We start from the raw sequence: 57,671 nt of genomic DNA on the forward strand, positions 1-57,671 counted from the left end.
GCTTGCTTTGGGATCGGCCCGGCGTCGAAAGACAGACCCTGGGCCCGGCCGGAGCGTCCGGCGCTCGGGAGGCCGCAGGGAGCGGCCGACAGCCCTCAGCGCCCTCGGGTACGGTTGGCCGTAGCGGGGCTCGACCGAAACTGAGGGATTCATGGGACTCACCATCGGCGTCGACATCGGCGGCACGAAGATCGCGGCCGGTGTGGTCGACGAGGAAGGCAACATCCTCTCGACCCACAACGTGCCGACTCCGGGCACGCCCGAGGCCATCGTGGACGCCATTGCCGCTGCAGTCGAGGGCGCCCACGCGGGGCACGAGATCGTCGGTGTCGGGATCGGTGCCGCCGGCTACGTCAACCGCCAGCGCTCCACGGTCTACTTCGCGCCGAACATCGACTGGCGCCAGGAGCCGCTGAAGGAGAAGGTCGAGGCCCGCGTGGGTCTCCCGGTGGTCGTCGAGAACGACGCGAACGCCGCCGCGTGGGGCGAGTACAAGTTCGGCGCGGGCAAGGGCCACCGCAACGTCATCTGCATCACGCTCGGCACCGGCCTCGGCGGCGGCATCATCATCGGCAACAAGCTCCGCCGCGGCCACTTCGGTGTGGCCGCCGAGTTCGGCCACATCCGGATGGTCCCGGACGGCCTGCTGTGCGGCTGCGGCTCGCAGGGCTGCTGGGAGCAGTACGCCTCCGGCCGCGCCCTGGTGCGGTACGCCAAGCAGCGCGCCAACGCCACCCCCGAGAACGCCGAGCTGCTGCTCTCGCTCGGCAACGGCACCCCCGGCGGCATCGAGGGCAAGCACATCTCCATGGCCGCCCGCCAGGGCGACCCGGTGGCCGTCGACTCCTACCGCGAGCTGGCCCGCTGGGCCGGTGCCGGCCTCGCCGACCTGGCCTCGCTGTTCGACCCCTCCGCCTTCATCGTGGGCGGCGGCCTCTCGGACGAGGGCGAGCTGGTCCTCGACCCGATCCGCAACTCGTACAAGCGCTGGCTGGTCGGCGGCAACTGGCGCCCGGTCGCCGATGTGATCGCCGCGCAGCTCGGCAACAAGGCGGGCCTGGTCGGCGCCGCGGACCTGGCCCGGGAGCCCGACCCGATCATGTGACGCGAGCAGGGGCGGATGCGCGGACCGCACGCAGGGGGTGTGTCTTCCCGCGGCGGTCACCTCCGCCCCGCACGCCGCGCCCCGGCGTATCTTGATCGGCATGGCGACGACCATTCCGCTGCCCAACTCCCGTACCGAGCCCGACGGTTCGGCCGTCATCCGCGTTCTCAGCTACAACATCCGCTCGATGCGCGACGACACCGACGCGCTCGCCCGAGTGATCAGCGCCTGCGCGCCCGACCTGGTGCTCGTCCAGGAGGCGCCCCGCTTCTTCCGCTGGCGCAAGAAGCTCGCCCGGCTGGCGGCGGCCTCCGGCCTCGTGGTCCTCTCCGGCGGCGCCACCGCCGCCGGACCGGCCCTGCTGTGCTCGCTCCGTGCCACCGTCGAGCGCACCGAGGACGTGCTGCTGCCGCTCACCCCGGGTCTGCACCGGCGGGGCCTCGCGACGGCGGTCGTGCGGTTCGGCGGTGCGCGGCTCGGCGTCATCAGCTGCCATCTGAGCCTGCGGAAGGACGAGCGGTACGCGCAGGGCGGCATGCTGCTCGACCGGCTCGCCGGCCTCGGTACGGCGCATGCGGTCGTCGGCGGCGACCTCAACGAACGGCCGGACGGTCCCACCTTCGCGCGCCTGGCCACCGCACTCCAGGACGGCCGGGCCACCGCTCCCTGGGGCGCCGAGCACACCTGGACGCCGGCCGATCCCTACCAGCGCATCGATGCGATCTTCGCCACGCGGGGCGTCGAGGTCCTCGGCTGCGGCGTCCCGCTCGGGCATCCCGGGGTGACGCAGCGGGACCTGGGGGCGGCCACGGACCACCTTCCGGTCCTGGCCGCCCTCAGAGTCCCCGCGTCCTAGTCACAGGGACCGGTCGCACAAGCTCGCAGGGACCGGCCGGACTCCGCGCAGGGACCGGCCGGACTCCGCGCAGGGACCGGTCTGAGGTCAGACGACCGCGCCCCGGCCCGGATCGCCGTCGTCCTCGTCGTCCGTCTTCATCCGGACCACCAGCGTCGCGCAGCCGCCCAGGAAACCGCCGACGCCGAGCGTGGTGAGCCACCACGTCATGTCCCAGCCGAGCAGCACCGCCAGCAGAAGCAGCACCGGGCCGCCGATCATCCCGAGCCAGGCGAACTTCGCCGTGGTGTCGGCCGTCGGCAGCGGCGGCGGCTCCGGGGGCACGAAATGCCCCTCGTCGTCCTCGTCGAAGTCCTCCTCCGAGGGCTCCGGCGTCGTGTAGTCGCGCGGGCCGACGCCCGGTGCGAAGGAGATCGAGCTGCCCAGCGGCTTGGCCGGCTCGATCTTCGACTCGTCGCCCTTGCCGCCGGCCGGCTCCGGATCGGGCAGTGCCAGGTCCTCGACGGACCGGAGCGGTCTGGCGCCCGACGGGTCCGGCGGTTCCTCGCCGTACCCCGCGACGATCGCCGCCCAGGCGGCCTCCTCGTCGATGGGCACACCCTTCTCTTCCGGCTCGCGGTCCTCGCGGTCGGAGTCGTGCTCAGCCACCTGCGGCCGTCCCTTCCTTGCCGAGACTGGGCGCGAGCCGGCCGATGAACGCGAGGCTCTCCTCGAAGATCCGGTCCGCATCGTGGTCCAACGTCGCCACGTGGTAGCTCTGTTCCAGCAGGATCTCCCGCACGTCCGTGGAGGAGACCCGGCTGAGGATCCGGGCCGAGTCGGCGGGCGGGACCACATGGTCCTGGGGGCTGTGCAGGAGCAGCAGCGGCTGGGTGACCTGCGGCAGCTCGCCGTCGACGACCCGGAAGAAGTTCCGCAGGGAGTGCGCGGCGTGCAGGGGCACCCGGTCGTAGCCCAGCTCGGTGCTCCCCTCCTTGGCGATGTCGCTGGCGATGCCCTTCGTCGTCCGGACGAGGTGACGGGCCACCGGAAGGGCGTACGCGGACAGACCGTGCACCTTGTTCGCCGGGTTGACGACCACGACGCCGCTGACCGCGTCCCCGTGCCGGGCAGCGAGTCGCAGGGCCAGGGCGCCGCCCATGGACAGTCCGGCCACGAACACCTGGGTGCAGCGGTCGCGCAGGGCGCGCAGCGCGCGGTCCACCTCCGCATACCAGTCGTGCCAGCCGGTGAGCTGCATGTCCTCCCAGCGCGTGCCGTGCCCGGGCAGCAGCGGCAGCGAGACGGTGAGGCCACGCTCGGCGAGATACTCCGCCCAGGGGCGCAGCGACTGCGGGGAACCGGTGAAGCCGTGGCAGAGGAGGACGCCGACTTCCCCGCCCTCGTGGCGGTACGGCTCTGCTCCGGGGAGGACCGGCACGTCGGTCTCCTGTTCATGAAAAGGGGCTGGGCACGTCGATTGCAGGTACTTCACCGTACGCGACGGCACTGACACCGACCAGGGCCGTCGGGTTCTTTGGCGGCGGACCGGGTTAAGGTCTGTTCGACAGACACAGGAGGCACTCGGTTGTTTTACGGCGCGATGAAGGTATCCATCGGGGGGCCGCTGAAGCTCGCCTTCAGACCCTGGGTCGAGGGCCTGGAGAACGTCCCCGCCGCGGGCCCCGCCATCCTGGCGAGCAATCATCTGTCCTTCTCGGACTCGTTCTTCCTGCCCGTGGTCCTCGACCGCAAGGTCACGTTCATCGCGAAGGCCGAGTACTTCACCACGCCCGGCGTGAAGGGCCGGCTGACCGCCGCCTTCTTCAAGGGCGTGGGCCAGCTCCCCGTCGACCGCTCCGGAGCACGCGGGGCGGGCGAGGCGGCCATCAAGAGCGGTATCGAGGTGCTGGAGCGCGGCGAGCTGTTCGGCATCTACCCGGAGGGCACCCGATCGCCCGACGGCCGGCTCTACCGTGGCAAGCCCGGGGGCCTGGCCCGCGTTGCGCTCGCCACCGGCGCGCCCGTGATCCCCGTCGCCATGATCGACACCGAGAAGATCCAGCCGCCGGGGAAGATCGTCCCCAAGCTGATGCGCCCGGGCATCCGCATCGGCAGGCCGCTCGACTTCAGGCGCTACCAGGGCATGGAACACGACCGTTTCGTGCTGCGCGCGGTGACCGACGAGGTCATGTACGAGATCATGAAGCTCTCCGGACAGGAGTACGTCGACATGTACGCGACCGCCGCCAAGCGGCAGATCGCGGAGGCGGCGAAGGCGGAGAAGCAGGCCCAGAAGGACGCCGCGAAGGAACACAAGGCCTCCTAGGGCCCGATCGGCTCGGCTCGGCGTACGGCCCGGCGGAGAACTCGACCGGGGAAAAGGGGGAGGGGGACAAGGGGGGCATGGCCAAGCGCGAGCGGGTCGTGAGGATGTCGGTCGAGCAGCCCCTGTGGCGTGCCCTCACGGCGTACCGCGTGCTGACGTTGCTGTATGCGATCGGACTGTTCGCGACGGCCTACGGCAGATTCGCGCGGCCCTGGCTCGCGATCGCCTACTACGCGGTGCTGAGCGTGTGGACGCTGTCCACGCTGCCCAGGGTGGCGAACGCGGCGAGCTGCACCAAGCGTTTCCTGGCCGTCGACCTGGCCATCGCGCTCTCCGGCATCCTTCTGACGCCCCTCGCCGACACCCACGAGCGGGTCCTCGAAGGCGGCCCGACACTGCCGTCGATATGGACCGCCGGATCGGTCCTCGCATACGCCATCAAGGGCGGCTGGCGCTGGGCGGCCCTCGCCTCCACCGCGGTCGCCGTGGCGAATCTGGTCGAACGCGGCGCCCCGGCCCGCGACACCGTCCACAACGTCGTCCTCGTCTGGGTCGCCTCCATCGCGATCGGATATGTCGTCGAGGTCGCCCGTGCCTCCGAACGCACCCTCGCCCGCGCTCTGGAGATCGAGGCGGCGACCCGTGAACGGGAGCGGCTGGCCCGGGACATCCACGACAGCGTGCTCCAGGTGCTGGCCATGGTGCAGCGGCGCGGCACCGCCCTCGGCGGCGAGGCCGCGGAGCTGGGCCGGCTCGCCGGCGAGCAGGAGGTGGCGCTGCGCGCCCTCGTCTCCGGCGGCCTGGTGCCTCTCTCACGGGTGTCGGAGGACGCGGCGCTCGGCGCGGTCGTCCGCCTGGTCGACGAGCCGGACGCCGAGGAGGGCCCGGTGGATCTGCGCCTGCTGCTCGCCCCGTACGCCGGTGCCCGGGTGACGCTCTCCGAGCCCGGCTCCCCGGTGCCGCTCGCCCCGGCCGTCGCGGGTGAACTGGCCGCCGCCGTCGGTGCGGCGCTGGACAATGTCCGCAGACACGCGGGGCAGGGGGCGCGCGCCTGGATCCTGGTCGAGGACGAGCCGGACGGCATCGTCGTGACCGTACGCGACGACGGGCCCGGCATCCCGGAGGGGCGGCTCGCCCAGGCCGAGGGCGAGGGACGGCTCGGGGTGGCCCAGTCGATCCGCGGCCGGCTGCGCGACATCGGCGGTACCGCCGAGCTGATCTCGGTCCCCGGCCAGGGCACGGAAGTGGAACTGAAGATACCGAAGGACGCCGGGGGCCTGGAGGCCTCACAGGGGAGGGCTGATACGCGATGACCGCGGACACCACGGACGCGCGGCGTGAACCGATCAAGGTCATGGTGGTCGACGACCACCCCATGTGGCGCGACGCCGTCGCCCGCGACCTGGCCGAGTCCGGCTTCCATGTGGTCGCCACCGCGGGCGATGGCGAGCAGGCCGTGCGCCGGGCCCTGGCCGCGGCGCCCGACGTCCTCGTCCTCGACCTCAATCTGCCCGCGAGGCCCGGCGTCCAGGTGTGCAAGGAACTCGTGGGCGCCAACCCGGCGTTGCGGGTCCTGGTGCTGTCGGCGAGCGGTGAGCACGCGGATGTGCTGGAGGCGGTGAAGTCGGGCGCGACGGGCTATCTGCTGAAGTCCGCGTCCACGGCCGACCTGATCGACGCGGTGCGCCGTACGGCGGTCGGCGACCCGGTGTTCACGCCCGGCCTCGCGGGCCTGGTTCTCGGCGAGTACCGCCGTCTCGCCGCCGAACCGGTCCTGGCCGCGTACGCCGACGAGCCGGAGGCGCCGCGGCTGACCGACCGCGAGAGAGAGGTGCTGCGGCTGGTCGCCAAGGGCCTGAGCTACAAGCAGATCGCCGAGCGTCTGGTCATCTCGCACCGCACCGTGCAGAACCACGTGCAGAACACCCTCGGCAAGCTCCAGCTGCACAACCGGGTCGAGCTGGTGCGGTACGCGATCGAGCGAGGGCTGGACGAGGGCTGACACGCGCCCGGGTGCACGACGGGTGTGAACCGCCCACGCGTGCATCCGCTACCCACCTTCGGGTGAAGCCGGATTCGACCCTGGTGATCAACTGGCCGAGTCATCACCGGAATTGACCTTTCGAGGCATGCCGGAGTGACGTGGGTCACCATTAGCGTGACCCGCATCAGGCAACCGCGGCGAAAGGACATTTCCATGCGGGTCGGAGTACTGACCGGAGGCGGCGACTGCCCCGGGCTCAACGCCGTCATCCGGGGCATCGTGCGCAAGGGCGTGCAGGAGTACGGCTACGACTTCGTCGGCTTCCGGGACGGCTGGCGGGGTCCCCTCGAAGGCGACACCGTGCGGCTGGACATCTCCGCCGTGCGCGGCATCCTGCCCCGCGGCGGCACGATCCTCGGCTCCTCGCGCACCAATCCGCTCAAGCAGGACAACGGCATCCGCCGCATCAAGGACAACCTCGCCAAGGAGGAGGTCGACGCGCTCGTCGCGATCGGCGGCGAGGACACCCTGGGGGTCGCGGCGCGGCTGGCCGACGAGTACGGCGTCCGGGTCGTCGGCGTCCCGAAGACCATCGACAACGACCTGTCCGCCACGGACTACACCTTCGGCTTCGACACCGCCGTCAACATCGCGACCGAGGCGATCGACCGCCTGCACACGACGGCGGAGTCGCATATGCGGGTCCTGGTGGTGGAGGTGATGGGCCGGCACGCGGGCTGGATCGCGATCCACTCGGGGCTGGCCGGCGGCGCGAACGTCATCCTCATCCCCGAGCAGCGCTTCGACGTCGACCAGGTGTGCGCCTGGGTGACGTCGCGGTTCAAGGCGTCGTACGCCCCGATCGTGGTGGTGGCCGAGGGCGCGATGCCCAAGGACGGCGACATGGTGCTCAAGGACCAGTCGCTGGACTCGTTCGGGCATGTGCGCCTCTCGGGCGTCGGCGAGTGGCTCGCCAAGGAGATCGAGAGGCGCACGGGCAAGGAGGCCCGTACGACCGTCCTCGGCCATGTCCAGCGCGGTGGCACCCCCAGCGCCTTCGACCGCTGGCTCGCCACCCGCTTCGGCCTCCACGCCATCGAGGCCGTCCGCGAGGGCGACTTCGGAAAGATGGTCGCCCTGCGCGGCACCGACATCGTCCGCGTCCCGCTCTCGGAGGCCACGGCCAAGCTGAAGACCGTCGACCCGAAGCTGTACGAAGAGGTCGGTGTCTTCTTCGGCTGACGGGCCCGCACGCTCACCTCACGGGGGTGCCGTTCCGTACGGGCACCCCCACGCCCACGCGCCGCTTCCGGCCCACGGCTACCGGGCCGGCCGCCGCTCCGAGAGCGCGTCGGCGCCGCACAGCCGCCCGGCCAGCTCCCGGACGATGCCGGCGCCGTTCAGCGTCAGCACCGACTCCGGGTGGAACTGCACCCCGGCGAAACCGGGTCCGCGCAGGGCGTGCACCTCGTCGCCCTCCCCGCGGCTGACCTCGACGCCGTGCGCGGCCAGCCCCGCCGCCGCCTCGTCGTCGCAGCGGGCCACGAAGCTGTTGTAGAAGCCGACGGTCTCCCGCCGCCCGAACAGGTCGATCTCCGTCTGCGCGCCCTGGTGCGGCACCGCCTTGCGGACGATCTCCAGTCCCAGTTCGGCCGCGAGCAGCTCGTGCCCCAGGCAGACACCCAGCACTCGGTGCCCGTGCCCCCGGACGACCTCCGCCGTCAGCTCCCGCAGGAACCGCATCTTGGGGTCGGCCGTGTCCGACGGGTCGCCCGGGCCCGGCCCGAGCACCACCGGACCTTCGTGCGCGAGCACCACCTCCCGCAGCCCGGGCTCGTCGTAGCGCCGAACGGTCACCTCCAGGCCCGACGACCGCAAAAGGTGCGCGAGCATCGCGGTGAAGGTGTCCTCGCCGTCGACGACCAGGGCGTGCCCGGTCAGCTCCCCGGTCGGCGTCTGCATCCGCAGCCAGAACGGCGAGAGGGAGGCCCGCCGTCCGTCCAGCGCCGCCCGCACCCGGGGGTCGTCGGCCAGCCGGGGCCGCGACCGCTCCTCGGCCGGCCGGGACGGCCGCACCCCCAGCGCGGCCAGCACCCCCGCAGCCTTGGCGTGTGTCTCCTTGACCTCGCCCGCCGGGTCCGAGCCGCGCACGAGGGTGGCGCCTACCGGCACCCGCAGCCGTCCGTCCGCGTCGATGTCGGCGGTACGGATGAGGATGGGGGAGTCCAGGGTCTGGGCGCCGCCCGAGTCCCGGCCGATGAGAGCCAGCGCCCCCGCGTAGTAGCCGCGCCCCCCGGTCTCGTGCCGCTCGATGACCCGGCAGGCGTTCTGCACGGGAGAGCCGGTGACGGTGGCCGCGAACATGGTCTCGCGCAGCACCTCCCGCACGTCCAGGGACGACCGCCCGCGCAGTTCGTACTCGGTGTGCGCGAGGTGCGCCATCTCCTTGAGCCGCGGCCCGACCACCACCCCGCCCCGGTCGCCGACCGTGCACATCATCTTGAGCTCCTCGTCGACCACCATCGACAGCTCCTCGGTCTCCTTGCCGTCGGCGAGGAAGGCCAGCAGGTCCTCGGGCGTCGGGCCGCCGGCCGGATAGCGGTAGGTGCCGCTGATCGGATTCATCACGACGGTTCCGCCCGACATCCGCACATGCACCTCCGGACTGGCCCCGACCAGGGTGCGGTCCCCGGTGTGCACCACGAAGGTCCAGTAGGCCCCGCGCTCGCCGACCAGCAGGCGCCGGAACAGGGCGAGCGCGTCGGCCCGGCCGAACCCCGGGATCCGGCCCTCGTACGTCCGGCGGATCACGAAGTTCGCGCCCTCGCCCCGCCCGATCTCCTCGTGCAGCACCCGCCCGACGATCCCGGCGTACTCCTCGTCGGACACGTCGAAGCCACCGTCCTGCACGCGGACGTCGTGCCGCGGCAGCTGCGCGAGAGCCCGCTCCAGCGGGAGCTCCGAGGACTCCTCCGGTGTCAGGGCCAGCAGCGGGGTGCCGTCGTCGCGGACGTCGAAGCCGCGCTCGCGGATCTGGCGGTAGGGGACCAGGGCCAGTGCCTCGCCGGGGAGGTCGGCGAGGCGCGCGTACTCCCGGACCGGGCCGGCCAGCACCTCCACGGTGTCGTGATCGCGCCCGGGCGTGCGGCGGCGGAGCAGGGCGAAGGGGCGGGGATCGGTCAGCAGATCGGTCAGGTGCATGGTCCGTGTCCTTCTCGGTGAGGTGAGAGGGAACGGCCCGGTGCCGGAAACACGGAAGGCCGCCCCTCGGGCGGCCTTCGCGAAGTCGTGGGTACGCGCGTCAGTGGGCCGCCGGAGAAGCGGTCCACCACCAGTTCTGGGTCGTGTGCGCGAACATGCGACGCACTGTACCCCATGTCCACAAGGTGTAGCGGCTGTCTCATTTGCTGGGCGTGCGGAGGGAGGCTCCATCCGAAGCCGTAGTGTTGAGGGCGTGACCGTGAACGCTAAGACCAGCGCCGGCGCTGGCAACACCTGGCGAGACCTGCCCGCGGCGCAGCAGCCCGAGTACCCCGACCCCGAGGCTCTGCGCAAGGTGATCGCGGACCTCGAGTCGTATCCGCCACTCGTCTTCGCGGGCGAGTGCGACCAGCTGCGCGCCCGGATGGGAGCCGTCGCCAGGGGCGAGGCGTTCCTGTTGCAGGGCGGAGACTGTGCGGAGGCCTTCGACGCGGTGTCCGCCGATCACATCCGCAACAAGCTCAAGACCCTGCTCCAGATGGGCGCCGTGCTCACGTACGCCGCCTCGGTGCCCGTCGTGAAGGTCGGCCGGATCGCCGGCCAGTACTCCAAGCCGCGCTCCAAGCCGACCGAGACCCGCGACGGGGTGACCCTGCCCGTCTACCGCGGCGACTCCGTCAACGGCTTCGAGTTCACCGAGGACTCCCGGATCCCCGACCCGGAGCGCCTGAAGCGGATGTACCACGCGTCCGCCTCGACGCTGAACCTCGTGCGCGCCTTCACCACCGGGGGCTACGCCGACCTGCGCCAGGTGCACGCCTGGAACCAGGACTTCGTGAGGTCGTCGCCGTCCGGGCAGCGCTACGAGCAGCTCGCGCGTGAGATCGACAGCGCGCTGAACTTCATGCACGCCTGCGGGACCGACCCGGAGGAGTTCAAGACCGTCGAGTTCTTCTCCTCGCACGAGGCGCTGCTGCTCGACTACGAGTCGGCGCTGACCCGGACCGACTCGCGCACCGGGCAGCTGTACGACGTGTCGGGGCACATGGTGTGGATCGGTGAGCGCACCCGTCAGCTGGACGGCGCGCACATCGAGTTCGCCTCGCGGATCCGCAACCCGATCGGCATCAAGCTCGGTCCGACGACCACGGCCGAGGAGGCGCTGCACTACATCGAGCGCCTCGACCCGGAGCGGGAGCCCGGCCGGCTGACCTTCATCGTGCGCATGGGCGCGGACAAGATCCGCGACAAGCTGCCCGAGCTGGTGGAGAAGGTCACGGCCTCGGGCGCGGTGGTGGCCTGGGTGACCGACCCGATGCACGGCAACACCTTCGAGGCGGCCTCCGGCCACAAGACCCGCCGCTTCGACGACGTGCTGGACGAGGTCAAGGGCTTCTTCGAGGTCCACAAGGAGCTCGGCACCCACCCGGGCGGTATCCATGTCGAGCTGACCGGCGACGACGTCACCGAGTGCGTGGGCGGCGGCGACGAGATCTTCGTAGACGATCTGCACCAGCGCTACGAGACCGCGTGCGACCCGCGGCTGAACCGCAGCCAGTCCCTCGACCTGGCCTTCCTCGTCGCGGAGATGTACCGGGACCAGTAGGCCGCGGCCTCGGTGCCGGCGCGGTGAGTGGGGCGCGGATCACATGGGATCCGCGCCCCGACCCGTTTCCACGGGTCCGGAGCGACGGGTAAGGTTAGGTTTGCCTCACCGAACAATCGGGATGGCGCGACCCCAGCGATCCCCGTCGGGAGGTGAACCGCGTGTACGTCTGCAGCTGCTTCGGAGTCACCGAGCAGCAGGTCAAGGATCACGCGGCGAACGGTGCCCGCACCCCCCGGCAGATAGCGTCCGCCTGCAAGGCGGGCACGGACTGCGGCTCGTGCGTACGACGGATCCAGGCGCTGCTGGGCAGGGGCGCGTGCCCGCGCCGGGAGCTCGTCGACCGGGGCGAGCCGGTCCTTTCCGCTCTGGACGGCCCGGGTCCGGACGGCCCGAGGAGTCTGCGGGACGCCGCCTAGCGGTCCCGGCCGCCTAGCTGTCCGGCTGTTCGATGAGCTGCGAGAGGTAGAGCGCCTCGCCGAGCTTGTCCACCAGCTCCAGCTGGGTGTCGAGATAGTCGATGTGGTGCTCCTCGTCCTGGAGGATCGACTCGAAGATGTTTGCGGACGTGATGTCGCCCTTCTCCCGCATGACCTTGATCCCGCGCCTGAGCCGGTCGATCGCCTCCACCTCGATCTGCCGGTCAGCCTCGAACATCTCCCGCACGGTCTGCCCCACCCGCACATGGAAGAGCCGCTGGTAGTTCGGCAGGCCCTCCAGGAAGAGGATGCGGTCGGTGAGCACCTCCGCATGCTTCATCTCGTCGAACGACTCGCGCCGGGTGTACGTGGCGAGCTTGTACCAGCCGAAGTTCTCCTGCATCTTCGCGTGCAGGAAGTACTGGTTGATCGCGGTCAGCTCGCCCGTGAGCTGCTCGTTGAGGAATTCGATGATCTCGGGGTCGCCCTGCATCGCCCGGGCTCCTTCCAAGCGGGGGACTGGCGGGTTGCGCCGCATGATTGCACCGGCACACAGGGGCGTCCAGTAAGTTCACGCTTAGTGCGAGTTGCCCGGTTTAGCCGTCCGATGGTCCGATGCACCCTCCGTGGTCTGTCAGGATGGAGTCATGGGTCATCCGGTGGAGCGCGCGTCAGGAGAAACGGTACGGTCCGAGCTTCCGCCGGGACAGCGACTTCAGCGGGGCTGGCCGGTCACGCACTACGGCCCGGTGCCGAAGTTCCGCCCCGAGCGCTGGGATTTCCGCGTCTTCGGCGCCACCGCGGACGGCGAGAAGCACAGCTGGAACCACGAGGAGTTCACGGCCCTGCCGTACGCGACCGTGGTGGCGGATCTGCACTGCGTCACCAAGTTCAGCATGCTCGGAGCCGAATGGGGCGGCATCCCGGCCCGCACGGTCCTGGAGATAGCCCCGCCCGCCCCCGCCGTCACCCATGTGATGGTCTGGGCGGAGTACGGCTACAGCGCGAATCTCCGCCTCGCCGACTTCGCCTCGGACCGCACGATCCTCGCGACCCACAAGGACGGTGAACTGCTCACCGCGGAACACGGCTTCCCGTTGCGTCTGATCGTCCCCCATCTGTACGCCTGGAAGGGCCCCAAGTGGGTCCGCGGCATCGAGTACATGACCGCCGACCGGCGCGGCTTCTGGGAGGAGCGCGGGTACCACAACATCGGTGACCCGTGGAGCGAACAGCGTTACTCCTACCAGGAGGAACCCGGCGACGGCCCCGGGCTCTGACCGCGGCGCGGACCACCCGGACCGGCCCCCCGAACCCCGGGATCAGCCCTCCCGCAGCTTCTTCAGGCGCTCCACGTCCGCCGTATGGCCCTCCTTCCCGCCCGGCGTCTCGATGATCAGGGGCACGCCCGCAGTGGCCGGGTGGGTCATCAGGGCGCGGAACGGGTCCTCGCCGATATGGCCGGAGCCAATGTTCGCGTGACGGTCCTTGTGGGCGCCGACCACATCCTTGGAGTCGTTCGCGTGGACCAGCTTCAGCCGCCCCTCGCCGACGGTGTCCACCAGCAGATCCAGCGTCTGATGCATGCCGCTCGGCCCCGTCAGATCGTGCCCCGCCGCGAAGACATGGCAGGTGTCGAGACACACGCCCAGCCGGGGATGCGCGTCCAGGGCCGCGAAGTACGTCTCGAAGTCCCAGGTGCGCGAGCACAGGGAGGCGCCCTGGCCCGCGGTCGACTCCAGCAGCAGATACGGGTCGTCGTCGTGCGTCAGCTCGTCCAGCAGCGGCAGCACCCGCTCACGCACCTGCCGCAGCGCGACGGCCCGGTCCCGTCCCCCGGTGGCGCTCCCGGTGTGCACCACGACCCCCAGCGCCCCGATCTCGCGGCCCCGGCGCAGCGAGTGCCGCAGGGACTCCACCGACCTGTCGACGGTCGCCTCGGTGTGCGAGCCGAAGTTGATCAGATACGGCGCGTGCACGTACACCGGCATCGACCCGGCGGCACACGCGGCGCGGAACGCCTCGTCCTGCCGGGGATTGCCCGCGGGGGTCGCCCAGCCCCGCGGATTGGCGACGAAGACCTGCACGGTCTCGGCCCCGATGTCCCGCGCGTAGGCCAGCCCGACGGAGTGCAGACCACCCGCCACGGGGACATGACTGCCGACGGGGTTGCGGGGGACGGCGGACGCGGCGAGGGCGCCAAGGGGCGGGGAAGTACTCACCCCCCAAGGGTGTCACGCGCGTCCGTGCGCCTTGCCGGCCGGGCGCCGGCGAGGCCCGTCAGCGGATCTTGAGGGTGATCGTGGACCCCTTCGGCGCCTTCTTCCCGCCCTTCACCGACTGGTGCTTGACCGTGTCGCCGAACAGGCCCAGCAGGCCGCGGTCCTCCTCGACCTGGAAGCCCGCCGCCTCCAGGGTCTTCCTCGCGTCGTCCACGTTGTCGCCGACCACGTCCGGCACCTCGACCTGCTCGCGGCCCTTGGAGATCGTCAGCGTGACCGTGTCGCCCTCGCCGACCTCCTTGCCCGGTTCCGGGGACTGCCGGGCGACCTGTCCGGCGTCGAACTCGGAGGTGACCTGGGTGTCAGCGATCCGCACCTTCAGGCCGGCCTCCTCGAGGTCGTCCGTGGCGTCGCCGACGGAGGAGCCGGTGACCTCGGGCACCTCCACCGGCCTGCCCTGGCTGACGGTGAGCGCGATCGCCGAACCGCCGTGACGCCTGGTGCCCGCCACCGGGTCCGTGCCCATCACCGAGCCCCTGGGCACGTCCTCGCTGAACGCCTGCGTGACCATGCCCGGGACCAGGCCGGCCTTCTTGAGCCGGTCCTGCGCCCTGGCCAGCGGGTCGCCCTTCACATCGGGCACCTGCACCGTCTCGGGGCCGTCCGAGACGGTCAATGTCACCGAGTCGTGGGAGCGGATCCGCGCGCCCGCCGGGGGATCGGTGCCGATCACCGTGCCGCGCTTGACCGTGTCGCTGTAGGAGTGTCTGACCGGCCCGGCCTCGAGCCCGGCCCGCTTCAGCCGGGTCCGCGCCTCGGCCTCGGTCTTCGCCAGCAGCGGCGGGACCTTGGTGAACTGGCCGGAGTTGATGTACCAGACGCCCGCGCCGACGCCGAAAACCAGCAGTGCGGCGAGGACGAGCGCGAGCACCCCGCGGGGACGCCTGGAGCGCCCGGCGGGCTCGGGCGGCGGGGTCTGGAGCAGGCTCGTCCGGTTGAGTACGGCCTCGGAGTCGCCGTGGTCGCCGCGCGCCGGGCGGCCCGGCAGCAGACGCGGGATCACGCTCGTACGGTCCTCGGCGTTGTCGTGCTCGGAGGCGAGGGCCCCCGGCGGTACGGCGTCCAGCTGTTCGGCGGTGAGCGCGCTGCGCGCGTCGAGCACCTGGCCGAGCAGCGCCACCGCGTCGTCCGGACGCAGCTCCGGGTTGCGGGCGGTCGCCGCCGTGACCAGTTCGTCCAGTTCGACCGCCAGCCCCGGCACGGCGGCCGACGGCGGCGGCACGTCCTCGTTCAGATGCCGGTAGAGCACCTGGGCGGGGGAGTCGCCGTGGTGCGGCTTGGCGCCGGTCAGCATCTCGTACAGGACGACCCCGCACGCGTACACGTCGACCCGGGGGTCGGCCGTGCCGTGTTCTATCTGTTCCGGGGCGAGGTAGGAGACGGTGCCGAGGACGGCGCCCGTGGTGTTGGTGACGGTGTCGACGGCCCGGACGAGACCGAAGTCGGCCACCTTGACCCGGCCGTCGTCACCTATCAGTACGTTCTCCGGCTTCATGTCGCGGTGCACGAACCCGGCACGGTGCGCGGCGCCCAGCGCGGCCAGCACCGGCTCCAGGATGTCCAGGGCGGCGCGCGGGCGCAGCGCCCCCCGGTCGCGCAGCACGTCACGCAGGGTGCACCCGGCGACGTACTCCATGGCGAGGTAGACGTACGACCTGTCGGTGCCCTGGTCGAAGACCTGCACCACATTGGGGTGGGCGAGGCGCGCGACCGACTTGGCCTCACGGATGAAGCGCTCGACGAACGACGCGTCCGCGGCCAGTGCCGGGTGCATCACCTTGAGCGCGAGGACGCGGTCCAGGCGGGTGTCCACGGCCCGGTAGACCGCGGCCATCCCGCCGGTCGCGATCCGTGCGTCCACGCGATAGCGGCCGTCGAGCACCTGCCCGACGAGGGGGTCCTGAAGGGTCGTATCCACGCAGGTGAGTCTACGAGGGACCACTGTCGGCCCTCTCCGTCGCCGCCCCACCGGGGCACGACTGCAGCCGAGCTGTGACGCACCCCGCATGTGGGGCCGGCCCGCCTGCGCGCGGCCGCGGTGGCCGGCCCCGGACTCAGAAGGCGGGCCGCTCCGGGTCCAGGCGGGCCATGCCCTCCGTCGGCGACGACGCCTCCGCGAAGTGCCGGCGCGGAATGCGCCCGGCCCGCCGGGCCAGGCGGCCCGCCTCCACCGCGTGCCGCATCGCCTCCGCCATCAGGACCGGTTCCTGCGCCCGGGTGACCGCCGAGGCGAGCATCACCCCCGCGCAGCCCAGCTCCATCGCCAGGGCCACATCCGAGGCCGTGCCCGCGCCCGCGTCCAGGATGACCGGCACACGCGCGTGCTCCACGATCAGCTGGAAGTTGTGCGGGTTGCGGATACCGAGCCCGGAGCCGATCGGCGAGCCCAGCGGCATGATCGCGGCGCAGCCGACGTCCTCCAGCTTCCGGGCGAGGACGGGGTCGTCGTTCGTGTACGGCAGGACGGTGAAACCGTCGTCGACCAGAGTCTCGGCCGCGTCCATCAGCTCGATCGGGTCGGGCAGCAGCGTCCGCTCGTCGGCGATGACCTCCAGCTTCACCAGGTCGGTGCCCAGCGCCTCGCGCGCAAGACGGGCGGTGAGCACCGCCTCGCCCGCGGTGAAGCAGCCCGCCGTGTTGGGCAGCACCCGGATGCCGAGCCGGTCGAGCACGGACAGCACCGAGCCGTGCACCGAGGCGTCGACGCGCCGCATCGCGACCGTCGTCAGCTCCGTACCGGACGCCACCAGCGCCCGCTCCATGACATCGAGGCTCGGCGCACCGCCGGTGCCCATGATCAGCCGGGACGAGAACGTCGTCCCACCGAGGACGAAGGGATCGTCGGCCATCGGATCAGCCTCCTTGAACGGCGGTGAGGACCTCGACACGATCCCCCTCGGAGATGCGGGTCGACGGCCACTGCGCGCGCGGGACGACGGTTTCGTTGAGGGCGGCCGCCACACCGGAGGGAGCCGCGGTGAGTGCTCGTACGACGGCGTCGAGTGCGGTACCGGGAGCGAACTGGCGGGACTCCCCGTTGACCGAGATGTTCATGCGGGCTGCTCCGTGAGCGTGGCGGCGGCGAACCGCCGGGGCGTGAAGGGGCGGGCCTCGTCCGGCAGCTCGCCCGTGGTCAGGACATGGGCCATGACGTCACCGGTCACCGGGGTGAGCAGGACGCCGTTGCGGTGGTGCCCCGTGGCCAGCAGCAGGCCGTCCAGCTCCGTCGGGCCGAGCAGCGGCGCGTTGTCCGGGGAGCCCGGGCGCAGTCCGGCCCGGGTCTCGGTCAGCGGCAGCTCGGTGATTCCGGGGACCAGCTCGTGGGCGTCGCGCAGCAGCTCGTAGACCCCGCCCGCGGTGACCGTCGTGTCCCAGCCCAGTTCCTCGCTGGTCGCGCCGACCACCAGCTCGCCGTTCTCACGCGGCACCAGGTAGAGGTGGCCGCCGCGGACGACGGCGCGCACGGTACGGCTCAGGAACGGTGCGTACCCCTTCGGCACGGTCAGCCGCAGCACCTGCCCCTTCACCGGGCGCACGGGGGGCAGGACCTGCTCGGGAACCCCGGCGAGCCGTCCGCTGAGACTGCCCGCGGCGAGGACGACCTGCCCGGCGGCGAGCTCGGTGCCGCCGGCGGTGCCGACGCCGGCGGCGCGCTCCCGCAGTACCGTCAGCCGCTCGGCCCATCCGCGGTGGAAGACGACGCCGGCCCGTTCACAGGCCGTGAGCAGCGCCGCGACGAGCCGCCGCGGGTCGATCTGGTGATCGCCGTCGACCCTGAGCCCGCCGCGCACACCGGGCGCGAGCATCGGCTCCAGGCGGCGGCACTCGCGGCCGCTCAGCCACTCCGACGCGAGGCCGGACCGCTGCTGGAGGGCATGCAGTTCCCGCAGGTGGGCGCGGTCGTCGGCGTCCAGCGCGACGGCGAGCGTGCCGCACCGGCGGTAGCCGAGGTCCTGGCCGGCGGCCTCGGTCAGCTCGGCGGCGAAGTCCGGGTAGCGGCGCGCGGACTCCAGATTGAGTGCGAGCAGCGTCTGCTCGCCGTAGTGCAGTTCGGTGACGGCGGCGAGCATCCCGGCGGCCACCTGGGCGGCTCCACCACCCGGGGCGGGATCCACCACGGTCGTGGCCAACCCGTGCTGCGCGGCGCGCCAGGCCGTGACGAGTCCGATGATTCCGCCCCCGACCACGAGGACGTCTGAGGTACGTATGGGCGACATGGGCGTCCAGCCCCCTCCCTTCGCCGGCATGATCCGGATCAGGTTCGTACGGTCGGAGGCCGGCCAGCCTCCCTCTCAGCCCGGTGCGTCCGGGCTCCCGCGAGTGCTTGTACGGGGGCCACCCTAGTCCGTGCCCGTCCGCGCCGGTAAGAGAGCCTCACGGGGGTGAGGTTGTACCGCCGTCGGGCGGGTATGCGAAGGGGAGACCGCCCCCGGTTCCCCGGTGCGCGCGGCTCGGACGGGGTGCGGCAGCCAGCGGGACGAGTGCTGTGGAGCAGGTCACTCAGCATGCCCCCTGACTGACGCATTGTCAGTTGACTATGGTGATCAGGTGAGCGAGCAGACGCAGGCACGGGGCGATTCGGCACGGCGCGTCGTCGTCGTGGGCGCGGGCATGGCCGGGGTGCAGACCGCGGTCGCCCTGCGCGAACAGGGCTTCACCGGCAGCGTGACACTGATCGGCGCGGAGCCGCACCAGCCGTACGACAGGCCGCCGCTGTCCAAGGCCGTGCTGCTCGGCAAGGCCGAGGGCTCCGCCTTCGACGTCGACTTCGAGGCCCTGCGCATCGAACTCCGGCTGGGCTGCGAGGTGGTCGGCCTGCGCCCCGGCGACCACGAGCTGGACACCACCGAGGGACCCGTCCCATACGACGTTCTCGTCCTCGCCAGCGGAGCCGAACCCATCCGGCTGCCGGGCGCGCACGGCGTCCCCGGTGTGCATCTGCTGCGCACGCTGGACGACGCCGAGCGGCTGCGGCCGGTCCTCGCCGAGCAGCACGACATCGTGGTCGTGGGCGCGGGCTGGATCGGTGCCGAGTTCGCCACCGCGGCGCGTGAGGCGGGCTGCGCGGTGACCGTGGTGGAGGCCGCGGACCGGCCGCTCGCGGGGGCGCTGCCCGCGGAGGTGGCCGCGCCGATGGCCGCCTGGTACGCGGACAGCGGGGCCGAACTGCGCACCCGCGCGCGCGTGGACCGCGTCGAGCCGGGGGCCGTGGTGCTCGACGACGGGTCCCGGGTGCCGGCGGGCGCGGTGGTCGTGGGCATCGGAGCGCGCCCGGCCACGGCGTGGCTCGCCGGCTCGGGCATCGAGCTGGGCGTGCACGGGGAGGTACTGGCCGACGAGCATCTGCGTACATCGGTGCCGGACGTGTACGCGGTCGGGGACTGCGCGTCCTTCCCGTCGGGGCGGTACGAGCAGCGCCTGCTGGTCCACCACTGGGACAACGCCCTCCAGGGCCCGCGCACGGTGGCCGCGAACATCATCGGGGAGACACCGATGGCGTACGACCCCGTGCCGTACTTCTGGTCGGAGCAGTTCGGCCGCTTCGTCCAGTACGTGGGCCACCATGCGTCCGCCGATCAGACGGTGTGGCGCGGGGACCCGGGGGGAGCCGCCTGGGCGGTGTGCTGGCTGCGCTCCGGCCGGCTGGTGGGCCTGCTGGCGGTGGGCCGCCCCCGGGACCTGGCGCAGGGCCGTCGGCTGATCGAATCGGGTGCCCCGATGGACCCCGGCCTGCTGGCGGATCCCTCGCGCCCGCTGAAGGAGGCGACGGCCTAGCCTCTGCCCTGCGCATCCCCCCGTCAGCGGGACGCGGCGGCCCTCCGTGTCCACCGCCGGAGGCAACCCGCACTCCACCGGAGGCGCCCCGCTTCCGACTGTCAGTCCGGGATGGCACGCTTGATCCCGTGACCGAGATTGACGCAAAGATCGATGCTCTTGTGCCCGCCTGGCTCACCGTCCCCGACATCGCCGAAGCCCTCGGCGTCGAGGTGACCCGCGTGCGACAGCTGGTCAAGGAGGGCCAGCTCATCGCCGTACGCCGCGGCGAGAACCGCGCACTGCACATCCCCGCCGCCTTCATCGACGGGGACAAGGTGGTCAAGGGCCTGTCCGGCACCCTGACCCTGCTGCGGGACGACGGCTTCACGGTCGAAGAGATGATCGAGTGGCTGTTCACGTCCGATCCCACCCTGCCCGGCACCCCCGCGCAGGCCCTCAGGGAGAATCGCGGCACGGAGGTGAAGCGCCGCGCTCAGGCGCTCGCCGTCTGATCCGATCGAGAAAAACCGTCCGGCGTACGGACCGCGGGTCCACGGGCCCCGGCCTCCGGTCGGCCGCGCCCGCCGCGGCCCGTACGCCACCGACCCCGGGGGACCCACCGTGCCCGAAACCGCCCGCACCGCCCGGCTCGCCGACGCCCGTGTCTACCTGTGCACGGATGCCCGCAAGCGCCAGGGCGACCTCGCCGAGTTCCTCGACGCGGTCCTCGCCGGCGGTGTCGACATCGTGCAGCTGCGCGACAAGGGCATGGAGGCGGCCGAGGAACTGGAGCATCTGAAGGTCTTCGCCGACGCCTGCGCTCGCCACGGCAAGCTGCTGGCGGTGAACGACCGTGCGGACGTCGCGCACGCGGCCGCCTCGGACGTCCTGCACCTCGGCCAGGGCGATCTCCCGGTCCCCGCGGCCCGCGCCCTCCTCGGCGACGATGTCCTCATAGGCCGCTCGACGCACTCCGCGGCGGAGGCCGAGGCCGCCGCCGTCCAGGACGGCGTGGACTACTTCTGCACGGGACCCTGCTGGCCCACCCCCACCAAGCCCGGCCGCCCCGCTCCCGGTCTCGGCCTGGTCCGGCACACCGCCGCCCTGGGCACCGACCGCCCCTGGTTCGCCATCGGCGGCATCGACCTCGGCAATCTGGACCAGGCGCTGGAGGCCGGTGCCCGCCGTGTGGTCGTCGTCCGCGCGATCACGGAGGCGGACGACCCGGGCGCGGCGGCGGCGGAGTTCGCGAAGCGGCTGCGGACGGCGTAGCGGCGCCGCCGGCCGGGCGCTCGGCGCCGTGGGGCCACGGGAGGGGCGTCCTCCTGCGCCGATCCTGCCTGGTGTCCGAATGCTGGACAATCGAGGCGACATTTCGGACCCGATCGCGCCGCGGTGTCCGACTGGTGGACAAAAAGTCGACAATTCGGGCAAATTTCATGCGTCCGGTTGGGGGACCGCCTCCCCCTGGCTAACCTGCGACTATGGCCCTCGGAACCGCATCCACGAGGACTGATCGCGCGCGGACCGTGCGCGACATCCTCGCCACCGGCAAGACGACGTACTCGTTCGAGTTCTCGGCGCCGAAGACCCCCAAGGGCGAGCGGAACCTGTGGAGCGCACTGAGGAGGGTCGAGGCGGTCGCCCCGGACTTCGTCTCCGTGACATACGGCGCGGGCGGCTCCACCCGTGCGGGCACGGTGAAGGAGACCCAGCAGATCGTCGTGGACACGACGCTGACCCCGGTCGCCCACCTCACCGCGGTCAACCACTCCGTCGCGGAGCTGCGCAACATCATCGGCCAGTACGCGGACGCCGGCATCCGCAACATGCTCGCCGTGCGCGGCGACCCGCCCGGCGACCCGATGGGCGCATGGGTCCCCCATCCCAAGGGCCTGACCTACGCGGCCCAACTGGTCAGCCTCATCAAGGAGTCGGGCGACTTCTGCGTGGGGGTCGCCGCCTTCCCCGAGATGCACCCGCGTTCCAGCGACTGGGACACGGACGTCGCGCACTTCGTCGACAAGTGCCGGGCCGGTGCCGACTACGCGATCACCCAGATGTTCTTCGAGCCGGAGTCGTATCTGCGGCTGCGCGACCGGGTCGCCGAGGCCGGCTGCGCCACCCCGGTCATCCCCGAGGTCATGCCCGTCACCAGCGTGCGGATGCTGGAGCGGCTGCCACAGCTCAGCAACGCCCCCCTGCCCACCGCCCTGAAAGAGCGGATCCTCACAGCGAAAGACGATCCGGCGGCTGTACGCTCGATTGGCATCGAGTTCGCCACGGAGTTCTGCGCGAGGCTGCTGGCCGAGGGAGTCCCCGGACTGCACTTCATTACACTCAACAACTCCACCGCGACGCTGGAAATCTACGAAAATCTGGGCCTGCACCACCCGCAGCGGGCCTAGACCGGTCGCACCGATCTACGACACACTGCGTAGCGGGCACTGGGAGAGGGGCGTACATGGGCTGGACGGTCCTCTACATCGCGTTCGGCATCGTCGCGCTGTGGCTGCTCGGAGAGGTGCTGCTTCAGTACAAGGCGCGCCTGCGCTGGCGGCTGCTGGCGTTCGTCGGCTTCCTCGGTGTCGTGCTCGGCGTGCTGACCGCCTCGGTGCTGGTCATCGCAGTGGGCGCCGCGGCGTTCGCGGTCGGGCAGACCTATGTCACGCTGTCGTTCCGCCGCGGCTTCGCGGCCGGCTGGGCCGTCGGCCACCGCCCGCGCGAGGGCGGGGGCAGCAAGCGCCGCCGCGGGGAGGCGGCCCACCAGGAGCCGGCAGAGGAGGGCGTCGGCCCCGACCTGGACGAGCCGACGACCGGAGCGGCCCACCCGCAGGACCACGACTCCTACGACGACGACAACGTCTTCGCCCGATCCCAGCCCGCGGAGAGCGCCGCCGAGGCGACCGCCGTCTACGAGCCGCAGCCGTTGCCCGAGGAGACCGGCTCGTACGGCGTCTACACCGGCGCCGCGTACGCGGCCGCCGCGGACCCTTCCTACGCGGGCGCGGACCAGGCCCAGGGTCAGCAGGCCTACGCCTACGACGGCTACTCCGGCTATGCCCAGCAGGGTTACGGCTACGAGGGCGCCCAGCAGCAGTACGGCGGCTACTCCGACCCCTACGCCGGCACCCAGACCTACGGCGGCGCCTACGACCCCGCCTACGGCGGCCAGGAGCAGTACGGCCAGCAGGCGTACGGGCAGGACCAGTACGCCACCGGCACGTACGGCGAGACCTCGGCCGGCGGTGTCTGGGTTCCCCAGCAGCGCAGCACCGACGACGCGTACGGCGGTGAGCTCCCGCAGGAGCAGCCGTACCCGTACCAGGGGAACGGCGCCCCGTCGAACGGCACCGCGCAGGGGCACGGCTTCGACGAGCACTACCGCTTCTGAGCCACCGCGGTCGCGCGCGGCCCTCGCGCACGACCGGGCGCCCCGGTGTCACTGCGAGCCCCGGAAGTCCGGCCCCTCCACGATCAGCCCGGCGACCAGGGCCCCCGACATGCCGGCATGGGGGAGGCCGCCGCCGGGGTGCGACCAGCCGCCGACCGTGAACAGGCCCGGCAGGCGCGTGCTGTTGGACGGCTGGAGCAGCCGTCCGCCGGCCGCCGCGAGGGCAGGCGCCGGGACGGCGCCGCCGGGCACGCCGGTCTCCTCGGCGATGTCGTCCGGGGTACGCACCTCTCGCCACAGCACCCGGTCCCGCAGACCGGGTATCGCGCGCTCGGCGGCCTCGACGATCCGGTCCACATCGGACTCGGACGGGCGCAGGCCGGCCGGCGCCGTGACCGTCAGCGTGACCGCCTCGTGCCCCCCGTCGGGCACCAGCGCGGGGTCGTCCGGGCGCAGCACGGTCACCGTCGGGGCGGGCGGCAGCCCGGCTCCCGCGCCGAACAGACGGTCCAGCTCGCCCACACGGTCGGCCGGGTGGACCACCGTCCGGTGCACGGTGCCCTCCGGCCGGCCGCCGCGCAGCGCCAGCAGCACCGTCAGCCGCCCGGGCATCCCGCGCTGCGGACCGGCCTCCCCCGTCCCGCGCACCGACGCCGTCCCCGGCACCAGCCGGTCCAGCACGCCGGGCGCGACCCCGGCGACCACATGGTCCGCGTCCGCGACCGATCCTCCTGCGGGCCCCGACGGCCCGGAGGGCCCCCCGGCCAGCTCCACGCCCGCCGCCCGGCCGTCCTTCTCGACGATCCCGGCGACCTCGGCGCCGAAGACGAACTCCACCTTCCGGGCCAGGCAGCGCTCGTACACGGCACGGGCCAGCTCCCGGATCCCGCCGCGCACATACCAGGTGCCGAAGGCGTGGTCCATGTAGGGCAGCACCGCTGCGCTCGCCGGGGCCGTGCGGGGATCCAGCCCGTACGCCAGGGCGTGGCTCTCCAGGAGGGCCGCCAGCCGGGCATCGCGCAGTTCGAAGGCGCCGACCTCGGCGAGCGTGCCGGCCCGCCGGGTGCGCAGCAGTTTCCGGTGCGGCACCGCCGGGTACGGCTCACGCTCGGCCAGCACCGACCAGTCGGGCCACAGCGGCTCCTCCAGGAGCGGTCGGCGTGTGCGGTCCCAGGCCTCGCGGGCCCGCACCAGGAAGTCGCCCCACCGCTCGCCCGCCCCACCGCCGAGCGCCGCGTCGAGCGCCGCGACCACACCGCCGCGGGACGCGTTCGGCAGCGCCACCTCCGTGCCGTCCGCGAAGACGTGCCGCGCGGACGGGTCCACCTGGACCAGTTCGGCACAGCTCTCCAGCGGCTCCTTGCCGGTCTTGACGAACAGGTCGCGGTAGACCGCCGGCAGCGGCAGCAGGCCCGGGCCGGTGTCGAAGGAGAAGCCGTCACGCGTGAAACGGCGCACCGCACCGCCGTACGTCTCCGTGCGCTCGTACACCACCACCCGGTGGCCCGCGACGGCCAGCCGGGCGGCGGCCGCCATCGCACCCATCCCGGCGCCGATCACCGCAATCCGTGCCATGCCGGTGACTTTATAGGCCACCGCCGACAACCCGGCCGCGGGCCTGTGATCAGCGCCTGCGACATGACCCCGGCCGCCCGCGGCGGCCTGGCGTGGGGATGAGCGCTCAGCACTGAGTATCCGTACCTAGTCGATGAGATGAGTACGCGCGCGGATGGGACCCGAACCGCGCGAACGAGAAAGTGGAGGCACGGAAAGGGGTACGGCTCGGCACCGCCGACACGGGGCGGCGGAACGACGCCCGCGCCCTGGCCCGCTCCTTCCGCCGACCCGGTTCGGCGGAAGCGAGGCACGGGGGGACCCGGGGGACGACCGCACGGGGGCACGGGGGAACGACGGAGCGCCGGTTCGGGGCGGCCCGCTTTACACGCGGCCACCCCGAACCGGCGCTTTCGTGCGCCGGGCGTGCTACCGGCTGCCGCTCACGCGCCCCTGGAGCAGCCTCGACAGTGCCGCATGGACATCGTCCAGGGAGCGCTCCGGCTGGAACGACTGCCAGTCGAGGGCCGCCACCAGGACCATGCCGACCAGTGCGGCCGCCGTGAGCTGGACATCGATCTCCTCGCTGAACTCCCCGTTCGCCACGCCCTCCTGCAGTACGTCCTCGATGGCCGCGACCACCTGCCGGCGGACCACCATGAGGGTGGACTGCCAGGCCCGGTTGGTGCGCCACAGCTCGGCCACGTACAGCTGGGTGAAGGCCGGATAGCGGGCGATGAAGCCGAGTCCCGCGCGGATCATGGCGTCCAGGGCGTCCACCTTGCTGCCGCCGGCCAGGGCGGTCCGCTCCGCCGCCTCCCGCAGGGAGGCGGTGAGCAGGCCCACGCCGTGTCGCAGCAGCTCCTCGAAGAGTACGGACTTGCTGGCGAAGTTGTAGTAGACCGTGCCCTTCGCGACCCCCGCCCGCTCGGCGATCTCGTCGACGGTCGTCGCGGAGAAACCCTGTTCCGCGATGAGGGTGACGGCCGCCTCGTAGAGCTTCTGCCGGGTCGCCTCGCGGCGGCTCGAGCCGCCTGGCGCGGCGGCACTGCTGCGTTCCATGGCCCTGATTCTCACAGGAAAGGGCGCGTCGGAGGGCGCGGGCCCGGCCGTGGACGTCACAGGGTCAGCTCCGGGTGCAGCCGTTCGAGGGTCCACACCTGCCTGCTGCGGGCCGACAGGGCGGTGAGCGCGAGGGCTCCGACGGTGAACGCCGCCAGTACCGCGCACGCCTGCCAGACGGGCCCGAGACCGCCGCCGGTGATGAGCCTGCGCAGGGCCTCGACGACGTAACTCATCGGCAGATACGGGTGGATCGCGTTGAAGAAGCGCGGACTGGTCTGCACGGGGTAGGTACCGCCCGCGGATGTCAGCTGGAGCATCAGCAGGGCGAGGACGAGGATCCGGCCCGCCGCCCCGAAGCGCGCGTTCAGCCACTGCACGAGTGCCCCGAAGCACGCCGCCACCAGGAACAGGAACCCGATCGTGCCGGCCGCCCGCACCATCTCCAGGCCGACCGCCCAGTGCAGCACGGCCATCAGCGCGACCGTCTGCACGACACCCACGGCGGCCACCGGCAGCCAGCCCGCCAGCGCGATCCGCCAGGCCGAGGCGCCCGCCGCGAGCGCGCGCCGGTTCAGGGGCGGGATCAGCATGTACGCCACCATGGCGCCCACCCACAGGGACAGCGGAATGAAGTAGGGGGCGAATCCGGTGCCGTAGTTCGGCGCGTGGTGCAGGTCCCTGGAGGCGAGTTGCACCGGGTCGGCCATCACGTCGGTGCGGCGGTCGCGGTCCTGCTTGTCGTAGTCGGGGATCTTCGACGCACCGTTGTGCAGGCCGCCCGCGAGCTTCCCTGAGCCGTCGGCGAGCTTGTAGATGCCTCCGTTGAGGTCGATCGCGCCCGTCTCCAGCCGGCCGATGCCCTCGTTCAGGCCGGCCGCGCCCGTCTGTGTCCTGTCGAGTGCGGCGTGCAGAGTCCCCGCTCCCTCGGCGACCCGGGCGGCGCCCGTGTTGAGCGCGTCCACCTTGGCGACCGCGTCGTCGAGGTCCTCGGAGAGGTGCGGTGCCGCCTGGGCGAGGGCCCGGGCCTGCTGCTGGAGCGTCTTCAGGTCCGTCTTCATGGCGGCCATGTCGCCGTGGTAGTCCTGCACCACGGCGTTCACGTCGTGAGCGAGCCTCGCCGCCTCCGCCGCCGCGTCCTTCGCCTTCTTGAGATCGTCGCACGCGGAGTCGGGCAGGAGCTGCTCCACACAGCGCCTCTCGTAGACCGCGTCCAGCGTGTCGGACGCCTTGCGGGTGCCGCTCTCCGCGATCGGGGCCGTGGTGACGAACGCGTCGAGGTGGCCGTCGATCACCCCCGCAGAATCGGCCACCAGGGTCGCGGTGTCGGCGATCTGCCGGCCGTTCTTCTTCAGGAACGGCCGCACCTGGTCGGCCGTTCCGTCCACCCGGTCGGCCAGCGCCTGGGTGCCGGCGGCGACCCGCTGCGTCCCGCTCTGGAGATCGCCCGAGCCCTTGGTGAGCTGCGCCAGGACGCTCGACAGCTGCCCGCTGCCGTTCTCGGCCTTCTTCAGGCCGTCGGCGAGGTCCTTGGAGCCCTTCTCCGCCTTCCCGATCCCGCCTGTGAGCCGGTCGGCTCCCTCGGCCGCCTGCACGGTCTTCCCGTGGATGTCGGAGAAGGAGATGAAGATCCGGTCCAGGAACGACCGCGAGGCCTTCGTGGAGGCCGCCGCGCGCACCTCGTTGAACACCGTCTTGGAGATCTGCCCGACGATGTAGTTGTTCGCGTCGTTGGTCCGCACCTGGAGGGCGCCGGTCTCGGGGGACTTCCCGGAGCTGGAGGCGATCCGCTCACTGAAGTCGGACGGCATCGTCAGCGACAGGTAGTAGGTGCCGTCCTCGACGCCCCGCCGGGCCTCGCCGGCGCTCACCCGGTGCCACTCGAAGGTCTTGCTCCTGCGCAGTCCCTCGACGAGGTCGTCGCCCGCGGTGATCCTCTTTCCGGCCGCCGTGGCCCCCTTGTCCTCGTCGACCAGCGCCACGGGGATGCGGTCGAGGCGCCCGTACGGGTCCCAGAACGACCACAGGTACAGGGCGCCGTACAGCAGCGGCAGCAGCAGGAGCGCGGCCAGTGCCGCCCGCGGCAGCTTTCCCCTGCCGAACCGCCTGAGCTCAAGCGCGGCCAGTTTCGGCGTGCGCATCGGCCGTCTCCTTGTCGTCGTTCGAGCCGTCTCCGGAGGGCTCGTCGGGTGTGGTGGCCTCCTCGGGGGCGTCCTCCGCGCCGCGCACGGCGTCCGGTGGGTCCACGTCCCGGTCCGGTGGTACGCGGCCGCCGGGTGACGTCGACACCACCAGCGCGTCCTGCGGGGCCTCCTCGCACACCGCGAGAACCGTGGTCCCGGCCTCGGCGACGGACCTCAACAGGGCCCAAGCCACGGCCCGTTCGGAGGGGGAGAGCTTGAGGTCGGTGTCGTCGACGGCGAGCAGGCGCGGCCGGCCCATCAGCGCCAGGGCCACGGACAGGCGCAGGGCCTCCAGGCGCTCCAGATCGCGCACGGCGGTGCGGGGCCCCTTGGGCAGGGCGTCCTGGTCGAGCCCGGCCGCGGCGACAGCGGTGTCGATGCGCCGCCTCGCCGCCGCCGTGCGCTCGTCGCGAGGCCGCAGCAGCGCGCGCAGGGAGTCGCCGAACCGGCTCTCCAGCAGGGCCCGTTCGCGCAGATGCTCGCCGACGGTCAGCGCCGGCTCCAGGTCGGTGACGCCGGACACGTTTGCGAGCCCGCTGATCCGGCGCACCGCGGACATCTCCTTGGGCAGCCGGTGCCCGCCGACGGTGGCATGGCCCGCGTTCGGCTTCATCCGTCCGCTGAGCGTCAGCAGCAGACAGGTCCGGCCCGAGCCCGAGGGCCCCTCGACGGCGATGAGCGACCCGGGCCGGGCCTGAAGACGGACATCTCGAAACACCTGGCCGCGCGGGCCCTTCAGGCCCAGGTCCGTGGCCTCTACGGCCACCCCGGCCGCTGCTTCCCTCATGTCCATGCCCCCCTGGTTCCCCGGGGCAAGCGGCCCAGTCGGGGAAACCGGTTTTGAACTGACTGGTCAGTGCAAAAATAACCCGAACCTCTGAACGAAGCAAAAGCGCAGGTCAGAACGGATTGTCAGTGCCATACCTCACGATGAGCACATACGGCCACAGTGCCGTCACGCAGACGACAGGAGGTTCGTCATGGCCAGCTACCCCGCAGGTGCCGCACGCAGGCGCCGCGCCACCGGCCCTGCCCCCTCACTGACCGGCCCGGCGAGCGACGTGCACCCCGTACTGCGCCGGGCCACGGCCCCGCCCGCCGCACTGGACCTGCTCGCCCAGGCCCGCGCCGGACTCGACGAGGCGACCCGCCTGGAAACGCCCAACGAGCGGTACGCGACAGCCCATCTGGCCGCCCTGCGCACGGCGGCCGCGGTGCTCGCCGCGCGCGGACGGCCGGAGCCCACGCCCCGCCGCCGCGCCAGGATCAGGAGCGCCTGGGAAGTGCTCCCCGAGATCGCGCCCGAACTCACCGAGTGGAGCGCGCTGTTCGCCTCCGGCGCCGCGCGCCGCGCCCGCGCCGAGGCCGGCATCCAGGGCGCCGCCGGCGCCCGCGACGCCGACGATCTGATACGGGACGTGGCGATGTTTCTGCGCCTGGTCGAACGGACGCTGCTGCTCCAGCCGGTCCTGCCGCAGCCCCGGCACAACGGCGAGCGGGGTGCGGCAGAAGTGGAGGCGGGCGAGAGAGAGATCCCGGACGCCGGGTGAGCTGGGTCGGGGCTCCGGGCATGGTGCCGCAGGCAATAGGGTGGAGGCGCCTGAAGCCTTTCGCCCTGGTACCGGGGCCGGAAGCCGTTCCGATCGCTCCGCCGAACACCAGGCGGTGCCGCGCCGAGGAGTCAACTGCCGTGTCGGACCCGATGCGCCCCCGCGCTGCCCTCCGTACCGCCGTGGTCTGGGACGTCCTCAAGGACGCCCTCGACCGCCGCGTCAAGGCGACGGGGCGGGATGTGCTCGACGTCCTCGACACCGGTGGCGGCAGCGGCAACTTCGCCGTGCCCGTGGCCCGCCTCGGCCACCGTGTCACCGTGGTCGACCCCAGCCCGAACGCGCTGTTCGCGCTGGAGCGGCGGGCCGCCGAGGCCGGTGTCGCCGACCGGGTGCGGGGCGTCCAGGGCGACGCCCACGGTCTCTTCGACGTGGTGGAGCCGGGGGGCTACGACGCCGTGCTGTGCCACGGTGTCCTGGAGTACGTGGACGACCCCGCCGAGGGCGTCCGCAACGTGGTCGCCGCGCTGCGATCCGACGGCGTGCTGAGCCTGCTCGCCGCGGGGCTCGGCGGCGCCGTCCTGGCGCGGGCCCTCGCCGGTCACTTCAAGGAGGCCAAGCAGGCGCTCCAGGATCCGGACGGCCGCTGGGGCGAGGGCGACCCCGTGCCTCACCGCTTCACCGCGGAGCAGCTCACCGGGCTCGTCGAGGACTCGGGCCTCGAAGTCGCCGCCGTGCACGGGGTCCGGGTCTTCGCGGACCTCGTGCCCGGCGTCCTGGTGGACACCGAACCCGGCGCCCTCGACGCGCTGCTCAAGCTGGAGGCCGCGGCCGCCGAGGTCCCCGCCTTCCACTCCGTGGCCACGCAACTGCACGTCCTCGGTGAGACCCGGGGTGCGGGCGAGGCCTGAGCCGACTGCCGTGACGCCTCGCTGATCAGCGGCGCGGCGGCGGATGGAGTACGCCACAGGGCCCCCGATCGGGCGGTGCGCGCCGTATGATCGAGGGAGACCGCCCGGCATGACGGGTCGGCCACTGGGGAATGGAAGCCTCAGTGAGCCAGGACGGCCATGACGGATCCCGGTTGGCCAATTGGCGTAGAGGGGCGGGTTTCAAGGGGGCGATTCCCTGCCTATCCTGAAGGGGACCCCCGGTCGCCCCGGCGACTGCACGATGAGGAGGACTCCGTGCCGCTCTCGGAGCACGAGCAGCGAATGCTCGAGCAGATGGAGCGAGCGCTGTACGCCGAAGATCCCAAGTTCGCGACAGCGCTTGAGGGAAGCGGGCTGCGTACGTACACCCGGCGACGGGTCTACCAGGCGGCGGCGGGCTTCCTTGTGGGTATCGCGCTCCTCATGGCGGGAATGGTCGCCAAGCAGATCTGGATCAGCGTGGTGGGTTTCCTCGTCATGCTGGGCTGTGCGGTGCTGGTGGTCACCGGTTGGCGCAAGGTTCCCAAGCCGGGCGAGCAGGCTGCGCCGGGCGCCCGCAGGCCGGTCAGGCAGCGGCGCTCCATGATGGACCGCATCGAACAGCGCTGGCAGCGACGCCGGGACGAACAGGGCCATTAGCCCTCCGGGCCCGAGCCGAAGTCTTCCGTGAGGGGGCGGCCACCATCGGGTGGCCGCCCCCTCACGCATCCCCGAACGACCCCTGACGACGCCCACGCCGTACCGGGCGACCTGGCCGCCTGGTGCTTCCGGGAGCGGTGTGCGGGGCCGGGGTGGGCCGGCCCGGGAGGGCCTTCGGGGCTCGGGTTGCGTGGGCGCCCCACGTCGCGTAGGCCGTGAGTCGTCCGGGAGGCCACGGGGCGTTCCGGCACACGGGCCTCCCATGGCCCCTCGGGTAGTCGGGCCTTCAGCGTCGGGAAACGGGGCTCATCGCCGCCCCAGGGGCTGCCCGGCCCGGCCTGACGCAGTGCTCGGACCAGGGGCCCGGCCTCGCTACGCAGCCCTCGCCAGGCGCTTCGACTAAGGTGCCGACCCACCGAGGCACGCCGACCGGCGGGGGCCGCGCTTGGGTCGTTCCGACCGGTGGGGCGGCCCCCGTGTCAGCGGGCCCCGGGGTCAGCTGTTCCGCGTTGCGAGATGGCCGCGCCGGCCGCTTCCGCAGGCCCCCGTGTCAGCCGCGGCGACGGACGGGACCGCGCCGTCAACGGCCTTCGGGTGCGGGCCGCCGAGCCGGGCGTTCCGCTTCGCGGGACGGTCGCGCCGGCTGCTTCCGCAGGTGGGACGGGCTCGTGTCGGTGGCAGCGACCGGCGGGGTCGCCGTCGGCCGCCTTCGGGTGCGGGCCTCCGAGTCGGCCGTTCCGCTTCGCGGGACGGTCGTGCCGGCTGCTTCCGCAGGTGGGACGGGCTCGTGTTGGCCGCGGCGACCGGCGGGGTCGCGCTGTCGGCCGCCTTCGGGTGCGGGCCTCCGAGTCGGCCGTTCCGCTTCGCGAGACGGTCGCGCCGGCTGCTTCCGCAGGTGGGACGGGCCTGTGTTGGCCGCGGCGACCGGCGGGGTCGCCGTCGGCCGCCTTCGGGTGCGGGCCCCCGAGTCGGCCGCGTGAGCCGCTTCCGCAGGTGGGACGGCCCCGTGTCAGCCGGGGCTGCCCCGCGGGGCAGCCCCGTCAGCCGTCGGGCTGCTCGCCCGACGGGCGGCGTAGCAGGGTCGTCCAGCGGAGCTTGAGGTCCGTCCAGCGGTCGGCGGCCGCCCAGACGACGCGCAGGGCCGAGCGCGGTGCCAGGACCGCGCGGACCCGGGTTCGCAGGCCGGCTCCGGAGCGCAGTGCCGCCCGCACCGTTCCCACATCGTCGACGAGACCGGCCTCGGGGCGCGGCTGCCGGGCGAAGAGCACCTGCTCCACCGCGCCCGCCACCCGGTGGACGGCCGCCGCGGCCGGCTCGTCCAGCCCGCCCAGCCGTACGATCCGCTCGGCGGCCCTGCGGGGGGTCAGGGCGTCGTCCGGCACTATGCCGTAGTCCCACGCCGTGTCGGTGAGCTCGCGCCAGACGGCCAGGGTGTGCCCCATGGCCATCTCCTCCGCCCGGCCCGGGGGCGCCTCGCCCGGCAGAACGCCCACATCCATGTCCCCGGCGTACTGCTCGCCCGGCCCCGAGCTCCGGCCTGGGCGCGTCGGCGACGGGGCCGACGGCGCGTGCAGGCCGGAGGCCAGCCGCAGCGAGCGGCTCCGCAACCGCCACAGCATCGGCGTCAGCGGCACCACCACCAGGGCCAGCCCCAGCAGTGTCCAGGCCAGGATCCGGTACCACGGCGGCCCGTCGTCGTGGGAGACCGTCAGCGCGTCCGAGGACCGGCTCGGGCATCCCTCGAGCTTCCGCAGGGCCGCCGAGCAGCTCTCGCTCGCCGACGGAGCCGTGGACGGCGCCGCCGTCGACGACAGCGACGGCCCCGGCACGACCGGGTTCTGCCCGCTCGGCGTGTCCGACTGCGTGTACGAGGGAGTCGTGCCCCGGTTCGGCGTCGGCTCGAAGCGAGTCCAGCCGACACCCTCGAAGTACAGCTCCGGCCATGCGTGAGCGTCCCGCAGCCCCACCGACATGGATCCGTCCGCCTGCGGGGAACCCGGGGTGAAACCCACCGCGACCCGTGCCGGGATCCCGAGCGTCCGGGCCATCGCGGCCATCGTGAACGAGAAGTGCACGCAGAAGCCCTGCTTGTCCCTCAGAAACCGCGTGATGCCTGCCGGCCCGCTGCCGGCCTGCACGCGGGTGCTGTAGCTGAACCCGCCGTCGACCGCGAAGTAGTCCTGGAGTTTGACCGCCTGCTCGTAGTGGTTGGACGCCCCCGCGGTCACCCTGCGGGCCGTCTGCGCCACGACCGCCGGCAGCGACCTCGGCACCTTGGTGAACTCGCGCTTCAGCGACGGTGACGGCTCCGGTGCCGTGGCCAGCTGCTCCGCGCTCGGCTGCACGATCAGACTCTTGACGTCGTACTGGATGCCGCGCGTGTTCTGCCCGTGGTCGCCGACGAGTGTGCGGCCCACCGGCTCATAGCGCCAGCTGCCCTTGATCTTCACGCTCGTCGCGGGATACGGCATCGGCAGCCAGTCCTGCGCGTACCAGTCCGCCGCCGAGATCCTCGTCTCGATCTCGGTCCGCCGCACACTGCCCGCGAGGCCGGCCGGAGTGGGCAGCCTGTCCGGCACGCCGGTGATGTGCCGCTGGGCCGGCTTCCAGGTCGTGCCGTCGAAGTCGTCCAGGGCGACGATCCGCAGGTACATGTCCTGGGTGTCGTCCGTGTTGGTGCGATAGGCCATGACCTGGCGGTCCTCGTCCACGTTCAGGCTGTCGCGCAGCGAGACCAGGGGGTTGACCGCGGAGATCGTGCTGCCGTTGCCGAGGCCCGCTCCGACTCCGGTGCCGGCGCCGTCCAGCAGGCCGCCCTTGAGCGAGGGCAGCGCCAGCGGCACCACCAGGGCGACGCCCAGCGCGACCACGCCGATGCGCCGTCCGGTGCGCACGGGGGCGACCGCGCCGGCGGAGTCCCGGTCCCGGCCGCGGGCGGCGCCGGCGAAGACCCGCCCCCACTGGGAGAGCCGGTCGCGGCCCTCGGCCAGCAGCAGCATCAGATAGCCGCTCGCGGCGACGAGGAACCACAGCCAGTCGGTGGCGTCGTCGGAGAGACCGGCGGCGACCGAGTACAGCGCGAGCAGCGGGAGTCCGGCCGGGGCCGCCGCGCGGAACGTCACCGCGAGCGCGTCCACCAGCAGTCCGATCAGCAGCACCCCGCCGACGATCATCAACCGGATGCCGGGGGTCAGCGGAGCCGGGATCGCGTACCGCCCCACGTCCTGAGCGCCCGACCGCAGCAACTCCCCGAAGTGGCGGAAGGCGTCGGGGCCGGGGAGGAGGCCGCCGATGGACTGCTCACGAGCGAAGATCAGCGTGAGCAGCATCAGACCGGCGACTGCCTGGCAGGTGATGGTCAGCGGACGCGCCAGCGGCACCCGACGGGCCAGCGCGCCGACCCCGGTCTGCACCGCGACCAGCAGCGCCGCCTGGAAGAGCCAGGTCATCGGGGACACCAGGGGCAGCAGTGCGCAGGACGCGGCCAGCGTCGCCATCGCCGCACACAGCGCCAGCCGGGTCCGCCCGCTCATGACCGTCCCTCCGCACCGCTCATGACGCCCACGCCCGTGCGCTGCCGGTCCGCCTCGCGCCACAGCTCGGCGAGCGGCACACCGCGCGGCACGGTCAGCGCAGTCCAGCCCGCCTCGCGCAGCATCCGCAGCCGTTCCCCGCTGCGGTCCCGGGCGCCCGGCACATCGGTCTCTTCGCGTCCCCAGGTGGCGCCGTCCAGCAGGAAGGCGAGGGCTCCACCGCTGCGTCTGCTCATCTTGGCGGCCACCGCGGCCTGCTCCTCGTCCAGGTCGCCGAAGAAGGCGACCAGCAGTCCCTCGTTCCCGCCGCGCAGCACGTCGTACGCGCGGGACAGGCCCGTGCCGTCCGAATGGTCGATCACGGCGAGCGTGTCCATCATCAGCCCGGCCGCGTCCGCGGACTCCTGGCTGGCGCCCGCGAACCCGTCCGCCCCCTCGCCGGGCAGCGAGCTGCCCGTGTCCGTCAACAGCCGGACGGAGAAGCCCCGTTCGAGCATGTGCACCAGGGTGGACGCGGCGCCCGCGACGGCCCACTCGAAGGCCGAGTCCGGGCCGGCGCCCTGGAAGGCGATGCCCCGGGTGTCCAGCAGCACCGTGCACCTGGCCCGCTGCGGCTGTTCCTCCCGGCGCACCATCAGCTCGCCGTAGCGCGCGGTGGAGCGCCAGTGCACCCGGCGCAGGTCGTCCCCGTGGCGGTAGCCGCGCGGGATCACGTCGTCCTCGCCGGCCAGCGCCAGCGAGCGCTGCCGGCCGTCGCCGTAGCCCGTCGCCTCGCCCATGAGGCGCACGGGCGGCAGCGGCTCCACGCGCGGGATGACCGTCAGGGTGTCGTAGGTCGAGAAGGAGCGGGTCAGTTCGCACAGCCCGAAGGGATCGGTCAGGCGCAACTGGAGCGGGCCCAGCGGATAGCGGCCCCGCAGGTCCGAGCGGACACGGTAGGACACCTCGCGGCGGCCGCCCGGCTCCACCCGGTCCAGCACGAAGCGGGGGCGCGGCCCAAGGACGTAGGGCACCCGGTCCTGGAGCATCAGCAGCCCGGTGGGCAGCCGTGACACGTTGTCCATCCGCAGATGTACGCGGGCCTCGGAACCGGCGGGAACGCGCCCGGGGGACAGGCGACGGTTGCTCGAGACCCGGTATCGCGTGCGGTAGAGCACTGTCGCGCAGACCAGGGGCAGCGTCGCCAGCAGCAGTCCCACCCGCAGCAGATCGCTCTGGCCGAGGACGTAGGCGCAGATCGCGGCCGCGATCCCGGCGGCGAGGAAGGAGCGCCCGCGCGTGGTCAGCCCGGTGAGCGCCGTGTGCAGCCCTCCCCGGTCGTTCTGGCCGCCGGGTGTCGTCCCCCCGTGCGTCATCACAGCCTCCGGGGCGGCTGGCCGTAGCCCCGGCCCATGGTGAGACCGGACTGATGCGGTGCCGCGGGCACCGGGGTGCTCTGCAGGATCTCCTGGACGACCTGCTCCGCCGTCCGGCGGTTGAGCTGGGCCTGCGCGGTGGGCAGCAGGCGGTGGGCCAGGACCGCCACGGCGAGGGCCTGTACGTCGTCCGGCAGGGCGTACTCCCGGCCGGACAGGGCTGCGGATGCCTTCGCCGCGCGCAGCAGGTGCAGGGTGGCGCGTGGCGAGGCGCCGAGTCTGAGCTCGGGGTGCGTGCGGGTGGCGGCGACCAGGTCCACCGCGTAGCGCCGGACCGCCTCGGCGACGTGGACGCCCCGGACGGCCTCGATCAGCTTCACGATGTCGTGGGCGTGCGCCACCGGCTGGAGGTCGTCCAGCGGGTTCACCCCGCCGTGGATGTCGAGCATCTGCAGCTCGGCGTCCGCGCTCGGGTAGCCGATGGAGACGCGGGCCATGAAGCGGTCCCGCTGGGCCTCGGGCAGCGGATAGGTGCCCTCCATCTCCACCGGGTTCTGGGTGGCGACCACCATGAAGGGGCTCGGCAGCTCGTAGGTCTGGCCGTCGATGGTGACCTGGCGCTCCTCCATCGACTCCAGGAGCGCCGACTGGGTCTTGGGGGAGGCCCGGTTGATCTCGTCGCCGATCACGATCTGGGCGAAGATCGCGCCCGGCTTGAACTCGAAGTCCCGGCGCTGCTGGTCCCAGATGGACACGCCCGTGATGTCCGAGGGCAGCAGGTCCGGTGTGAACTGGATGCGCCGCACCGAGCAGTCGATGGAGCGCGCGAGCGCCTTGGCGAGCATCGTCTTGCCGACGCCGGGGACATCCTCGATCAGAAGATGTCCCTCGGCGAGCAGCACGGTCAGTGAAAGCCGTACGACCTCGGGCTTGCCCTCGATCACTCCTTCCACCGAACTGCGGACGCGCTCCACAGTGGCGGTCAGATCAGTAAGGCTCGCTCGATCGTCATAGGTCGTCACCCGGCCCTCCTCGGCCCGTACTTTCTCCGGGCCGTCGCTCTGCGATGCGGACCGGCCCACCCCGAACATGGGCACCACACGGAAAAGGTCCGCGTGACACCACACCCGCATTCTTGTTGCCGTTACCGGTTCGTGTCACTCGGCTGTGGATAACTGGCCGCGATATGTCGGCCTTACGGCCTTTTTGGCCCACCGCAACCGAGCTATTTGTGCGAATGGATGTTCGCGAGCGGCCTGGTGAAGGGACGGAGTGGACGCCGGAACGCTCCCTTAGGCCGGGTCGATCTCGCGCAGCAGACCCGTCTTGACGTCGAATACGAAGCCCCGTATGTCGTCGGTGTGGAGCAGGAACGGGGAGGTGCGCACACGCTGCATCGACTGCCGGACGTCCTGGTCGACGTCGCGGAACGCCTCCACGGCCCAGGCGGGCCGCTGGCCGACCTCCATCTCCAGTTCGTGCCGGAACTCCTCGGTCAGCGATTCCAGACCGCAGCCGGTGTGGTGGATCAGCACGACGCTGCGGGTGCCGAGCGCCCGCTGGCTGATGGTGAGGGAGCGGATCACGTCGTCGGTGACGACGCCGCCCGCATTGCGGATGGTGTGGCAGTCGCCCAGCTCCAGGCCGAGCGCGGCGTGCAGGTCGAGCCGGGCGTCCATGCAGGCCACGACAGCGACCCGGAGCACGGGACGGGCGTCCATCCCGGGATCCGTGAACGCGGCGGCGTAGTGCTGGTTGGCCTCCACGAGGCGATCGGTGACGGTGCCGACTATGGCGCCTTCGGGACCGGCGGGTACGGATTCAGAAGTCGTCATACCCATGACGGTACTGGTCACAGCCGGTCCGGTCCTGCTGTGAGAGTGGACAAAGGACATCACTCTCGCTTGTTGTGACGTAATCCACACAGTTCGTGAACGTTGTGCCGGGCGGGTGAACGTGCGCGCGCCGCCCACCGTGGCGGGCCGGACGGGCGACGCGCAGGCCGGTTGATTGACCGCAACACAGGGTGGACTAAAGTGACGTGAAGTGGGAGGCGAGACGCTCTCCCCGCGGACTGTTCACCCAGGAGACGCCGGCCGTGCGCCGGTTTCTCCCCGCGTGCGCGGCGCGTACGTACGGCTCGGCCTCCTCCGTTCCCGGTCGGCTGACGCTTCCGGCGCCGGCAGGCCACTTCTTCACGGGGGACGTCCCCAGCGTCGCCTGGGGAGGGCGGCCGGCCGGCCGTGCGGACCGGCGCGCCGGATCTGAGAGGCCCCCTTGAGCAAGAGTCGACATGTGCCCGTCATGCTCCGGCAGTGTCTGGACATGCTGGCCCCGGCCCTCGCCGAGCCGGGGGCCGTCGTCGTCGACTGCACCCTCGGGCTCGGCGGCCACAGCGAGGCGCTGCTGACGCGGTTCCCCGAGGCGCGGCTCGTGGGACTCGACCGCGACAAGGAGGCCCTGCGCCTGTCCGGGGAGCGGCTCGCCCCCTTCGGGGAGCGCGCCACGCTGGTGCACGCCGTCTACGACGAACTCCCCGAGGTGCTCGACCGGCTCGGCCTCCCGCGCGTCCAGGGGGTGCTCTTCGATCTCGGCGTCTCCTCCATGCAACTGGACGAGGCGGAACGCGGCTTCGCGTATGCGCAGGACGCCCCGCTGGACATGCGCATGGACCAGACGACGGGCGTCAGCGCCGCCGAGGTCCTCAACACCTACCCGCCGGGCGAACTCGTGCGGATCCTGCGGGCCTACGGTGAGGAGAAGCAGGCCAAGCGGATCGTGGCCGCGATCGTTCGCGAGCGCGAGAGGGAGCCGTTCACCACCAGCGCACGGCTCGTGGAACTGATTCGGGACGCCCTGCCGCAGGCCGCCAAGCGGACCGGCGGCAATCCCGCCAAGCGCACCTTCCAGGCGCTGCGCATCGAGGTCAACGGCGAACTCGCCGTCCTGGAGAGGGCGATCCCCGCCGCCGTGAAGGCCCTCGCCGTCGGTGGGCGGATCGCCGTCCTCTCCTACCACTCGCTCGAAGACCGCCTGGTCAAGCAGGTGTTCGCGGCCGGCGCCGCGAACACCGCGCCCCCCGGGCTCCCGGTCGTCCCCGAACACCACCAGCCCCGGCTCAAGCTCCTCACACGCGGTGCCGAACTTCCCAGCGAGGAGGAGGTCGCCGAGAACCGGCGCGCGGCCCCGGCACGTCTGCGCGGCGCCGAGCGTGTCCGGGAGGACGCCGAGTGAGCCTGACGAAAGGGGTGGGCGAGTGAACGGAACGGCCGCGGGACGCCCGGGCGCGCGGGAGGCTGTGTGAGCAGGGCACCCGAGCTCAAGGGCCGGGCCGCCCGGCTCGCGCGCCTCATCCCGGTCGGCGGTCGCCGCGGCGCCGCCCGTACCCCCTTCGTGCTGCTCGTCGTCCTGCTGCTCGGCGGCGGGCTCATCGGGCTCCTCATGCTGAACTCCGCGCTCAGCGAGGGCGCGTTCAAGCTCGACGACCTTCAGCGGCAGACCAAGAACCTCACCGACGAGGAGCAGGCCCTCCAGCGGGACGTGGACGCCTACGCGGCGCCGGACGCCCTCCAGCGCCGCGCCCGGGAACTCGGCATGGTCCCCGGCGGCGACCCCGCGTTCCTCAACCCCGACGGCACCGTCAAGGGCGTCCCCTCGGCCGCCACCGGGCGGCCCGCGGCCGGTACCGCGGCGCCGCGCCCGCCCGAGGTGCTCAGCCCTTACCCGGACGCCACGGCGCAGCCGTCCCCGGGCACCACGGTGCCGTCCTCCCCGAGTACGCCGGCGCAGCCGTCCCCGGGTACTCCCTCGGCGGCCCGCTCCGCGACCGCGCCCTCCACCCCGCCCGCACGCCCCTCCCCGACTCCCGGCAGGTGACGGAAGTGTCCGACAGGGAACCGCCGCGCCGCCGTGTGCCCGGCCCCGCCCGGCCCGTGCGCCCCGACGCCCGGCGCCGCCCCGGCTCCGGCGCCCGCCCCGGCCCCGGTGCCCGCCCGGCGCGCCGCCCGGCCCCGTCCCGCGGCCCCGCCCCCCACGGCATCCGGCTCGGCAGCCCGCGCCCCCGGCTGCGTCTGGTCGGGCTCGCCCTGACCCTGGTGCTGCTCGTCTTCGCCGTACGGCTGCTCCAGGTGCAGGCCGTGGACGCGAGCGCGTACGCCGCCAAGGCGGACCAGAACCGCTACGTGGGCCGCACCCTGGCCGCCGTACGCGGCGAGATCACCGACCGCGGCGGAGTCGAGCTGGCGACCAGCGTGGACGCGTACGACATCACCGCCGACCCCACGCTGTTCACTCCGGAGGCCACCAGGACGTCCGATGCTCCCGAGCAGGCCGCCGCGCTCCTCGCCCCGATCATCGGCCAGGACACCGCCGAGGTCGCCAGGAAGCTGAGGACCCCGCACACCCGCTACGTCCTCCTCGCCCACCGTCAGACCCCCCAGGTCTGGAACCAGATCAAGGACCTGAAGAACACGTTCGCGGCGAAGGCCGGGACCGACCGGAACACGGTCAACGTGCTCGCCGGCGTCCTCGCCGAGCCCACCAGCAAGCGCGTCTACCCCAACGGCGACCTCGGCGCCGGGGTCCTGGGCTGGGTGAATGCCGATGGCAGGGGCGGGGGCGGCATCGAGCAGCAGCTGAACAGGGAACTGGCCGGCAAGGACGGCAAGATCCGCTACGCCCAGTCGGGCGGCCGGCTGGTGCCGACCGCGGGCTCCGCCGAGACCCCCGCCGTGGCCGGCACCGACGTGGAGCTGACCATCGACCGCGACATCCAGTGGGCCGCCCAGAACGCCATCTCCGAGCAGGTGGGCAAGTCCAAGGCGGACCGCGGATACGTCGTGGTGCAGGACACCCGCACCGGGCAGATCCTGGCCCTGGCGAACGCGCCCGGCTTCGATCCGAACGACCTCTCCAAGGCCAGTCCGGCGGCGCTCGGAAACGCGGCCCTCCAGGACGCCTACGAGCCCGGCTCCACCGCCAAGGTCATGACGATGGCCGCCGTGCTCCAGGAGAACGCCGCCACCCCGACGACGCACGTCACGGTGCCCAACCGGCTGCACCGCGGCGACCGGCTGTTCGCGGACGACGTCGACCACCCGACCTGGTACCTCACCCTCAACGGCGTACTGGCCAAGTCCAGCAACATCGGCACCATCCTGGCGGCCGGCCAGCTCGGCAAGACACAGGAGGAGGCCAACCGGGTCCTCCACTCGTATCTGCGCAAGTTCGGCATCGGCGGCTCCACCGGGCTCGGGTTCCCGGGCGAGACCAAGGGCATCCTCGCGCCGCCCGGCAATTGGTCGACCTCGCAGCAGTACACGATTCCTTTCGGCCAGGGCGTGTCGATCAACGCGGTGCAGGCCGCGTCCGTGTACTCGACCATCGCCAACGGCGGCGTCCGTGTCCGGCCCACCCTGGTGCGCGGCTCCAAGGGCCCGGACGGCCGCTTCACCCCGGCCCCGAAACCCGAGGAGACCAGGGTCGTCAGCGCGAAGACGGCCAAGACCCTCGCCCAGATGCTGGAGTCCGTCGTGGACGACGAGCAGGGAACGGGCATCAAGGCGCGCATCCCCGGGTACCGGGTCGCGGGTAAGACAGGTACGGCCAACCGCGTGGATCCGGCCACCGGCAAGTACCGCGGTTACACGTCCTCCTTCGCGGGGTTCGCCCCCGCGGACAACCCCCGCATCACCGTCTACTGCGCCATCCAGAACGCCACCAAGGGCAGCTACTACGGCGGCCAGATCTGTGGTCCCATCTTCAAGCAGGTCATGGAGTTCGCCCTGAAGACACTCCAGGTCCCGCCGACCGGGTCCGAGGCCGCGAACCTGCCCGTCACGTTCACCCCGTGATCAGCAAGACCGACCAGGAACCAGCTCGTGACAACGATCACTCCCGACCCCGGGAACCGCACCCCGCCTCAGCCCTCACTTCGCTCCACCCCGGGTACGCCCGGTACGCTCACCGCCGTGCCACACGCTGATCAGTCCCAAACCACCCACAAGGCCGCTTCCGTGACATACCCGGGACCGCCGCGACCGGCTCACGTCTCCGCCGTACCCCTGGCGGAGCTCGCCGATCAGCTGGGTGCCACCGCCCCCGAGACCCCGGCCGGCGCGGTCGAGGTCACCGGCATCACCCACGACTCGCGCGCCGTCCGCCCCGGCGACCTGTACGCCGCCCTGCCCGGTGCCCGCCTGCACGGCGCCGACTTTGTCACCCAGGCCGCCGGCCTCGGCGCGGTCGCCGTGCTGACCGACCCGACGGGCGCCGAGCGCGCCGCCGCCACCGGACTGCCGGTCCTGGTGGCCGACGACCCGCGCGCCCGGATGGGCGAGCTGGCGGCCACGATCTACGGCCGTCCGGGCCGCGACCTGCTCCAGATCGGCATCACCGGCACCTCCGGCAAGACCACGACCGCGTACCTCGTCGAGGGCGGTCTGCGAACGGTCCGTTCCACCGGACTGATCGGCACCGTCGAGATGCGCATCGGCGACGAACGCATCAAGTCCGAGCGCACCACCCCGGAAGCCACCGATCTTCAGGCCCTCTTCGCGGTCATGCGGGAGCGCGGGGTCGAGGCCGTCGCCATGGAGGTCTCCAGCCACGCGCTGGTCCTCGGCCGGGTCGACGGCTGTGTCTTCGACATCGCCGTCTTCACCAACCTCAGCCCGGAACACATGGAGTTCCACTCCGACATGGAGGACTACTACCGGGCCAAGGCACAGCTGTTCACCGAGAAACGCAGCCGGCGCGGTGTCGTGAACCTCGACGACGAGTACGGCCGCCGGCTGGTGAAGGAGGCCGGCGTCCCGGTCGTCACCTTCTCGGCCGAGGGCCACCCGGACGCCGACTGGCGGGCCGAGGACGTGCGGATCGGCCCGCTGGACGCCACGTTCACCGTGGTCGGCCCGAAGGAGCAGCGGATCGCGGCGAAGTCGCCGCTGCCCGGTCCCTTCAACGTGGCGAACACCCTCGCCGCGATCGTCGCCCTCGCCGAGGCCGGTCTGGACCCGCAGACCGCCGCCGACGGCGTCGCCGCCGTGCCGGGCGTCCCTGGGCGCCTGGAGCGTGTGGACGCCGGGCAGCCCTACCTCGCGGTCGTGGACTACGCCCACAAGACCGACGCCGTCGAGTCGGTGCTGCGCGCCCTGCGCAAGGTCACCGAGGGGAAGCTGCACGTGGTGCTCGGCTGCGGCGGCGACCGGGACACCACCAAGCGCGCCCCGATGGGGGCCGCCGCCGCCCGGCTCGCGGACACGGCCGTGCTGACCTCCGACAACCCCCGCTCCGAGGATCCCCTCGCGATCCTCGCCACCATGCTCCAGGGCGCGGCGTCCGTGCCCGCGCACGAGCGCGGTGAGGTCCAGGTCTTCGAGGACCGGGCCGCCGCCATCGCCGCCGCCGTCGCACGCGCGCTGCCCGGGGACACCGTGCTGGTCGCGGGCAAGGGCCACGAGCAGGGCCAGGACATCGCCGGGGTGGTCCGTCCGTTCGACGACCGCCAGGTGCTTCGCGAAGCTATCCAGAAGACCCAGGGATGAACTTGTGATCGCCCTCTCCCTCGCCGAGATCGCAGAAGCCGTCGGCGGGCAGACGCATGACATACCGGATCCGTCCGTCCAGGTCACCGGGCCCGTGGTCCGGGACTCCCGCGAGGTGGGGCCCGGCAGCCTCTTCGTCGCCTTCGTCGGCGAACGCGTGGACGGGCACGACTTCGCGCAGGCGGTCGTCCGGGAGGGAGCCGTCGCCGTGCTGGCGTCCCGCCCGGTCGGCGTGCCGGCCATCGTCGTGGACGATGTCCAGACCGCCCTCGGCGCCCTGGCCCGCCATGTCGTGCAGCGCCTCGGGGCCACCCTCGTGGCGCTGACCGGCTCCGCGGGCAAGACCAGCACCAAGGACCTCATCGCCCAGGTGCTCCAGCACAAGGCGCCGACCGTGTGGACGCCCGGCTCGCTCAACAACGAGATCGGGCTGCCGCTGACCGCTCTCAGCGCCACCGAGGAGACCAGGTTCCTCGTCCTGGAGATGGGCGCCCGCGGCATCGGCCACATCCGCTACCTCACCGGCCTGACCCCGCCGAGGATCGGCCTGGTGCTCAATGTGGGCACCGCCCATATCGGCGAGTTCGGCGGCCGGGAGCAGATCGCACAGGCCAAGGGCGAACTGGTCGAGAGCCTGCCTTCCAAGGACGAGGGCGGCGTCGCGGTCCTCAACGCCGACGATCCGCTCGTACGCGCCATGGCGTCCCGTACGACGGCGAAGGTGATCCTTTTCGGAGAGTCCGGCGAAGCGGACGTACGCGCCGAGAACGTGCGACTCACGGACACCGGACAGCCCGCCTTCAGTCTTCACACACCCTCCGGGTGCAGCGATGTGACCATGCGCCTGTACGGTGAGCACCACGTGTCGAACGCGCTCGCCGCGGCCGCCGTCGCCCATGAGCTGGGCATGTCCGCGGAAGAGATCGCCACCGCGCTCTCCGAGGCGGGCTCCCTCTCCCGCTGGCGTATGGAGGTCACCGAGCGCCCGGACGGCGTGACGATCGTCAACGACGCCTACAACGCCAATCCCGAGTCCATGCGGGCCGCCCTGCGCGCGCTGGCAGCCATGGGCGAGGCCTCACGGGCCAGGGGGGGACGGACGTGGGCGGTGCTCGGCAAGATGGCCGAGCTCGGGGACGAGGCGCTCGCCGAGCACGACGCGGTCGGACGGCTGGCCGTCCGGCTCAACGTCAGCAAGCTCGTCGCGGTCGGGGACAGGGAAGCGTCCTGGCTGCAACTGGGCGCATATAACGAGGGTTCGTGGGGTGAGGAGTCGGTGCACGTGTCCGACGCACAGGCGGCGGTCGACCTGTTGCGCAGCGAGTTGCGCCCGGGAGACGTCGTACTCGTGAAGGCGTCCCGGTCGGTCGGGCTCGAGAGCGTGGCGCAGGCGCTGCTCGAGACCGGTGCCGAGGGTGAGGTTGCCGCCCGATGATGAAGCAGATCCTGTTCGCAGGAGTCATTGGCCTCTTTTTCACGCTGATCGGCACTCCGCTGCTGATCAAGCTGCTGGCCCGCAAGGGCTACGGCCAGTACATCCGCGACGACGGCCCGCGCGAGCACCACAGCAAGCGCGGTACGCCGACCATGGGTGGTATCGCCTTCATCCTGGCGACGATCGCCGCGTACTTCCTGTCCAAGGTGATCACCGGCAAGCCGCCGACCTTCTCCGGAGTGCTGGTGCTCGGCCTGATGGCCGGCATGGGCCTGGTCGGCTTCCTCGACGACTACATCAAGATCGTCAAGCGGCGTTCGCTCGGTCTGCGGGCCAAGGCGAAGATGGCCGGCCAGCTGATCGTCGGCATCGCCTTCGCCGTGCTGGCGCTCCAGTTCGCCGACGCCCGCGGCAACACCCCGGCCTCCACCAAGCTTTCCTTCGTGCAGGACTTCGGCTGGACCATCGGCCCGGTGCTCTTCGTGGTCTGGGCGATCTTCATGATCCTCGCCATGTCGAACGGCGTGAACCTCACCGACGGTCTCGACGGCCTCGCCACCGGCGCCTCCGTGCTCGTCTTCGGCGCGTACACGTTCATCGGCGTCTGGCAGTTCCAGGAGTCCTGCGCCAACGCGCAGACCCTGACCAACCCGGCCGCCTGCTACGAGGTACGCGACCCGCTCGACCTGGCGGTCGTCTCCTCCGCGCTGATGGGTGCCTGCCTCGGCTTCCTGTGGTGGAACACGTCGCCCGCCAAGATCTTCATGGGTGACACGGGTTCGCTGGCCCTGGGCGGTGCGCTCGCCGGTCTCGCGATCTGCTCCCGCACCGAGCTGCTGCTCGCGCTGCTGGGCGGTCTCTTCGTCCTGATCACCATGTCGGTGGTCATCCAGGTCGGCTCGTTCCGGCTGACCGGAAAGCGCGTCTTCCGGATGGCCCCGCTCCAGCATCACTTCGAGCTGAAGGGCTGGTCCGAGGTTCTCGTCGTGGTCCGCTTCTGGATCATTCAGGGCATCTGCGTAATTGTGGGACTTGGCATCTTCTACGCGGGATGGGCAGCGGAAAAGTGACCGACTGGCAGGGAAAGCACGTCACCGTCGCGGGGCTCGGCGTCTCCGGCGTGCCGGCGGCCAAGGTGCTGCACGGGCTCGGCGCGGTCGTGACCGTCGTCAACGACGGCGACGACGAGCGGGCCCGGGCGCAGGCCGCGGAGCTTCGGGCGCTCGGCGTCACCGTGCGCCTCGGTGACGGCGCCACCCTGCCCGAGGGCACCGAGCTGATCGTCACCGCGCCCGGCTGGAAGCCCGACAAGCCGCTGTTCGCCGCGGCGGCCGAGGCGGGCGTCCCGGTCTGGGGCGACGTCGAGCTGGCATGGCAACTGCGCGGGCCCGACGCGGCCCCCTGGCTCGCGGTCACGGGCACCAACGGCAAGACCACGACCGTGCAGATGCTCGCCTCCATCCTGAAGGCGGCGGGCCTGCGCACGGCCGCCGTCGGCAACATCGGGGTCTCGCTGCTGGACGTCGTCCTCGGCGAGGAGCGGTACGACGTCCTGGCAGTGGAATTGTCGAGCTACCAGCTCCACTGGGCGCCGTCGCTGCGCGCCCACTCCGCCGCGGTGCTCAACCTGGCGCCCGACCACCTGGACTGGCACGGCTCCATGGAGGCGTACGCCGCCGACAAGGGCCGTGTCTACGAGGGCAATCGGGTCGCCTGTGTCTACAACGTCGCCGACAAAGCGACCGAGGACCTGGTGCGCGAGGCGGACGTCGAGGAGGGCTGCCGGGCCATCGGCTTCACTTTGGGCACACCCGCGCCCTCCCAACTCGGCGTCGTGGACGGCATCCTGGTCGACCGTGCCTTCGTCGAGCACCGGCACAAGAACGCGCAGGAGCTCGCCGAGGTCTCCGACGTGAACCCGCCGGCCCCGCACAACGTCGCCAACGCCCTTGCCGCCGCGGCCCTCGCGCGCGCCTTCGGGGTGCCCGCCCAGGCCGTACGGGACGGTCTGCGGTCCTTCACCCCGGACGCGCACCGCATCGCGCACGTGGCGGACCTGGACGGCGTCGCGTACATCGACGACTCCAAGGCCACCAACACGCATGCCGCGGAAGCCTCGTTGGCGGCGTACGAGTCGATCGTGTGGATCGCGGGCGGACTCGCCAAGGGCGCCACCTTCGACGAACTGGTCACGGGGGCCGCGAAGCGGCTGAAGGGTGTGGTGCTCATCGGCGCGGACCGCGCGCTGATCCGTGAAGCCCTCGCGCGACACGCGCCCGAAGTACCCGTCGTCGACCTCGAACGGACCGACACTGGGGCGATGCGCGCGGCTGTGCGGGAGGCTCGACGGCTGGCCGGGGCGGGCGACACGGTGTTGCTGGCGCCGGCCTGTGCCTCCATGGACATGTTCGCCAACTACAACCAGCGCGGCGACGCCTTCGCCGAGGCGGTGCGCGAACTCGGCGCCGCCGGCGCCTGACGGCGGGCTCGGCCACGGCGGTGTTTCGGGACCCTTGGAGGGACGCGTGACTCGGATGTGGCCGGGGCATCGCCGGCGGCTTTGTGCCGATGGCACGGTGCCGTGCCACGGCAGGGAAGTGAGCGCCGATGCCCAGTAGCCGAACGAGCCGTCCGCCCGCCCGGCGCGCCCCCAAACGGCCCTCCGGCGACCGGTCCTCGCAGGAGAATCCGGTCGCCCGGTTCGTCACGCGGGCGCGGCGCGCCTGGGACCGGCCGCTCACCGCCTACTACCTGATCCTCGGCGGCAGTCTGCTGATCACCGTGCTGGGCCTGGTGATGGTCTACTCGGCCTCGCAGATCACCGCGCTGCAGATGTCGCTGCCTGGCTCGTACTTCTTCCGCAAGCAGTTCCTCGCGGCGTCCCTCGGTGCCCTGCTGCTGCTCCTCGCCTCGCGGATGCCCGTGAAGCTGCACCGGGCGCTGGCCTATCCGATCCTCGCGGGAGCCGTCTGCCTGCTGGTCCTGGTGCAGGTGCCCGGGATAGGGATGGCGGTCAACGGCAACCAGAACTGGATCTCGCTCGGCGGCTCCTTCCAGATCCAGCCCAGTGAGTTCGGCAAGCTCGCCCTGGTGCTGTGGGGGGCCGATCTGATCGCCCGCAAGCAGGACAAGCGGCTGCTGGCGCAGTGGAAGCACATGCTGGTGCCGCTGGTCCCCGTGACGTTCATGCTGCTCGGGCTGATCATGCTGGGCGGGGACATGGGGACGACGATCATCCTGACTGCGATCCTGTTCGGGCTGCTGTGGCTGGCCGGAGCGCCCACGCGGCTGTTCGCCGGTGTGCTGACCGTCGCCCTGGTGCTCGGCGCCATCGCCATCGAGACCAGCCCGCACCGCTTGAACCGGCTCGCCTGCATCGGCGCCACCGACCCGGGTCCGAAGGACATCTGCTGGCAGGGTGTGCACGGCATCTATGCGCTCGCGTCGGGCGGAATCTTCGGCTCCGGCCTCGGTGCGAGCGTGGAGAAATGGGGTCAACTCCCCGAAGCGCACACCGACTTCATCTTCGCCGTCACCGGTGAGGAACTGGGTCTCGCGGGGACACTGTCGGTGCTCGCCCTGTTCGCGGCTCTAGGCTATGCGGGTATCCGCGTGGCCGGACGCACGGAGGACCCCTTTGTGAGGTATGCCGCGGGAGGCGTGACGACCTGGATCACCGCGCAGGCGGTGATCAACATCGGCGCGGTGCTCGGTCTGCTGCCGATCGCCGGCGTCCCGCTCCCGCTGTTCTCCTACGGAGGATCCGCCCTGCTGCCGACCATGTTCGCCATCGGGCTGCTGATCGCCTTCGCGCGTGACGAGCCCGGTGCGCGGGCGGCGCTTGCGCTGCGGCAACCTCGCTTTGGTAGAAAGCGGGCGGGAGGCTCTGTGTCTGACCGGGGGCCTCGGAGATGGAACACGATGCGACGGCGCGCCTCGGTGGCGCGCTCGTCCGGAGAGCGGTGAATTTCGGTGCATGTCGTACTCGCCGGTGGGGGGACCGCCGGCCACATCGAGCCCGCGCTCGCCCTCGCGGACGCCCTGCGCAGGCAGGATCCGACCGTGGGGATCACGGCCCTGGGCACGGAGCGCGGCCTGGAGACCCGGCTCGTACCCGAGCGGGGCTATGAACTCGCGCTGATCCCCGCGGTTCCCCTGCCGCGTAAGCCGACCCCCGAGCTGATCACCGTTCCCGGGCGGCTGCGCGGCACGATCAAGGCGGCCGAGCAGATCCTCGAGCGCACCAAGGCGGACGTGGTCGTCGGTTTCGGCGGCTATGTGGCGCTGCCCGGCTATCTGGCCGCCAAGCGCCTCGGCGTGCCGATCGTGATCCACGAGGCCAATGCGCGGCCCGGCCTGGCCAACAAGATCGGCTCGCGGTACGCGGCCCAGGTCGCCGTCTCCACGCCGGACAGCAAGCTGCGCGGCGCCCGCTACATCGGCATTCCGCTGCGCCGCGCCATCGCCACCCTGGACCGCGCCGCCGTGCGCCCGGAGGCCCGCGCCGCGTTCGGACTCGACCCGAACCTGCCGACGCTGCTGGTCTCCGGCGGTTCGCAGGGCGCCCGCCGGCTCAACGAGGTGGTCCAGCAGGTCGCCCCGTACCTCCAGCAGTCCGGCATCCAGATCCTGCACGCGGTAGGCCCGAAGAACGAACTGCCGCAGGTGCACCAGATGCCGGGGATGCCCCCCTACATCCCGGTACCGTACGTGGACCGGATGGACCTCGCGTACGCCGCGGCCGACATGATGCTCTGCCGCGCGGGCGCGATGACCGTCGCCGAGTTGTCCGCCGTGGGGCTCCCGGCCGCTTACGTCCCGCTGCCGATCGGCAACGGCGAACAGCGGCTGAACGCCCAGCCGGTGGTCAAGGCCGGCGGCGGGCTGCTGGTCGACGACGCGGAGCTGACGCCCGAGTGGGTCCAGCAGAACGTCCTGCCGGTGCTCGCCGATCCGCACCGTCTGTACCAGATGTCCCGTGCCGCCAGCGAGTTCGGCCGCCGGGACGCCGACGACCTGCTCGTCGGCATGGTGTACGAGGCGATCGCCTCGCGTCAGCACCGGTAACGCATCGGCGCATGGGCCGAAGCGGCGCCCGTGGGGGTGCCCCCGGCCGAAGGCTGGGGGAGAACCGAGCCAGGAACAAGGAGGGCGCGTGGCCGGACCGACGACCGCCGAGCGCGGCAGACGGCGGCAGGCGGATTCCGGCCCGCCCCCGCCGCCCCGGCGCGGGCGACTTCTCCGCCTTCGTATGCTCATCATCCTTTTGCTGGTGGTGGTGTTGGCGGGTGGCGGCGCCATCTGGCTTCTGTACGGCTCTCCGTGGCTGCGCGTTCAGCGGGTCTCCGTCTCCGGGACGAGGGTGCTGACCCCGGCGCAGGTGCGCCAGGCGGCCGGCGTACGGCTCGGCACGCCCCTGATCTCCCTGGACACCGACGCGATCGGGGCCCGTCTGCGCCGGAAACTCCCCCGTGTCGACTCGGTGGACGTCGTCCGTTCCTGGCCCCACGGGATCGGACTGAACGTGACCGAACGTACTCCGGTTCTGCTCATCCGAAACGGCGCGAAGTTCGACGAAGTGGACCGGGAGGGCGTGCGGTTCGCCACGGTGCCGCAGGCGCCCAAGGGGGTCCCCGCACTGGAGCTGGAGCCGCCCCGTTCGGCCGGGCCCCGGCGCTTCGGCACCGACCGGCTGGTGCGCGAGGCGGTCCGCGTGGCCCAGGCCGTTCCGGCCGCCGTCGCCCGTGACACCCGGACCGTCAAGGTCCGTACCTACGACTCCATCTCGCTGGAGCTGGGCGACGGCCGGACCGTGCTGTGGGGCAGCGGGGAGAAGGGCCATGCGAAGGCGGTGACGCTGAGCGCGCTGATGAAAGCCGCCCCCCACGCCCGGCACTTCGACGTGAGTGTTCCCACCGCCCCCGCGTCATCGGGGAGTTGACGCACATCAGCGCAGGCCAGCACCCTGGTTGGGCACTGCTATGGCTGATCACATAGGGTGAAAAGAAAAACGGGAGGTTCGGCGTGTTCGTTGTACGTGCGCCACTTGTCGACTTAGTGTCCTGTTCGGAAGAGTCCAAGGAACAGACACACTGGTAACCCTAAACTTCAGGGTGAGGGTTCGGGTCGGCGTTCGGACCGTCCCATTCGGCATCTGCCGTCGGACCGCGGGGCACCCGTGGGGCGACGGCAACGTAATTCGAGGCGAGAGGCCTTCGACGTGGCAGCACCGCAGAACTACCTCGCAGTCATCAAGGTCATCGGTGTCGGCGGCGGTGGTGTCAATGCCATCAACCGGATGATCGAGGTCGGTCTCAAGGGCGTCGAGTTCATCGCCATCAACACCGACGCGCAAGCTCTGTTGATGAGCGACGCCGACGTCAAGCTCGACGTCGGCCGTGAACTCACCCGCGGACTGGGCGCCGGCGCCAACCCGGCCGTCGGCCGCAAGGCCGCCGAGGACCACCGCGAGGAGATCGAGGAGGTCCTCAAGGGGGCCGACATGGTCTTCGTGACGGCCGGTGAAGGCGGCGGCACCGGCACCGGCGGCGCGCCCGTGGTGGCCAACATCGCGCGTTCGCTGGGTGCCCTCACCATCGGCGTGGTCACGCGCCCGTTCACCTTCGAGGGACGGCGCCGCGCCAACCAGGCCGAGGACGGCATCGCCGAGCTTCGCGAAGAGGTCGATACCCTCATCGTCATCCCGAACGACCGACTGCTGTCCATCTCGGACCGCCAGGTCTCCGTCCTCGACGCCTTCAAGTCGGCCGACCAGGTCCTGCTCTCCGGTGTTCAGGGCATCACCGACCTCATCACCACCCCCGGTCTGATCAACCTGGACTTCGCCGACGTCAAGTCCGTGATGTCCGAGGCCGGTTCCGCCCTCATGGGCATCGGCTCGGCCCGCGGCGACGACCGCGCGGTGGCCGCGGCCGAGATGGCGATCTCCTCGCCGCTGCTCGAGGCGTCCATCGACGGCGCCCGCGGTGTGCTGCTGTCCATCTCCGGCGGCTCCGACCTCGGCCTCTTCGAGATCAACGAGGCCGCCCAGCTGGTGAGCGAGGCCGCGCACCCCGAGGCCAACATCATCTTCGGCGCCGTGATCGACGACGCCCTCGGCGACGAGGTGCGGGTCACCGTGATCGCCGCCGGCTTCGACGGTGGCCAGCCCCCGGCCAAGCGGGAGAACGTCCTCGGCTCCTCCGCGGCGCGGCGCGAGGAGCCCACGCCGGCGCGCCCCGCCGAGAGCCGTCCGTCCTTCGGCTCGCTCGGCAGCGTCACGCCCAAGGAGGTGCCGGAGCCCGCTCCGGAGCCCGTGAGCGAGCTCCCGGTCTCCCCGCCGCCCATCCCGCCGTCGCGGACCTACTCGGACAGCGCGGCCGAGGAGCTGGACGTGCCGGACTTCCTGAAGTGATAGGACAGCGCGAGACCGCGAGCGGCGCGCACTTCGCCTTCACCGACCGGTGGGGCGGGGTGAGCGCCGCTCCGTACGAGGAGCTCAATCTCGGCGGCGCGGTCGGCGACGGCCCCGAGGCCGTCCGGACCAATCGGGAGCTGGCCGCGAGGTCACTGGGGCTCGACCCCGCCCGCGTGGTCTGGATGAACCAGGTGCACGGCCGGGACGTGGCCGTGGTCGACGAGCCGTGGGGCGCAAGGACGGCGCCCGAGGTCGACGCGGTCGTCACCGTACGGCGCGGCCTCGCCCTCGCAGTACTCACCGCCGACTGCACTCCCGTCCTGCTGGCCGACCCCGTCGCCGGGGTCGCGGCCGCCGCCCACGCGGGCCGGCCCGGCATGGTCGCCGGGGTGGTCCCCGCGGCCGTCCGCGCGATGATGGAACTGGGCGCCGAGCCGTCCCGGATCGTCGCCCGCACGGGTCCCGCGGTCTGCGGCCGGTGCTACGAGGTGCCGGACGCGATGCGCGCCGAGGTGTCCGCCGTCGAGCCGACGGCGCACTCCGAGACGAGCTGGGGCACTCCCGCGGTCGATGTGACCGCCGGCGTGCACGCGCAGCTCGAACGGCTCGGGGTGCGCGACCGGGCGCAGTCGCCGGTGTGCACACTCGAGTCGGGCGACCACTTCTCGTACCGCCGCGACCGGACCACGGGACGGCTCGCGGGCTATGTCTGGCTGGACTGATGGGGCATGACGGACCGTAAGGAACAAATCTCCGCGAACCTCGCGCAGGTCGAGGAGCGCATCGCGGCCGCCTGCCGGGCCGCCGGGCGCAAGCGGGAGGAGGTGACCCTGATCGTGGTCACCAAGACCTATCCCGCGAGTGATGTGCGGATTCTGTCGGAGCTCGGTGTGCGCGACGTCGCCGAGAACCGCGACCAGGACGCGGCGCCCAAGGCTGCGGCATGCTCGGATCTGCCGCTTACCTGGCACTTTGTCGGCCAGTTGCAGACCAACAAGGTACGGTCCGTGGTCGGTTATGCGGGCCTTGTGCAGTCCGTCGATCGTTCCCGGCTCGTCACGGCGCTGTCGAAGGAGGCCGTGCGGGCCGGGCGCGAGGTCGGCTGCCTCATCCAGGTCGCACTGGACGCGGGTGAGGGCGGGCGAGGCGAGCGGGGCGGAGTGGGGCCCGAGGGAATCGAAGAGTTGGGCGACCTCGTCGCGAGCGCCCCGGGACTGCGGCTGGACGGCCTGATGACCGTGGCCCCGCTCACCGGGGAGTACGCGGGGCGTCAACAGGCGGCGTTCGAGCGGTTGATGGATTTGTCGACCGACCTGCGCCGAGCCCATCCGGCTGCAACCATGGTTTCGGCAGGGATGAGTGCGGACCTCGAACAGGCCGTGGCCGCCGGGGCGACACATGTGCGCGTCGGCACTGCGGTACTCGGAGTCCGCCCCAGGCTCGGGTAACGTCGCCAAGAAGTCGGACCACAGCAGAAAATATGGTCATTACCGCTGATAGGCGGGCGAAACGACCTCGTGGATCGCGGGGACTTGGCAGTCGTCAGCCGATCCACCACAGAGCGGAGGACTCAGAGCATGGCCGGCGCGATGCGCAAGATGGCGGTCTACCTCGGCCTCGTGGAGGACGATGGGTACGACGGCCGGGGATTCGATCCCGACGACGACTTCGAGCCCGAGCTCGACCCGGAACCGGAGCGGGACCGCAGGCGGCACGAGCCGTCTCACCAGCCGCACCAGGCACTTCAGCCGCAACGGGACGAATCGGTACGAGTGGTTCAGCCGCCGGCGCAGCGCGACCCGGTGTCCCATTCCCCTTCGCTGCCCGCGGAATCCGGGCGTCCTGCCCGGATCGCTCCCGTGGCATCCATCACACAAGAACGTCAGAGCCTGGAGAAGAACGCACCGGTGATCATGCCAAAGGTCGTGTCCGAACGAGAGCCGTACCGGATCACCACGCTTCACCCCCGGACCTACAACGAGGCCCGTACCATCGGGGAACACTTCCGTGAGGGCACGCCGGTGATCATGAATCTGACTGAGATGGACGACACAGATGCGAAGCGACTTGTCGACTTTGCGGCTGGATTGGTGTTTGGTCTTCACGGCAGCATCGAGCGGGTGACGCAGAAGGTGTTCCTGTTGTCGCCTGCTAACGTCGATGTCACGGCGGAGGACAAGGCCCGCATCGCAGAGGGCGGGTTCTTCAACCAGAGCTGAGACGCACCACCGGAATAGGGCACGGAACAGGGGAGAGGGAAGCACGGATCATGGGCGTGTTCCTGGAGGTTGTCTACATCGCGCTGATGTGCTTCCTCGTCGTGCTGATTTTCCGGTTGGTCATGGACTACGTCTTCCAGTTCGCCCGCTCATGGCAACCCGGCAAGGCGATGGTGGTCGTTCTGGAGGCCACCTACACTGTCACTGATCCACCGCTGAAGCTTCTGCGGCGGTTCATCCCGCCGCTGCGTCTCGGGGGCGTGGCGCTCGACCTGTCCTTCTTCGTACTGATGATCATCGTCTACATCCTGATCTCCATCGTGGGCAACCTCGCGAGGTGAATGTGGACGATACGGTCTTGCCGACTGCCGATGACTACGTTGAGGTGAAGAGATGCCGTTGACCCCCGAGGACGTGCGGAACAAGCAGTTCACGACCGTCCGCCTCCGAGAAGGCTATGACGAGGACGAGGTCGATGCCTTCCTCGACGAGGTCGAATCCGAACTGACCCGTCTGCTCCGTGAGAACGAGGATCTGCGCGCCAAGCTGGCCGCCGCGACGCGTGCCGCCGCGCAGAACCAGCAGAACATGCGGAAGCCTCCGGAGCCGCAGGACCAGCCGCAGGGAATGCCCCAGCAGGGGATGCCCCAGCAGGGCATGCCTCAGCAGGGCATGCGCGGTCCCGGCGCGCCCGTGCCCGCCGGGATATCGGGCCCGCCGCAGCAGCAGATGGGCGGCCCCATGGGTGGCCCGCCCCAGCTGCCGAGCGGTGCCCCGCAGCTGCCTGCCGGCCCCGGCGGCGGTCAGGGTGGTCCCCAGGGGCCCGGCCCGATGGGTCAGGGTCCGATGGGTCAGGGGCCGATGGGGGGTCAGCCCCCGATGCAGCAGCAGATGGGCGGCCCCATGGGCGGTCCGATGGGCGGCCCCATGGGCGGTCCGGGCATGCCCGGTCAGGGTCCCGGCGGCGACAGCGCCGCGCGTGTCCTCTCGCTGGCCCAGCAGACCGCCGACCAGGCGATCGCCGAGGCCCGCTCCGAGGCCAACAAGATCGTCGGTGAGGCCCGCAGCCGTGCCGAGGGTCTGGAGCGCGACGCCCGGGCCAAGGCCGACGCCCTGGAGCGGGACGCGCAGGAGAAGCACCGTGTCGCGATGGGCTCCCTGGAGTCCGCCCGCGCCACGCTGGAGCGCAAGGTCGAGGACCTGCGCGGCTTCGAGCGCGAGTACCGCACCCGTCTGAAGTCCTACCTGGAGTCGCAGCTGCGCCAGTTGGAGACCCAGGCCGACGACTCGCTGGCCCCGCCGCGCACCCCGGCCACGGCGTCCCTGCCGTCGCCGTCGGCGCCGTCGATGGCTCCGGCGGGCGCGAGCGCCCCGTCGTACGGCGGCAACCAGACGATGGGTGGCGCCCCGGCTCCGTCCGCTCCGTCCTACGGCGGCCAGCAGCAGATGTCCCCGGCGATGACCCAGCCGATGGCGCCGGTGCGTCCGCAGGGCCCCTCGCCGATGGGCCAGGCTCCCTCGCCGATGCGCGGTTTCCTCATCGACGAGGACGACAACTGACGTTCATGAGTCAGCCGTAGGTGTCGGCAGCGTTTCAGGGCGGGGCCCCGGATCGAGTGATCCGGGGCCCCGCCCTTGTGCTACGCGCGTTCGGGGGTTTTGCCCCATCTGTTCGGCCGCGGGAGCGGTTGTGCGTGTGGACGCAACGCCGAAGGCCCGGGCCCGCCGGGATTTCACGGCGGGCCCGGGCCCTCGTGCGGGCCGCTACGCCTTGCGCAGGCGGAACGTGAGGCTCAGGGAGTCGTCGGTGAACGGCTCCCCGTAGGTGTCGTCCGCCTCGCCCTGGCCGAACTCCGTGGCGAGGACCTCGTCGGCGATCAGACCCGAGTGTTCGGTCAGGGCCGCGATGACCGCCGTGTCCGTCGAGGTCCAGCGGAGCGCGATGCGGTCGGCGACGTCGAGGCCGCTGTTCTTGCGGGCCTCCTGGATCAGCCGGATCGCGTCACGCGCGAGGCCCGCCTGCCGCAGCTCCTCGGTGATCTCCAGGTCGAGGGCGACCGTCGCGCCGGAGTCGGACGCCACCGACCAGCCCTCGCGCGGGGTTTCCGTGATGATCACCTCGTCGGGGGCGAGGGTGACCGTCTCGCCGTCGACCTCCACCGTCGCGGTGCCCTCGCGCAGCGCCAGGGACAGCGCCGGCGCGTCGGCGTTCGCGATCGCCTTGGCCACGTCCTGGACGCGCTTGCCGAAACGCTTGCCGAGCGCGCGGAAGTTCGCCTTCGCCGTCGTGTCGACCAGGCTGCCGCCGACCTCGCTCAGCGACGCGAGACCCTCGACGTTCAGCTCCTCGGTGATCTGCGTGTGCAGCTCCCGGTCCAGCGTCTCGAAGCCGGCCACCGCTACCAGCGCGCGGGACAGCGGCTGACGCGTCTTGACGCCCGACTCCGCGCGCGTGGCGCGGCCCAGCTCGACGAGCCGGCGCACCAGCACCATCTGGCGGGACAGCTCCGGGTCGATCGCGGACAGGTCCGCCTCGGGCCAGGTGGCCAGGTGCACCGACTCCGGGGCGCCCGGGGTCACCGGCACGACAAGGTCCTGCCAGACCCGCTCGGTGATGAACGGGGTGATCGGGGCCATCAGCTTCGTGACCGTCTCGAGGACCTCGTGCAGGGTGCGCAGCGCGGCCTTGTCGCCCTGCCAGAAGCGGCGGCGGGAGCGGCGGACGTACCAGTTCGACAGGTCGTCGACGAACGCGGACAGCAGCTTGCCGGCGCGCTGGGTGTCGTAGCTCTCCAGGGCCTCGGTCACCTGGTCGGTGAGCGCGTGAAGCTCGGAGAGCAGCCAGCGGTCCAGGACCGGGCGGTCGGCGGGCGCGGGGTCGGCCTCGCCGGGGGCCCAGCCCGACGTGCGGGCGTACAGGGCCTGGAAGGCGACCGTGTTCCAGTACGTCAGCAGCGTCTTGCGGACGACCTCCTGGATCGTGCCGTGGCCCACCCGGCGGGCCGCCCAGGGGGAGCCGCCCGCGGCCATGAACCAGCGGACCGCGTCGGCGCCGTGCTGGTCCATGAGCGGGATCGGCTGAAGGATGTTGCCCAGGTGCTTGGACATCTTGCGGCCGTCCTCGGCGAGGATGTGGCCGAGGCAGACGACGTTCTCGTACGACGACTGGTCGAACACCAGGGTGCCGACGGCCATCAGCGTGTAGAACCAGCCGCGGGTCTGGTCGATGGCCTCGGAGATGAACTGCGCCGGGTAGCGGGACTCGAACAGTTCCTTGTTCTTGTACGGGTAGCCCCACTGCGCGAACGGCATCGAGCCGGAGTCGTACCAGGCGTC

At 71.8% G+C, this 57,671-nt stretch carries 52 protein-coding genes and 1 riboswitch (1 of these 53 only partly in view); of the genes, 33 read left to right on the forward strand and 19 right to left on the reverse strand.

The window, feature by feature from the left end:
• The first annotated feature begins 151 nt into the window (after positions 1-151).
• Together ABZ876_RS07445 and ABZ876_RS07450 are read left to right on the forward strand one after the other, a co-directional pair.
• The gene (locus ABZ876_RS07445; protein ID WP_361775763.1) at positions 152-1,105 is read left to right on the forward strand and encodes an ROK family glucokinase; all 954 of its coding nucleotides are present in this window, start codon (positions 152-154) and stop codon (positions 1,103-1,105) included.
• A gap of 100 nt (positions 1,106-1,205) precedes the next feature.
• Positions 1,206-1,961 (forward strand): endonuclease/exonuclease/phosphatase family protein, encoded by a 756-nt coding sequence (locus ABZ876_RS07450; RefSeq protein WP_361775766.1) that lies wholly within the window; start codon positions 1,206-1,208, stop codon positions 1,959-1,961.
• Positions 1,962-2,048: 87 nt separating this feature from the next.
• Here the strand turns inward: ABZ876_RS07450 and ABZ876_RS07455 are convergent, their stop codons facing one another.
• Positions 2,049-2,609 carry a hypothetical protein gene (locus ABZ876_RS07455; RefSeq protein ID WP_361775768.1) on the reverse strand — a complete coding sequence of 187 codons (561 nt, stop codon included), beginning with the start codon at positions 2,607-2,609 and terminating at the stop codon, positions 2,049-2,051.
• A complete protein-coding gene (locus tag ABZ876_RS07460; protein WP_361775771.1) occupies positions 2,602-3,381 on the reverse strand; it encodes an alpha/beta fold hydrolase in 780 nt (259 codons plus the stop codon). Before ABZ876_RS07460 ends, ABZ876_RS07455 begins: the two co-directional genes overlap by 8 nt.
• 162 nt (positions 3,382-3,543) lie before the next feature.
• Between ABZ876_RS07460 and ABZ876_RS07465 the strand changes: the two genes are divergently transcribed.
• From ABZ876_RS07465 to ABZ876_RS07480, 4 genes are all read left to right on the forward strand, one after another.
• Entirely contained in the window at positions 3,544-4,269 is a 726-nt protein-coding gene (locus ABZ876_RS07465) for a lysophospholipid acyltransferase family protein (RefSeq protein ID WP_361775774.1), read from the forward strand.
• 77 nt (positions 4,270-4,346) lie between these two features.
• Positions 4,347-5,582, forward strand: a complete 1,236-nt coding sequence (locus ABZ876_RS07470; RefSeq protein ID WP_361775777.1) for a DUF5931 domain-containing protein — start codon at positions 4,347-4,349, stop codon at positions 5,580-5,582.
• Positions 5,579-6,271 (forward strand): response regulator transcription factor, encoded by a 693-nt coding sequence (locus ABZ876_RS07475; RefSeq protein WP_361775780.1) that lies wholly within the window; start codon positions 5,579-5,581, stop codon positions 6,269-6,271. Before ABZ876_RS07470 ends, ABZ876_RS07475 begins: the two co-directional genes overlap by 4 nt.
• A gap of 195 nt (positions 6,272-6,466) precedes the next feature.
• The gene (locus ABZ876_RS07480) at positions 6,467-7,495 is read left to right on the forward strand and encodes a 6-phosphofructokinase (RefSeq protein WP_361775783.1); all 1,029 of its coding nucleotides are present in this window, start codon (positions 6,467-6,469) and stop codon (positions 7,493-7,495) included.
• A gap of 78 nt (positions 7,496-7,573) precedes the next feature.
• Here the strand turns inward: ABZ876_RS07480 and ABZ876_RS07485 are convergent, their stop codons facing one another.
• Both ABZ876_RS07485 and ABZ876_RS07490 read right to left on the reverse strand, forming a co-directional pair.
• Positions 7,574-9,454 (reverse strand): anthranilate synthase family protein, encoded by a 1,881-nt coding sequence (locus ABZ876_RS07485; RefSeq protein WP_361775786.1) that lies wholly within the window; start codon positions 9,452-9,454, stop codon positions 7,574-7,576.
• 100 nt (positions 9,455-9,554) lie between these two features.
• Complete coding sequence (locus ABZ876_RS07490; protein ID WP_359389524.1) at positions 9,555-9,611, reverse strand: trp operon leader peptide; 57 nt, start codon at positions 9,609-9,611, stop codon at positions 9,555-9,557.
• Between the two features lie 96 nt (positions 9,612-9,707).
• On the opposite strand from ABZ876_RS07490, the gene ABZ876_RS07495 reads away from it, so the two are divergent.
• The gene (locus ABZ876_RS07495) at positions 9,708-11,060 is read left to right on the forward strand and encodes a class II 3-deoxy-7-phosphoheptulonate synthase (RefSeq protein WP_361775789.1); all 1,353 of its coding nucleotides are present in this window, start codon (positions 9,708-9,710) and stop codon (positions 11,058-11,060) included.
• A gap of 152 nt (positions 11,061-11,212) precedes the next feature.
• Positions 11,213-11,479, forward strand: coding sequence for a (2Fe-2S)-binding protein (locus ABZ876_RS07500; protein ID WP_361775792.1), 267 nt, complete (start codon positions 11,213-11,215; stop codon positions 11,477-11,479).
• A 13-nt stretch (positions 11,480-11,492) separates the two neighbouring features.
• Here the strand turns inward: ABZ876_RS07500 and bfr are convergent, their stop codons facing one another.
• Positions 11,493-11,972 (reverse strand): bacterioferritin, encoded by a 480-nt coding sequence (gene bfr / locus ABZ876_RS07505; RefSeq protein ID WP_361775795.1) that lies wholly within the window; start codon positions 11,970-11,972, stop codon positions 11,493-11,495.
• A 154-nt stretch (positions 11,973-12,126) separates the two neighbouring features.
• On the opposite strand from bfr, the gene ABZ876_RS07510 reads away from it, so the two are divergent.
• A complete protein-coding gene (locus tag ABZ876_RS07510) occupies positions 12,127-12,759 on the forward strand; it encodes a sulfite oxidase-like oxidoreductase (protein WP_361775798.1) in 633 nt (210 codons plus the stop codon).
• Between the two features lie 42 nt (positions 12,760-12,801).
• On the opposite strand, the gene ABZ876_RS07515 is transcribed toward ABZ876_RS07510, so the two are convergent.
• The 5 genes from ABZ876_RS07515 to thiO form a co-directional block, all read right to left on the reverse strand.
• Positions 12,802-13,701, reverse strand: coding sequence for a deoxyribonuclease IV (locus ABZ876_RS07515; RefSeq protein ID WP_361775801.1), 900 nt, complete (start codon positions 13,699-13,701; stop codon positions 12,802-12,804).
• A gap of 58 nt (positions 13,702-13,759) precedes the next feature.
• Complete coding sequence (gene pknB, locus ABZ876_RS07520) at positions 13,760-15,679, reverse strand: Stk1 family PASTA domain-containing Ser/Thr kinase (protein ID WP_361775804.1); 1,920 nt, start codon at positions 15,677-15,679, stop codon at positions 13,760-13,762.
• Positions 15,680-15,815: 136 nt separating this feature from the next.
• The gene (locus ABZ876_RS07525) at positions 15,816-16,610 is read right to left on the reverse strand and encodes a thiazole synthase (protein ID WP_361775807.1); all 795 of its coding nucleotides are present in this window, start codon (positions 16,608-16,610) and stop codon (positions 15,816-15,818) included.
• 4 nt (positions 16,611-16,614) lie between these two features.
• Positions 16,615-16,815, reverse strand: a complete 201-nt coding sequence (thiS, locus tag ABZ876_RS07530; protein WP_361775810.1) for a sulfur carrier protein ThiS — start codon at positions 16,813-16,815, stop codon at positions 16,615-16,617.
• Positions 16,812-17,978, reverse strand: coding sequence for a glycine oxidase ThiO (thiO, locus tag ABZ876_RS07535; RefSeq protein ID WP_361775812.1), 1,167 nt, complete (start codon positions 17,976-17,978; stop codon positions 16,812-16,814). Before thiO ends, thiS begins: the two co-directional genes overlap by 4 nt.
• Positions 17,977-18,089, reverse strand: a riboswitch (TPP riboswitch). It overlaps the preceding gene by 2 nt.
• 220 nt (positions 18,090-18,309) lie before the next feature.
• Here thiO and ABZ876_RS07540 point away from each other — a divergent pair.
• From ABZ876_RS07540 to ABZ876_RS07560, 5 genes are all read left to right on the forward strand, one after another.
• Positions 18,310-19,536 (forward strand): FAD-dependent oxidoreductase, encoded by a 1,227-nt coding sequence (locus ABZ876_RS07540; RefSeq protein ID WP_361775815.1) that lies wholly within the window; start codon positions 18,310-18,312, stop codon positions 19,534-19,536.
• 128 nt (positions 19,537-19,664) lie between these two features.
• Positions 19,665-20,030 (forward strand): Rv2175c family DNA-binding protein, encoded by a 366-nt coding sequence (locus ABZ876_RS07545; RefSeq protein ID WP_361775818.1) that lies wholly within the window; start codon positions 19,665-19,667, stop codon positions 20,028-20,030.
• A gap of 109 nt (positions 20,031-20,139) precedes the next feature.
• Positions 20,140-20,790, forward strand: a complete 651-nt coding sequence (thiE, locus tag ABZ876_RS07550; RefSeq protein ID WP_361775821.1) for a thiamine phosphate synthase — start codon at positions 20,140-20,142, stop codon at positions 20,788-20,790.
• Positions 20,791-21,002: 212 nt separating this feature from the next.
• Positions 21,003-21,926 (forward strand): methylenetetrahydrofolate reductase [NAD(P)H], encoded by a 924-nt coding sequence (gene metF, locus ABZ876_RS07555; RefSeq protein ID WP_361775824.1) that lies wholly within the window; start codon positions 21,003-21,005, stop codon positions 21,924-21,926.
• A 56-nt stretch (positions 21,927-21,982) separates the two neighbouring features.
• Entirely contained in the window at positions 21,983-22,912 is a 930-nt protein-coding gene (locus ABZ876_RS07560) for a hypothetical protein (RefSeq protein ID WP_361775827.1), read from the forward strand.
• Positions 22,913-22,960: 48 nt separating this feature from the next.
• On the opposite strand, the gene ABZ876_RS07565 is transcribed toward ABZ876_RS07560, so the two are convergent.
• From ABZ876_RS07565 to ABZ876_RS07580, 4 genes are all read right to left on the reverse strand, one after another.
• Complete coding sequence (locus ABZ876_RS07565) at positions 22,961-24,487, reverse strand: NAD(P)/FAD-dependent oxidoreductase (RefSeq protein ID WP_361775830.1); 1,527 nt, start codon at positions 24,485-24,487, stop codon at positions 22,961-22,963.
• A 408-nt stretch (positions 24,488-24,895) separates the two neighbouring features.
• Entirely contained in the window at positions 24,896-25,528 is a 633-nt protein-coding gene (locus ABZ876_RS07570; RefSeq protein WP_361775833.1) for a TetR/AcrR family transcriptional regulator, read from the reverse strand.
• 56 nt (positions 25,529-25,584) lie between these two features.
• Entirely contained in the window at positions 25,585-27,669 is a 2,085-nt protein-coding gene (locus tag ABZ876_RS07575; protein ID WP_361775836.1) for a YhgE/Pip domain-containing protein, read from the reverse strand.
• Positions 27,641-28,504, reverse strand: coding sequence for an ATP-binding cassette domain-containing protein (locus tag ABZ876_RS07580; RefSeq protein WP_361775839.1), 864 nt, complete (start codon positions 28,502-28,504; stop codon positions 27,641-27,643). The genes ABZ876_RS07575 and ABZ876_RS07580 overlap by 29 nt, the downstream gene beginning before the upstream one ends.
• A gap of 187 nt (positions 28,505-28,691) precedes the next feature.
• Here ABZ876_RS07580 and ABZ876_RS07585 point away from each other — a divergent pair, with 187 nt between their 5' ends.
• The 3 genes from ABZ876_RS07585 (at position 28,692) to ABZ876_RS07595 (ending at position 30,832) form a co-directional block, all read left to right on the forward strand.
• Positions 28,692-29,261, forward strand: a complete 570-nt coding sequence (locus tag ABZ876_RS07585) for an SAV_6107 family HEPN domain-containing protein (protein WP_361775842.1) — start codon at positions 28,692-28,694, stop codon at positions 29,259-29,261.
• A gap of 140 nt (positions 29,262-29,401) precedes the next feature.
• On the forward strand, positions 29,402-30,172 hold the full coding sequence (locus ABZ876_RS07590) for a methyltransferase (protein ID WP_361775845.1): 771 nt from the start codon (positions 29,402-29,404) through the stop codon (positions 30,170-30,172).
• 276 nt (positions 30,173-30,448) lie between these two features.
• Complete coding sequence (locus tag ABZ876_RS07595; protein ID WP_361775848.1) at positions 30,449-30,832, forward strand: DUF3040 domain-containing protein; 384 nt, start codon at positions 30,449-30,451, stop codon at positions 30,830-30,832.
• Between the two features lie 1,040 nt (positions 30,833-31,872).
• Here ABZ876_RS07595 and ABZ876_RS07600 read toward each other — a convergent pair.
• From ABZ876_RS07600 to ABZ876_RS07615, 4 genes are all read right to left on the reverse strand, one after another.
• The gene (locus ABZ876_RS07600; protein WP_361775851.1) at positions 31,873-34,365 is read right to left on the reverse strand and encodes a DUF3488 and transglutaminase-like domain-containing protein; all 2,493 of its coding nucleotides are present in this window, start codon (positions 34,363-34,365) and stop codon (positions 31,873-31,875) included.
• Entirely contained in the window at positions 34,362-35,720 is a 1,359-nt protein-coding gene (locus tag ABZ876_RS07605) for a DUF58 domain-containing protein (protein WP_361775854.1), read from the reverse strand. Before ABZ876_RS07605 ends, ABZ876_RS07600 begins: the two co-directional genes overlap by 4 nt.
• Entirely contained in the window at positions 35,720-36,742 is a 1,023-nt protein-coding gene (locus tag ABZ876_RS07610; RefSeq protein ID WP_361775857.1) for a MoxR family ATPase, read from the reverse strand. The genes ABZ876_RS07605 and ABZ876_RS07610 overlap by 1 nt, the downstream gene beginning before the upstream one ends.
• Positions 36,743-37,012: 270 nt before the next feature.
• The gene (locus tag ABZ876_RS07615) at positions 37,013-37,555 is read right to left on the reverse strand and encodes a carbonic anhydrase (RefSeq protein WP_361775860.1); all 543 of its coding nucleotides are present in this window, start codon (positions 37,553-37,555) and stop codon (positions 37,013-37,015) included.
• Between the two features lie 442 nt (positions 37,556-37,997).
• On the opposite strand from ABZ876_RS07615, the gene rsmH reads away from it, so the two are divergent.
• The 16 genes from rsmH to ABZ876_RS07695 all read left to right on the forward strand — a co-directional run bounded on the left by rsmH (position 37,998) and on the right by ABZ876_RS07695 (position 55,895).
• Entirely contained in the window at positions 37,998-38,954 is a 957-nt protein-coding gene (gene rsmH / locus ABZ876_RS07620) for a 16S rRNA (cytosine(1402)-N(4))-methyltransferase RsmH (protein ID WP_361775863.1), read from the forward strand.
• Between the two features lie 66 nt (positions 38,955-39,020).
• Complete coding sequence (locus ABZ876_RS07625; RefSeq protein WP_361775866.1) at positions 39,021-39,596, forward strand: septum formation initiator family protein; 576 nt, start codon at positions 39,021-39,023, stop codon at positions 39,594-39,596.
• A 5-nt stretch (positions 39,597-39,601) separates the two neighbouring features.
• A complete protein-coding gene (locus ABZ876_RS07630) occupies positions 39,602-41,572 on the forward strand; it encodes a penicillin-binding transpeptidase domain-containing protein (protein WP_361775869.1) in 1,971 nt (656 codons plus the stop codon).
• 162 nt (positions 41,573-41,734) lie between these two features.
• Entirely contained in the window at positions 41,735-43,264 is a 1,530-nt protein-coding gene (locus ABZ876_RS07635; protein WP_361776980.1) for a UDP-N-acetylmuramoyl-L-alanyl-D-glutamate--2,6-diaminopimelate ligase, read from the forward strand.
• Between the two features lie 4 nt (positions 43,265-43,268).
• Positions 43,269-44,699: a UDP-N-acetylmuramoyl-tripeptide--D-alanyl-D-alanine ligase gene (gene murF, locus ABZ876_RS07640; protein ID WP_361775872.1), complete on the forward strand. Its 1,431-nt coding sequence runs from the start codon at positions 43,269-43,271 to the stop codon at positions 44,697-44,699.
• Complete coding sequence (mraY, locus tag ABZ876_RS07645) at positions 44,696-45,769, forward strand: phospho-N-acetylmuramoyl-pentapeptide-transferase (protein WP_234514993.1); 1,074 nt, start codon at positions 44,696-44,698, stop codon at positions 45,767-45,769. The genes murF and mraY overlap by 4 nt, the downstream gene beginning before the upstream one ends.
• Positions 45,751-47,178: a UDP-N-acetylmuramoyl-L-alanine--D-glutamate ligase gene (gene murD, locus ABZ876_RS07650; RefSeq protein ID WP_361775875.1), complete on the forward strand. Its 1,428-nt coding sequence runs from the start codon at positions 45,751-45,753 to the stop codon at positions 47,176-47,178. Before mraY ends, murD begins: the two co-directional genes overlap by 19 nt.
• Before the next feature lie 128 nt (positions 47,179-47,306).
• Positions 47,307-48,665: a putative lipid II flippase FtsW gene (gene ftsW / locus ABZ876_RS07655; protein ID WP_361775878.1), complete on the forward strand. Its 1,359-nt coding sequence runs from the start codon at positions 47,307-47,309 to the stop codon at positions 48,663-48,665.
• Between the two features lie 6 nt (positions 48,666-48,671).
• Positions 48,672-49,766 (forward strand): undecaprenyldiphospho-muramoylpentapeptide beta-N-acetylglucosaminyltransferase, encoded by a 1,095-nt coding sequence (gene murG / locus ABZ876_RS07660; protein WP_361775881.1) that lies wholly within the window; start codon positions 48,672-48,674, stop codon positions 49,764-49,766.
• 88 nt (positions 49,767-49,854) lie between these two features.
• Complete coding sequence (locus ABZ876_RS07665; protein WP_361775884.1) at positions 49,855-50,640, forward strand: FtsQ-type POTRA domain-containing protein; 786 nt, start codon at positions 49,855-49,857, stop codon at positions 50,638-50,640.
• Between the two features lie 279 nt (positions 50,641-50,919).
• On the forward strand, positions 50,920-52,113 hold the full coding sequence (gene ftsZ / locus ABZ876_RS07670) for a cell division protein FtsZ (protein WP_361775887.1): 1,194 nt from the start codon (positions 50,920-50,922) through the stop codon (positions 52,111-52,113).
• Complete coding sequence (gene pgeF, locus ABZ876_RS07675; RefSeq protein ID WP_361775890.1) at positions 52,110-52,838, forward strand: peptidoglycan editing factor PgeF; 729 nt, start codon at positions 52,110-52,112, stop codon at positions 52,836-52,838. Before ftsZ ends, pgeF begins: the two co-directional genes overlap by 4 nt.
• A 6-nt stretch (positions 52,839-52,844) precedes the next feature.
• Complete coding sequence (locus ABZ876_RS07680; RefSeq protein ID WP_361775893.1) at positions 52,845-53,564, forward strand: YggS family pyridoxal phosphate-dependent enzyme; 720 nt, start codon at positions 52,845-52,847, stop codon at positions 53,562-53,564.
• A gap of 129 nt (positions 53,565-53,693) precedes the next feature.
• A complete protein-coding gene (gene sepF, locus ABZ876_RS07685; protein WP_361775896.1) occupies positions 53,694-54,335 on the forward strand; it encodes a cell division protein SepF in 642 nt (213 codons plus the stop codon).
• Positions 54,336-54,385: 50 nt separating this feature from the next.
• The gene (locus tag ABZ876_RS07690) at positions 54,386-54,676 is read left to right on the forward strand and encodes a YggT family protein (protein WP_234515022.1); all 291 of its coding nucleotides are present in this window, start codon (positions 54,386-54,388) and stop codon (positions 54,674-54,676) included.
• A 52-nt stretch (positions 54,677-54,728) separates the two neighbouring features.
• Complete coding sequence (locus tag ABZ876_RS07695) at positions 54,729-55,895, forward strand: DivIVA domain-containing protein (RefSeq protein ID WP_361775899.1); 1,167 nt, start codon at positions 54,729-54,731, stop codon at positions 55,893-55,895.
• A 204-nt stretch (positions 55,896-56,099) separates the two neighbouring features.
• Here ABZ876_RS07695 and ileS read toward each other — a convergent pair whose 3' ends face one another.
• On the reverse strand, positions 56,100-57,671 hold the 3' portion of the coding sequence (gene ileS / locus ABZ876_RS07700; protein ID WP_361775902.1) for an isoleucine--tRNA ligase. It continues 1,560 nt past the right edge of the window; only the last 1,572 of its 3,132 coding nucleotides appear in the window; the start codon falls outside the window, past its right edge; its stop codon occupies positions 56,100-56,102.

Source organism: Streptomyces sp. NPDC046931 (assembly GCF_040644655.1).
Classification (GTDB): domain Bacteria; phylum Actinomycetota; class Actinomycetes; order Streptomycetales; family Streptomycetaceae; genus Streptomyces.

Bases quoted from the DNA above. Each gene is read 5' to 3' on its own strand.
- bfr (WP_361775795.1), bottom strand. From the start codon at position 11,972: ATGCAGGGCGACCCCGAGATCATCGAATTCCTCAACGAGCAGCTCACG.
- ABZ876_RS07570 (WP_361775833.1), bottom strand. From the start codon at position 25,528: ATGGAACGCAGCAGTGCCGCCGCGCCAGGCGGCTCGAGCCGCCGCGAG.
- thiS (WP_361775810.1), bottom strand. From the start codon at position 16,815: ATGAACATCTCGGTCAACGGGGAGTCCCGCCAGTTCGCTCCCGGTACC.
- ftsW (WP_361775878.1), top strand. From the start codon at position 47,307: ATGCCCAGTAGCCGAACGAGCCGTCCGCCCGCCCGGCGCGCCCCCAAA.
- ABZ876_RS07585 (WP_361775842.1), top strand. From the start codon at position 28,692: ATGGCCAGCTACCCCGCAGGTGCCGCACGCAGGCGCCGCGCCACCGGC.
- ABZ876_RS07465 (WP_361775774.1), top strand. From the start codon at position 3,544: ATGAAGGTATCCATCGGGGGGCCGCTGAAGCTCGCCTTCAGACCCTGG.
- ABZ876_RS07580 (WP_361775839.1), bottom strand. From the start codon at position 28,504: ATGGACATGAGGGAAGCAGCGGCCGGGGTGGCCGTAGAGGCCACGGAC.
- ABZ876_RS07690 (WP_234515022.1), top strand. From the start codon at position 54,386: ATGGGCGTGTTCCTGGAGGTTGTCTACATCGCGCTGATGTGCTTCCTC.
- ABZ876_RS07680 (WP_361775893.1), top strand. From the start codon at position 52,845: ATGACGGACCGTAAGGAACAAATCTCCGCGAACCTCGCGCAGGTCGAG.
- ABZ876_RS07525 (WP_361775807.1), bottom strand. From the start codon at position 16,610: ATGGCCGACGATCCCTTCGTCCTCGGTGGGACGACGTTCTCGTCCCGG.
- ABZ876_RS07695 (WP_361775899.1), top strand. From the start codon at position 54,729: ATGCCGTTGACCCCCGAGGACGTGCGGAACAAGCAGTTCACGACCGTC.
- ABZ876_RS07560 (WP_361775827.1), top strand. From the start codon at position 21,983: ATGGGCTGGACGGTCCTCTACATCGCGTTCGGCATCGTCGCGCTGTGG.
- ABZ876_RS07510 (WP_361775798.1), top strand. From the start codon at position 12,127: ATGGGTCATCCGGTGGAGCGCGCGTCAGGAGAAACGGTACGGTCCGAG.
- ABZ876_RS07615 (WP_361775860.1), bottom strand. From the start codon at position 37,555: ATGACGACTTCTGAATCCGTACCCGCCGGTCCCGAAGGCGCCATAGTC.
- ABZ876_RS07450 (WP_361775766.1), top strand. From the start codon at position 1,206: ATGGCGACGACCATTCCGCTGCCCAACTCCCGTACCGAGCCCGACGGT.
- ABZ876_RS07475 (WP_361775780.1), top strand. From the start codon at position 5,579: ATGACCGCGGACACCACGGACGCGCGGCGTGAACCGATCAAGGTCATG.
- ABZ876_RS07470 (WP_361775777.1), top strand. From the start codon at position 4,347: ATGGCCAAGCGCGAGCGGGTCGTGAGGATGTCGGTCGAGCAGCCCCTG.
- ABZ876_RS07445 (WP_361775763.1), top strand. From the start codon at position 152: ATGGGACTCACCATCGGCGTCGACATCGGCGGCACGAAGATCGCGGCC.
- thiO (WP_361775812.1), bottom strand. From the start codon at position 17,978: ATGTCGCCCATACGTACCTCAGACGTCCTCGTGGTCGGGGGCGGAATC.
- ABZ876_RS07600 (WP_361775851.1), bottom strand. From the start codon at position 34,365: ATGAGCGGGCGGACCCGGCTGGCGCTGTGTGCGGCGATGGCGACGCTG.
- ABZ876_RS07565 (WP_361775830.1), bottom strand. From the start codon at position 24,487: ATGGCACGGATTGCGGTGATCGGCGCCGGGATGGGTGCGATGGCGGCC.
- metF (WP_361775824.1), top strand. From the start codon at position 21,003: ATGGCCCTCGGAACCGCATCCACGAGGACTGATCGCGCGCGGACCGTG.
- murD (WP_361775875.1), top strand. From the start codon at position 45,751: ATGGGCAGCGGAAAAGTGACCGACTGGCAGGGAAAGCACGTCACCGTC.
- ABZ876_RS07485 (WP_361775786.1), bottom strand. From the start codon at position 9,454: ATGCACCTGACCGATCTGCTGACCGATCCCCGCCCCTTCGCCCTGCTC.
- ABZ876_RS07480 (WP_361775783.1), top strand. From the start codon at position 6,467: ATGCGGGTCGGAGTACTGACCGGAGGCGGCGACTGCCCCGGGCTCAAC.
- mraY (WP_234514993.1), top strand. From the start codon at position 44,696: ATGATGAAGCAGATCCTGTTCGCAGGAGTCATTGGCCTCTTTTTCACG.
- sepF (WP_361775896.1), top strand. From the start codon at position 53,694: ATGGCCGGCGCGATGCGCAAGATGGCGGTCTACCTCGGCCTCGTGGAG.
- ABZ876_RS07575 (WP_361775836.1), bottom strand. From the start codon at position 27,669: ATGCGCACGCCGAAACTGGCCGCGCTTGAGCTCAGGCGGTTCGGCAGG.
- ABZ876_RS07605 (WP_361775854.1), bottom strand. From the start codon at position 35,720: ATGACGCACGGGGGGACGACACCCGGCGGCCAGAACGACCGGGGAGGG.